Genomic DNA, 55,706 nt, shown 5'->3' on the forward strand with positions numbered 1-55,706 from the left:
GAGGGAGTCCACGGTTTCACCCAGACGCGCCACGATCACATCGGCCGTCATGATGTCCTGAACCTGCATATCAAGCGCCAAAGCGCCCTTTTGCGCCAGCGCCCCTATGATGTCGCGTTCGGAGACGATGCCGGCGACACGCCCCAGACGGTCGGCGACCACAAACGCCCCGACCTTGCGCGTATGCAGAAGGGCGGATACCGCGGCCACTGTATCTTCGGGGGATACGGTGAAGACCTGATGGCCTTTGGCGTTCAAAAGCTGATTGATCAGCATAGGCTCTCTCCCTTTGTAGCCGGACCTCCCGGTGTCCGGAGCAGGAGAGCAGGGTTATGCGAAGACGTTAAGAGGGCAAGGCCTTAATTTGACCCCGATGTCAATTTTGCGTGAGGCGTCTCTTTACGGGAAATTTAGCGGAATGATTTCTAGTGGAATCATTCCGCTCAAGCCGCCATTGAGGCAGCGGCCAAGGTGGCGGAGCCCGCACCCGGCGAGGGGCTAAACAAAAATCTGGATCATTATGTTTCTACCAGAAATCATAATGATCTAGAGGCTGAAGAAACGCGGCCGGAACAGGCGCATCCACACCCCTATGGTCAGAAGGCCAATCGCGTAACCGATCAGATGCACTTCCCAGGCAATCGTGCCCGCCGCGGGAATGATGCTGATAAAGGCCGACAGGATATTGATAGCGGTCCACGCAATCGTCATCCCCATCACTCCGCGGTCAGTAAAAGGCAGCATATAGCCGGGGCCGATGCGGATGGCCGCCCCCATCAGGCCTGAAATGGCACCGGACGCGCCGATCAGGAGCACGTTACGGTCCGGGAAGATCGCGCAATAGACCACCCCGGCCAGAACGCCGCAGAACAGGTAGTATATATAGAAGAGTGCGGCACCACCGATACGTGTGCCAAAAACACGCGCCACGCCGCTGGCGAAGGCCAGCCCCAGGGCGGCATTCATACCGGCGTGTATCCAGCTCCCGTGCAGAAACAAGGTGGTAAACAGGGCGTAGAAGGTGTCGTACTTCCACAAAAGGCGCGGATTGAGGCCCAGCATATAGACCAGATCGCCGTTTGTATCGAATTGAGATTGCAGGGCGAACAGTGCCAAAATGAGCCCGCTGAGGACTACGGCCGGCCAGGGTGCCGTGAAAAACGGCTCTTTTGTCGTCTCATTCATACGCAACCCTTATGCGGCTACAGCGTCCATCGGCCGGTCGAGCCGCGAATATAGGGCCGCAAAGCGCTTTGCGAAGCCCTTAATCCCTGATTTTGAAACCCTTTAGCGATTTTTAAGACAAAATATACCCAATTTTTAAGGTTCGCGGTCACAGTGGCATCCGATTTGCTTTTCGCCTCTCAAGTGAAGGCGTAAGCCTGACAGGAGCCCAACATGGCGTTTTACAAGATAGCCGCAGCCACCGCAGGCCTCGTCGTCCTCACCGGGGCCCCGGCCCTGGCGCAGACCATGAGCACGACCTCGACCGGTTTTGAGACCGGCTATGGCCGTACCCGCGGTCAGGAAGAGCGTGCCATCGACCCTTCGACGCGCGATGCCAATGGCAACCGTGTGCTGCTGGATGGCGTTATCGTCACCGGCAGCGACCAGAGTATCTATTCCAAGTCGATGACCTATGGCGCGGGCGACAGCTACTCCGGCGCCGGTGCCGTGGGTGGGGCCACCGCCATCGGTAACAATCTCTCGGTTGTCGTCAACGGCAACTACAACACCGTCATCGTCAATTCGACCCAGACCAACAACGGCAACGTCACGGCCACCAATGGCAATCAAACCGCCACCGGTGCCACTGGCACGGACATTACAGGAAATCTCAATGGCTTCTGATACGAAGAAATCGTCGCGCCGCGTGCGTCGTGGCCTCAGCCTGATCGCTCTGGCGGCGGGCGCCATGACCTTATCGGCCTGTGTGTCGCCGGTCGCCGGTCCGTCGGGCGTCTATGCCAAGCCGATCGGCAATGCCCCGGTGACGGCCAACCCGACCGCCTATTCGGACGCTCTGGTCTGCCTCGGCTCCTATGCCCGCAAGCATAGCCTCGCTTCGCCGCGCATGGCGGTGGGCCGCATCTCGGACTACACCGGCAAGGTGGAATACGAAGGGGGCCGCAAGATTACGCAGGGCGCTTCGCTGATGGCGATGACCGCTCTGGCCAAGTCCGGCGCGCGTCAGGTCGAGCGTTTCGACACGTCGGTGTCGGAACTGGAGCTGAAGTACACCAACAACAAGCTGATCACCGATAATGAGGTCGCCAACCCGACCGAAGCCGGCGAATACCGCCGTATCATGGCGGGTCAGATCGCCGGTTCCGACTTCCACATCGTCGGCGGCATCACCGAGTTGAACTACAATATCCGCTCGTCTGGTATCGACGCCTATGTCGGCGACGCTGACGCCCGCGACACCAAGGGCATCGTCAATGGCCGCCTCTATGTGATGAATGTCGCCCTGGACCTGCGTCTGGTCGATACCCGCACGCTGGAAGTGGTGGATGTCATTTCTTACCAGAAGCAGATCATCGGCCGCGAAATCAAGGCCGGCGTGTTCGACTTCTTCAACGGCAACATCTTCGACGTTTCGGCGGGCGAAGGCGGGCTTGAGCCCATGCAACTGGCGGTGCGTGCCCTGATTGAACGCGCCACGCTGGAATTCATGGCCAATCTCTACGGGGTGCAAGGCCCCGAAATCTGCCTGAACCCCAAGGACGACTTCCTCAACGACGCCACGCTGGGCAAGACCGGCGGCTACACCCCGGCCTATAACAATCTGGAGACCAACAATGCGGGTACGCGCGAAGATCCTAGCCGTTGGCACAATACTCGCAACCGCAACTCTGGCGACGGCCGCTACTAGTCAGACGACGACCCCGGCTTCGGGCGGGCTCGACATCACCAATGATCAGGTTCAGACCGGCGACATCTTCTCCGGTCAGACCCTGAACGTGGTAGAAAACTACGACCTTCTGAAGGTCGAGACGTCGGGCCACGGCAATGCGGTGACGGTCGGCAATGAACAGGTTGATGCCAAGCTGACGTCGGTTCAGGTGCTTCAGGGCAATGTCACGGCCACGGCTACGGTCAATGGCACGGCGGCTCCGGAAGACTACCGCAAGTCGCTGGGTACGCCGCTCTATATGACGACGCAGGCCGTCGGCAATTACGGCGCGGGGACGACCACGGACGGCAAGCTGGTGGCCAATACCCAGCAGTATGTCGATGCGGTCAATGTCCACGCCGACACGCAGGTCAATTCACCCAACAACTCTATCTATGAGTCGGGTGAGATCAATACGGTCGCGGTTACCAACCATCAGGCCTATCAGGTGACCAACGGCCGTCTGGAATCGACCGCCCATCAGCAGTCTGATGCCGAAGCCCGCGCCCGCACCGGCGTGGTGCTGCACTATTCGCCGTCACCGAACCTGTACACCGCCTCGGCGATGAACAACTACTACGCTTCGAATTCAACGGATCGCGGCTCGCAGGAACATACGGTCACGCAGGATTCGAGCGGACGCACGGAATCCTACGTCTCGGCCAATGCGGGCAATGCCTGGCACATGGCCACGCAGTCGGACGCCGCCGCCAACACGGTGACGCTCTATAATACGGGCGGTTCGCTGGTCACCGACACGCGCCAGGCCAATGGCGGTCAGGTGCAGTCGATGAGCGTGCTGAGCGGGTATGAATATGGTGAGATGCACTCCACCGCGACCGGCGTGGGCAACAGCCTGACCGCGGGTAACGGCGACAAGTACGTCAACATCAATACCGAGCAGTTCAACGACGGCCCGATCGACGTGCAGGCCAGCTTTGAAGGCCATACGGGTTACGACGCCTATGTCACCGCCGAAGCGACGGGCAACTCGGCCTATGCCTATGCCTGCGCCGAATGCGAAGCGGACATGACGGTGCGCAACTCTCAGGTCAACAACGCCAATGTGACGGCTTCGACGACAACGAATATTACCGGTTCAGGCCGGGCCATCGTTTCGACCAGCCGCGCCATCGGCAATACGGCGACCTATTACGTGTCGGGGAATGGTAAGAACTAGGTCGTTACCCACATTACGGTTTCGTAACTTTATTCAGCCGCAAAACTTTGAAAAGGTCGCCCCCACATTTACCTATGAGGGCGACCTTTTCATGTCGATACGTAGCCAGTTCCTGACCGCCGCAGCGGTTGCCGCCCTGTCCACCGGGCTTTTGTCGGCGACGGCGCTGACGCCCGCGGCCTATGCCCAGACGGCGCCTAAGGCTCCGGCGGTCCTGCCGGGCGGCGTCGAATTCGCACAGACCCATTCGGACATCACACCGGACCCTCAGGCGCGTTTCGGCCGCCTGCCCAACGGCCTGACCTACATCATCTATCCCAACAAGACGCCGCCGGGCGTGGTTGCCCTGCGCATGCGCTTCGGCACCGGCTCGCTGATGGAGTCTGAGCAGCAGCTTGGCCTCGCCCACTTTCTTGAGCACATGGCGTTTAACGGCTCGAAGAATGTGCCCGAAGGCGATATGGTCAAGATCCTTGAGCGTCACGGCCTGAAGTTCGGCCCCGACACCAATGCCTACACCTCGTTCGATGAGACGGTCTATATGCTGGACCTGCCCAAGAACGACGAAGAGATCATCGACACCGGCCTGTTCCTGTTCCGCGAGACAGCGGGCAATCTGACGCTGGACCCCAAGGCCATCGACCGTGAGCGCGGCGTGGTGCTGGGCGAAGAACGCGCGCGCAATTCGCCGGGTTATCGCGCCTATGTCGAATGGGCCAAGGCCGCCTTCCCCGGTCAGCTTTATGGCCACCGCCTGCCCATCGGTTCGACCAAGGTCATTGCCGAGGCCCCGGCTCAGGCCTTTATCGACTATTATAACGACTTCTACCGCCCGGAACTGACCACGGTAGTGGTGGCCGGTGATGTCGATGCCGACACAATTGAAGCCAAGATCAAGGCGAAATTCTCGGACCTGACACCGCGTTCCAAGCGCCCGCTGGATAAGCTGAGCTTCGGCACCTATACGCCGCAAAAGGCCTCGGCCTATACCTATGTCGAGCCGGGCCTCAGCAAATCCATGCAGGTGACGTGGTTCAAGCCGTTCGACGATTCGTGGGAAACGCGGGCCAAGGACTTCGACGACACGCTCGATAACCTGACCCTGTCCATCCTCAACCAGCGCCTTGAGCGTCAGGCCAAGTCCCCGGAAAGCGCCTTTGCCGCCGCCGGGGCCGGCGACGACACGGTCGCCAAGACCGCCGAAACCCTCAGCCTCAGCATCACGCCCAAGCCCGGCAAGGAAAAGGACGCCTTTGAGCAGGCCTTTACCATGGTGCGTCAGTTCGAAACCTATGGCGTGACCGAAGACGAGGTGACCCGCGAGCTGGCCGACATGGCCGCCAGTCTGGAGGCGCAGGCCAAGGGCGAAAAGACGCGCAATACCGGTGCCATCGTCAATGCGCTGGTCGGTTCGGTGGCGGACAAGGAGGTGATGACGGCTCCCAGCCAGAACCTCGCCTTCTTCAACAGCATTAAGGGCCGCCTCACCGCTGCGGCGGTCAGTGCCCGCGCCAAGACGCTGTTCGCCGGTGACGGCCCGCTTCTGACGCATATGGCGTCCGATCTGGGCGGCTTCGACAAGCCGGCCATGCTGGCGTCGTATGAGGCCATCAAGGCCAAAACCGTTGAAAAACCGGCGGTCGCGGTCAAGAAGGCGTGGCCTTACGAAACCTTTGGCAAGGCCCCGGCCTCTGTCGTCAAGGAAGTGCTGCTGACCGATATCGGTGTCACCGAACTGGCCTATGCTAACGGCGTAAAGGTCAATATCAAGCCGACGACCTTCAAGGACAACGAAATTCTGGTCAATGTCCGCTTCAACGGCGGCCTGACCACCATCGGTCAGGACAAGGCCCTGCCGCTTCAGGCGGCCAACTGGGTCGGCGTCTTCGATGGCGGTCTGGGCAAGCTCGATTCCGAAGAGATCAAGGAGACGCTGGCCGGACGCATCTATGGGGCCAATTTTGGCATCGGCGAAGAGGCGGCGGTCCTGTCCGGCAACACAACGCCGAGCGATTTCGCGCTTCAGATGCAGGTGCTGACGGCCTTCGTCACCGACACCGCCTATCGTCCGCAGGCGCTGGATCGTCTGAAATCCTTCCTGCCCAACTATTACCAGACCCTGTCTTCGACGCCCAACAGCGTCTTCTCGACCAAGGCCCCGCGCCTGCTGCGCAATGGCGACACCCGCTTCGGCCTGCCGGAAAAGGACGCCGCTCTGGCGGTGAAGAACGACGATGCCAAGGCGCTGGTCACCGGCATCCTGACCACCGCGCCCATCGAAATCACCATCGTCGGTGACATCACGGTCGAAGAGGCCAAAAAGGTTCTGGACACCACCTTCGCCACCCTGCCCAAGCGCGCGGAAACCATCGCCCCGGTCAAGGGCGCGGATACGCTCAGCTTCCCCACGACCAACCTGCATCAGGTCCTGACCCACACCGGCCGCGCCGATCAGAACCTCAGCTACGTCGCCTGGCCGACCACGGACTTCTTCGCCGATACGAAGCAGGCCCGCGCCACCGAAATGCTGGCCGAAGTCATGACGCTGCGCCTGATCGACGAAATCCGCGAAAAGCAGGGGGCGTCCTACGGCTCATCGGCGGGCAGCGTAATGTCCAATACCTTCAAGGGTTATGGCTATCTGGCGGCGCAGGCCACCGTGAAGCCCGAAGTCGATCAGACCTTCTACGACTCGCTGCTGGCCATTGCCGAAGACCTGAAGGCCAAGCCGGTGGAAGCCGACGAACTGCTGCGCGCCCGCAAGCCGGTGCTGGATCGTTACGACGTTCAGGTCAAGACGAACGGCTACTGGATCGGCGTCCTGCCCGGCATTCAGGCTGATCCGCGTGATCTGACGGCCATTCGCACGCGCAAGGCTGAGGTCGAGGCGGTGACGCCGGCCGACATTCAGGCCATGGCGAAGAAGTGGCTGATCAAGGAGAAGCTGCTGCGCATTCAGGTCAAGCCGGCGGACAAACCCGCCGCCGCCCCGGCGCAGTAAAACAAAACCCCTCCGGCCCAAACCGGAGGGGTTTTCAATGTTATGCCTCCCCGCACGTCGTGCAGGGAGGTGTAAGACTTATGCGCTCAGGCACCACGCAAGCACGGCCTTCTGGGCGTGGATGCGGTTTTCCGCCTCGTCCCAGACCTGCGATTGCGGACCGTCGATAACGCCGTCCGTCACCTCTTCGCCGCGATGCGCGGGCAGGCAGTGCAGGAACAGGGCGTCCGGCTTGGCCAGCGTCATCAGCGCCTCATTGACCTGATAGGGCTCAAAGGCTTCAAGGCGTTCCTCGTGATCGAGGTCGCCCATCGACACCCAGGTATCGGCCATCACCACATCGGCGCCACGCACGGCGGCCTCGGGGTCCTGCGTCACCGTCACGCGGGCGCGCGATTCCGCCGCAAACACCATGTCGGCGTTAGACGGCTTGTACTTGGCCGGGCAGGCGATATTCAGCGTGAAGTCAAAACGCGCCGCCGCATGGATGAAGGAGGCGCAGACATTGTTGCCGTCACCGACCCAGGCCAGAGTCTTGCCCTTGATGTCACCGCGATGTTCCTCGATCGTCTGAAGATCGGCGAGGATCTGACAGGGGTGGCTCTTGTTGGTCAGACCGTTGATCACCGGCACGCTGGCGGCGCGCGCCAGACGTTCGACATCCTCATGGCGGTTGGCGCGGATCATGATGGCATCGACCATGCGCGACAGGACCTTGGCCGTGTCTTCGATGGTCTCGCCGCGACCGAGCTGCATGTCGGTCGCCGTCGAGATGATGGCATCGCCGCCCAGTTGGCGGATGGCCGCATCAAACGAGAAGCGAGTACGCGTCGAGTTCTTTTCAAAGATCATGGCCAGCACGCGGTCCTGCGCCGGGGCATCGGCATCGACGCGCCCCTTGGGCCAACCCAGACGCGCCTTTTTACGCGCATGGGCGTCATCGAGGATGGCGCGCAGGTCAGCGGCACTCAGGTCGGAAATGTCCAGAAAATGCTTCACCATTACGCGGTCTCCTCAACCAGCAGGGTGTCGCGTGCCGCCTGACAAGTCTGTTCGAACAGGGCCAGCGCCTCACGCGCCTCCTCAATGGTCAGGTTGAGCGGCGGCAGCAGACGGATGCAGTTGTCCGACCCGCCGGCGATCAGCAGGCCGTTGTCGCGCGCCAGGGCCATTACGTCACGGTTGGACGGCTTGACCTTGATCCCGACCAGCAGGCCCTTGCCGCGGATTTCGTCAATGACGTCCGGGAAGGCGGCCTTGAGGCCCTGAAGCTGCTGACGCAGGAAGCCCGACACCTGATTGACGTGATCGAGCATCTCCGGGCTCGACAGCTCGCCATAGGCGACCAGACCGACCGCCATGGCCAGCGGATTGCCGCCGAAGGTCGAGCCGTGGCTGCCGAAGACCATGCCGGACGCCGCCTCCTTGGTGGCCAGACAGGCCCCGATGGGGAAGCCGCCGCCCAGCGCCTTGGCCGTCATCATGACGTCTGGCTCCACGCCCGACCACTGGTGCGCCCACAGCTTGCCCGAACGGCCCATGCCGCACTGGATTTCGTCAAACATCAACAGAAGGCCGTATTGATCGCACAGATCACGTAAGCCGCGCAGGCATTGTTCCGGCACCTGACGGGTGCCGCCTTCGCCCTGCACCGGCTCGACCAGAATGGCCGCTGCCGTGGGGGCGGCCGCAGCGGTTTTCAGGGCCTCATGGTCGCCAAACGACAGATGCACATAGCCCGGCAGCTTCGGCCCGAACCCGGCCAGATAGGCGTCATTGCCCCCGGCATTGACCGCGCCATAGGAGCGGCCGTGGAAGGCCCCGGTAAAGGTGATGATGTCGATGCGCTCAGGCTGCCCCTTGGCGTCGTGATACTTGCGTGCCAGCTTCAGCGCGCATTCAACGGCCTCAGTGCCCGAATTGGTGAAGAAGACCTGATCGGCAAACGAGTCTTCGCACAGCCGCGCCGCCAGCGTCTGCTGATCCGGAATGCGGAAGATATTGGACACGTGCCACAGCTTTTCGGACTGGGTTTTCACCGCATCGATCAGCTTGGGGTGGCAGTGGCCGAGGCCATTGGTCGCCACGCCCTGCACCAGATCAATGAACACGCGCCCGTCACGGGCGTAAAGTCGCACGCCTTCGCCGCGTTCAACCTCCATAGCGGCGCGGTTATAAACGCCGAACAGGTGATCTTCGGGGGCAGTCTCAGGCGTGGTGTTCATCTTCGTGAATCCCTTAAAAAAGAAGCATCCCCAAAGTCACACGGGACCAAGGGGATTCCAAATTCTAAGCTTTAAGGGGCTTAGGCGCGCCTTGTGTATAAAAACGGCCTCAATGTCAATAAAAACCCCTGCACGATCACGCACAGGGGTTACGATCAAAGCGGCTTACTTCGCCGACTGATAATCGTACAGTTCGACCTTGATGCCTTCTTTTTTCAGCAGGGCCTGCACGCTGTCCGGACCGGCGAGGTGCCCGGCACCGACGACGATCATCTGCGTGCCAGAACCGGCCAGCACGTCCTTGATCGGCTGCACCCAGTTGCGGTTGCGGGTGACCATGACGGCTTCGTACATCTTCGGCGTCTTGGTCTTCATCTCGTCGATCATCAGGACTTCCATCCCCTTGATATCGCCGGTCTGCCACGCCGTCAGCAGCTTGGTGAACTGCGCCTTGACGTTGGCGTCTTCCTTGACCGTATCGAGCAGCGCCTTCGACTCTTCACCAAACACATCCTGAGAGAGGAGCTTCATCTGGTCTTCCATTGTCTCCAGCCCCTTAACGGGCAGGTTCTTGGCGCGCGCCGCCGCCAGAAGCGTCTTGTCCACACCGATGTTCGGATCAAAGCCTTCGGTCTGCATCTGCTTCAGGACCAGCATCAGGCTGGCCAGCCACGGCTTCAGCATGACCAACTGGTCGATATTGAGACCATATTTGGCGTAGGTGTCGCGGATCAGCTTCTGTTCTTCGGCCGTGTAGGGCTTCAAAAGGCTGCCCGTCGGGTCGATCCCGTACTTTTGTACCAGCGCGCCCATCGCCGCCTGATCATCGGCATTGGGCACTTCGAGATAAAGCGTATCGGCGCTGTTGAACACCTTGTCGAGGGCGGGCGTCTTCCATTGGGTGTCCGCTTTCAGAATATGGAAGGAGCCATACAGATAGATGGTGGAGTCCGCGTCGGTGATGACCCACATTTTCGGGGCGGGCGCGGCCTCTTTGGCCTCCGCGGCCCCCAGCGGCAGCAGGGCGGCGACAGCGACAAAGCCGGTCAGAAGCGCACGGCGGGTGTGTTTCAGATTGATCATGGGATACCCCCTCTTGAGTGTGAAAAAAAGACTATAGGTTAAGGTTGAAAGATGTCTTCGATTTTCAGTCCGAAGACGTCGGCGATTTTGAAAGCCAGCGGCAGGGAGGGATCGTACTTCTCCGTTTCGATGGCATTCACGGTCTGGCGTGACACATCCAGCTTCTGGGCCAGATCGGCCTGAGACAGGTTCAGTTCCGCACGCAGGACTTTGAGACGGTTTTTCATGGGTTTATCTGGGGTTTACCGGTGCCGCAGCCACCAGATGAGCCAGGCGATACCATAGCCTATGATCGCGGGGGCAAGAGAGGTAATCATGCCCAAGGCTACCAGATGGCCTTCGTAATCCATGAAGCGCACATAGGGCATCATCAGGGCATCACCACCGGCCAGAGCCGCCACAAAGGCAAAGACCGATATCAGCAGCCCGGAGGACCCACCCCAATACCACGCCCATTTGTGGGCCTCTCTTTGGGCCTCATCTATGGTCAGCCACCAGAATACGCTGACGGCCATGGCGGCGATCAGCACAAAACCCACGACCACATAGGCCACGGTGGGATTGTTGCGCATCAGCCCCGTACCCGAAGAAATATCATAACCCATAATGCCGCCCAGTATCAGGCTCATGAGCACGAAGGCTCCCATCATCCATCCGGCGGTTGCACGCAGATTTTTCACTTTCATCTCTCCGTTAAAGACAAGCAACCTTTACACCGGGGCAATTGATGATGTCAAGTACCCTTGTCAAAAAGATTGCGAAACTTGTCATGTCCTACCCTTGCACGGCACCAGCGCCCCGCGAAACGTTTGTGACGTTTTAGGTGCGTTGAAAAAAGTAACTGTCCTGAGATAGGGAATATTTACCCTTCCCTGTTAGGAATTCCCTGTAAAACAAGGGGCCACCGCAGGCCCGTTCCGGAACCCGTATGATTACCTGTGACCTGATTGCCCCGCGCGACCTTAGCGAAACCGACATGGCCGCGTGGCGCGACATGGCGCGCCAGACCTTTGCCTTCGGCTCGCCCGTCCTGTCGTGGGACTTCTGCGCCACCGTGGCGCAGGTGCGCGATGACGTAAGGGTGGCGGTTTTTCGTCGTGCCGGAAAGACCCTCGCCTTTTTGCCGCACCACCGCCGTCCGGGGCAGTTTGCGCGCCCCGTCGGCGCGCCGTTCAACGACTATACCGCCCTGATCAGCTTTCCGGACACGGCCTTCCCCGCGCGGGAAGCGCTGGCTCTGGCCGGGATTCGCGCCTTTCAGGTGTCGGGCCTGATCGACCCCTACGGGGCCTTTGACGGTTTTGAGGGCGAACCCGAAGACGCCTACGGCATCGACCTGACTCACGACGAGACGGTCAATAATGTCGAAAAGAAGCACCTGAAAAACATCAACCGCCTGCGACGTCGCCTCGAAGAAGAACACGGCGAGGTGCGGTTTGAACTGCCGGATTTCACGCCCGAACATTTCGACGCCATGCTGGCCATCAAACGCGCCCAGACGGCGCAGACCGGCATCCACGACTTCCTGTCGGCACCGTGGGTGCAGGCCCTGATGCGCCACCTGTTCGTGCGCCCGGCCGACACTCAGACGCAGCTTTATGGCCACCTGACCACCGTCACGGCGGGCGGCAAGCCGATCATCTGGCATTTTGGCCCGCGTCTGGGCGACCGCGTCCATCCGTGGGTCTCGGCCTTTGATCCGGCCTACAGCGCCTATTCCCCCGGTCAGATCTTCCTGCAAGGCTGCCAGACGCCGCTGCGTGAACTGGGGGTCAATTACTACGACCTCTCAACCGGGCAGCAGCATTATAAGAACGCCTTCTGCAACACCCATTCGGTGGTGCAGCATGGCCGCCTGTTTGCCGCCTCCGGTCAGGGTCGCACCTCTGAGACCCTGTCGCGCCTGATCGACAGCGGCGGCAAGGCGCTGGGCGTGTCGCACCTGACGCGGCGTCTGGGGCGTCGCCTCGACCATCTGGCCAGTCTGGAACTGGACCTCGGCGGGCGCGTCAACGGCACGATCTACGCCTTCGCCAATGCCCGCAAGCGGTTGAGCCAGTAAGATGTCGGTCAGCGTGATCATCCCCACCTTCCGCCGCCCGGACGGCTTAAAGACCGCGCTGAACTCGGTCTTTGCGCAGACGGGCGTTGAGAGGGCCGTGAACATCATCGTCTGCGACAATTCCCCGGAAGGGTCAGCGCGCGCTGAGGTCGAGCGCCTGACGCCCGGTGCGGGGCAAACCCTGACCTATTTGCACGAGCCCAATCCCGGCGTTGCCAATGCCCGCAATACGGCGGTAAAGGCCGCGCGTGACCCCTTTATCCTCTTCCTCGATGACGACGAAGAGGCTCCGTCCGACTGGGTGGCGAAGATGCTGAGCGTGCAACAGGCCTTTGACGCCGATGTGGTGTTTGGCCCGGTCACGGCGCGGCTCAAAACCGCCGATCCGAAATTCCGCCCCTATTTCGAAGCCTTCTTCTCGCGCTTCGGACCGGCCCACAGCGGCCCCATCCCCGACTATTACGGCTGCGGCAATTCGCTGATCCGCCGCGCCCTGCTGAGCGGGGAGCAGCCCTTCGACACCAACCGCAACAACTGCGGCGGTGAGGATGACAAGCTGTTCTATGCGCTGAAACAGGAGGGCGCGCGCATGGTGTGGGCGGCCGATGCCTTTGTGTGGGAAGACGTGCCCGAAAGCCGTGCCACGCTGCGTTACACCCTGCCGCGCGCCTTTGCCTATGGTCAGGGGCCTTCGACCTCGGCCATGGCCGGTACACCGAAAAAGCCGCTGACCTGCGCCTACTGGATGCTCAACGGGCTGGTGCAGGCGGTGCTGTTCGGCGGGGCCGGGCTGGCGCTTTATGCGGCAGGCTCAAAGGCCGCCGCGCGTATCCTCGACAAGGCCGCCCGAGGCCTTGGCAAACTCATCTGGTTTCACAAGATCGGCTTTTACGGCACGGCCCTGCTGCGCCCCAATCCCGCCGGAAGATAGACATGACCGACATTCTCACCTGGACTGACGCGCATAAGGCGGGCTTTGGCCGTGAAAACCTCACCTTCACGCACGACCTGCACAACAGCCCGCTGTTTACCGATGAAGCGCTGATCGCCCTGATCGACCGCTATCCGCGTGACAAGCTGGAAGTGTTCACCATGGGCTACGACCCGACCAACTGGGGGCAATGGTTCCTCGGTCGCCGCGGCGCGCATGACGGACGCGCGCTGATGGAAGGCGTGAAGGCCGGGCGGCTGTGGCTCAACCTGCGCAAGGTCAATCATGCGGACGCCGATATCGGCGCCCTGTGCGAGGCCATGTTTGCCGAGATTCGCGCCAAAACCGGCGTCAGCACGCTGAAGGAAGATCTGGGTCTGCTGATCTCTTCGCCCAATGCCCACGTCTTCTATCACCTCGACATCCCACTGGTGACCCTGTGGCAGATACGCGGCGTCAAGCACGTCTATGTCTATCCGCCCAAAGCCCCCTATGTCTCCGATCACGACCTCGAAGGCGTGGCCCTGCGCGAATCGGATGAGCAGTTGCGCTTTGATCCGGCGTGGGATGCCGAGGCGATGAAGGTCGAGTTTGTGCCGGGGCAGATGCTTACGTGGAAACAAAACGCCCCGCACCGCATCGTCAATCAGGATTCGGTGAACGTCTCCTTGTCGATCGAGTTCATGACCCCGGCGGCCATCTGGCGCGCCAATGTCATCTACGCCAATGGCTGCCTGCGCCGCTGGCTGGGGCTGAAACCCGCTCTGGCGACGTCCCCTAAATGGCTGGAGCCGTTCAAGGTGGTGTTTGCGCGTCTGGTCAAGATGACCGGTGGCTATAATGGCAACAAGTCGCCGCTCAAGCCGCGCTTTACCCTGGACGAAACCCGCCCCGAAGTCCTGCACTTTGATGAGGGGGTCGAAGTGCCGGTGCCGTCAAAGCGAGCGGCTTAGCCTCTTTTCATACCTCCCCAGCTTGCTGGGGTATAGCGCAGCGAAAGTATAGCTTTCGCCAGCGTTGGAACCGCACGCAGCTTGCGAAGCAAGCAAGATGCGGTGGTGGGGGTTTTTACTTAGAGCGTATTTCGTTCAGATTGAATCGAAATCTCGCTCTAACATTTTGTTTTGTCGCGCATTTGATTCCGAAACGGAGTTCGGCGAAGCCAAAACCGTTGCACACTTTTCGGAATGCGCTCTAAGTTCAAAAGACTCAGCAGGTGGACATATCGAAAAACACCCCACCACCCTTTGCTCCGCAAAGGGTCCCCCTCCCCGCACGATGTGCAGGGAGGTGTAAGCCTGTTTACAATGACGGCGATGCCACCGGCGTCGGTTCGTTTGGCGCGGCCTCGGCAGTAGCGGCGACCAGCAGATCGGCCTTGAACTTGTCTGAATGGCGGTCGCCGTGTTCGTCGAACCAGTCGCAATAGACATAGTTGTCGAGATCGACATTGTTGACGGTCATGGCCGGGCCGCCGGATTTGAGCTGAACCGTATCGCCAATCATATAGCCCATACTATCCTCCATCATCTGAAGGACCATCAGGCACACACGGGCGCAAAAAAGCGATATGCCGCGCGCACCGCCTGTAAAAGTCTTCAATTTGGATGAGATGGCAGGAGGCTAGCGCCGCCCGTATATGAATACGGGCAAGCGACGCCGACACCCCAGATCGCCAAATTCAAGACTTTTACCAAGGCCTGAAATGCTTGGACAGTTTCAGCCCCTGCTTCTGGTAGTGCGACCCGCCCTGTCCATAGAGCTGTTCCGGCCTGGCCACCAGCGGCTCATAGACCAGACGCGCCACGGTCTGCCCGTGTTCCAGCAGGAAGGGCGTCTCGTGGCAGCGCACTTCCAGCACGCCTTTTGAACCGATGCCGCCCGCCTCTTCGGTGCCGAAGCCCGGATCGAAGAAACCGGCATAGTGGACGCGGAATTCGCCGACGCTGGGGTCGATGGGCAGCATCTCGGCGGCTTCGGTCACCGGGATGACGACATCGGTTTGCGAGGCAAGGATGTAGAATTCGCCCGGATCGAGCAGCAACTGCCCCTTGTTCTGATAAAGCGGCTCCCAGAAGTCGCGCGGATTGTGGCCATCGACATGATCGAGGTCGATGACCCCGGCGTGACGCCGCGCCCGATAGCCGACCAGATCGCCGGTCATCAGGTCCACGCCGCAATCGGCCGTATAGAGCTTGGGCACCTCACCGGTCTTGAGGCGCAACTGGTTCAGGCGCGTCCCCGTGCGGGCCAGCACCGAAAAGGTCTGCGGTGCGATTTCGACATAGATCGGGCCCTTGTAGCCTTCGCGCACATCGTCAAACAGGTCGCCGAAATCCGACAAAAGGCGCACGAAGACATCCACGCGCCCGGTCGAGCTTTTGGGGTTGGCGCGCGCCGAAACGCCGGTGGGCAGGCTTAAAAACTCCTGCAACTCAGCGATATAGACGCAGCCCGATTCGAACACCGCGCCCCGCGTCAGGTCCATTTCGTGCATCACCACGTCGGGCAGGCGATCCATTACCCGCTTGCCGCGCGGCAGATAGGAGGCGCGCACGCGCCAGGCCCTCGCCCCCAGCCGCAGGTCGATCGAGGCCGGCTGAATCTGGTCGGCATCAAGCGTTGAGGCGCTCATAATGGCGCTCTGATCAACCAGTTCACGGATGGATTGCAGCGGCAGGATACCGGAAACAGTCATCAGGAATCGCAACTTTCTTAAAGCAGGGGAGGTGCATTTAAGCGGCTCAAACACAATGCGCAAAGAAAAACTGACACAGGCCGCGAAGCGTCCTATTCTGCGCCCATGATCTATACCGCCACCACCGACGGCGTGACTGTCAGCGTCCGCGTTCAGTTCATTCCGCGCAATGATGACGCCATCCGCGCCCACAAATGGCTGTGGACCTACCACATCACCATTGCCAATGCTTCAAACCGCGCCCTTCAGCTCAGGACGCGACACTGGCGCATCACTGATGCGCTGGGCCGCGTGCAAACGGTCGATGGCGAAGGCGTGGTCGGCGAAACCCCGCGCATTCGTCCGGGGGATAGCTACAGCTATGCGTCTAGCTGTCCACTGGATACGGACTCCGGCACCATGGGCGGGCATTATATGTGCGTGACGGATGAGGGCGAATGGCTGGCCATACAGGTGCCGCTGTTCTCGCTGGATGCGCCGCAGACCCGGCGCGTGTTGAATTAGAGCGAAATGACTTTAGGTGGAAACGCCATTTCGCTCTACATTTTTGTTTTGTCGCGATGTTTTTGCGGAAAACCGCTCACACTTTTGGCTTCGCCGAACTCCGTTTCCGCACATCGCTCTAAGGCTGCCGCCTGAGCCGCTTCGCCTTGTTCAACACCTATAAACCATTTCAGCGGACCCTCGGCTCAAAACCCATAACCGCCGAGGAACCGCCCCATGACGCAAGCCGCCCTGTCTGGCCTGACGCCGGTGTCCGCTGAGACGACGGACACAGCCTCCGCCCATCAGGTCATCCACCGCATCTCGGATATTGCCGGTTCCGTCGGGCTCGAACTTCTCTCGGTGTCGGGCAATATCGAGACGGTGGTACGCCGCCATGCCGATCAGACCTGCGCCCTTAAGACACTGGCCGACGCGGCGGCTGAGGTGTCCGCGCAAAACGCCCGTCTGGTCGATCTGGCCCGTGAGGCCGAGGGTCGGCTGGATCAGTCGGCGCGCGACACCGAAAGCCGCGTCTCACAAGCCATTGGCGCCATGGAACACTGGGTCACCAGCGCTGAGGGGCAGGCCTCGCGCATCACCGCCTTGTCCAGCAGCCTCGCCTCGGTGGCGCAGGTGGCGCGGTCCATCGAAACCATCGCGTCGAACACCAACCTTCTGGCGCTGAACGCCACCATTGAAGCCGCCCGCGCCGGTGAGGCCGGACGCGGCTTTGCGGTCGTTGCCGCCGAGGTCAAGGCCCTGTCGGCGCAGACGCGCGAAGCCTCCCGCCATATCCAGCAAACCCTGTCGGCCCTGACGCAGGAAATCGAAACCCTGACGCAGATCAGCGAGGACAATCTCGACATGGCGCGCGCCGTATCCGGGCAGGGCACCGGCAAAACGTCGTCTCAGGACTCATCTCTGGCCGGTATCGGCGAAGCCTTTGATCAGGCGCGCGACACCCTGCGCGCCGTCACCGAAGGCGCGGGCCGCATTGAGGGCCATTCCGGTGAACTGCGCGAAGGGCTGGGACAATTGGCCTCCGATGTTGCGCAACTGGACACCCTGCTGACCGGCGGTAGCCAGCGCCTTGAAAAGGTGGCGATGGACGCCGAAGCCATCATGCAACTGACCTCATCGGCGGGTGTCGAAAACGCCGACAGCGCCACTGTGCGCAAGGCCACAGACGCCGCTGAGCGCATCCGTCAGATGTTCGAAGCCGCTCTGGCCAGGGGCGAGATCGCTCAGGCCGATCTGTTTGACGCCGATTACCGCCCCATCCCCGGCACAAACCCGGCCCAGGTCATGACGCGCTTTGTGGCCCTGACCGACCGCCTGCTGCCCGATCTTCAGGAAGCCATCCTCAGCAGCGACCCTCAGATTGCCTTCTGTGCCGCGGTGGATCGCAATGGTTTCCTGCCGACACACAACCGCAAATTCTCACAGCCTCAGCGGCCCAACGATCCGGAATGGAATACGGCCCATTGCCGCAATCGCCGCCTGTTCAATGATCGCGTCGGCCTGCGCGCCGGGCAAAACAGCGGCCCGCCTCTGGTGCAGGCCTATCGCCGCGATATGGGCAATGGTGAATTTGTCATGATGAAGGACGTCTCTGCGCCCATAATCGTGCACGGAAGACACTGGGGCGGATTTAGAATCGGTATCCGGCTTTAATTTTTTGCCATAATCGCGGTTTTCGTTTTATCGTTCTGTGACAGAAGGATGGACGTCTTGCATACCGGCCCACGCGGGCGCGGGCACAAAGAGCGTCTGAAACACAGGACACTGCATGGCCAGCCTGCCTACCGCCACCCGTCTCAAGGCCGCCGTCGGGTTCGCCAGCCATATCGGCCGCCGCGAGGACAATCAGGACTTTGCGGCCTCGTGTCTGGCCGATGACGGGTCACATCACGGGCTGGTGGCGGCGCTGGCTGATGGGGTTGGCGGGCGCAAGGGCGGGCGCGTCGCCGCCGAACTGAGCGTGCGTTCCTTCATCGACGACTATCTCAGCCAGACCGAGGCCCTGTCGCCGCAAAAGACCGCCGGGCGCGCGCTGGAAAGCATCAACTACTGGCTCCACCGTCAGGGGCAGAAGGACGAAAACGTCCGCGGCATGAGTTGCGCCTTCACCGGCGTGGTGATCAAGGGCAACCGCCTGCACTCCTTCCACGTCGGCGACACGCGGCTTTACCGCTGGCGCGAGGGCTATCTGGGTCAGATGACGCAGGATCACAAGCCCGAAGGCGGCGAGGATTCGCCCTACCTCACCCGCGCCATCGGCTTCGAAGAGGTGGTGCGCATCGACTATCGCATCCACGACATCTTCCCGCACGACCGGCTGTTGCTGTGTTCCGACGGGATGCACGCCAAGGTGCCGGAAGCCCAGATCAACGCCATCCTGTCCGAACGGCTATCGGCCGATGATACGGCGCAGAAGCTGGTCGATATGGCCATCCACAATGGCGGCGATGACAATGCCACCGTGCTGATCATCGACATTTTCGAACTGCCCCCCGCCACCGTCAAGGACCTTGACGCCGCCATTTCGCGCCTGCCGATGCGCGAACCGCCAGAGGTGGGCGAAACCATAGACGACTTCCGGCTGGAGGTCATGCTGGCCGACGGCATGTACAGCCGCGTGTTCAAGGCGCGCGACCTGTCGGCCACCGGGCCACTTTCGACCGTGGTGCTCAAATTCCCTAAGCCGCACAATCTGGGGGCCGAAACCCTGGCCCGACAGGCCTTTGTGCGCGAAACCTGGGTGGCCAGTCGCGTGCAGCACATGTGGATCGGCTCGGTCCTGCAACTGCCGCCCAAGCGCCAGACCTGCCTCTATGTGGCGCAGCCCTTCTATGAGGGCGAAACGCTGGAAAAACGCCTGTCGCGCAAGCCGGCGATTGGCCTGAGCGAAGGCATCGACATCGCCACCAAGCTGGCCAAGGCGCTGGGCTCGCTGCACCGGGCAGGCGTCATCCATCGTGACGTCAAACCCGATAATGTGATCCTGCTGAAAGATGGCGGGCTGAAACTGGTTGATCTGGGCTTTGCGCGCCTGCCCGCGCTTGACGAAAAGACCGGTGTCCTGCCGCCCGGCACCAATAACTACATGGCCCCGGAACTGTTCGATGGTCAGTGGGGGGATGAGCGCTCGGACATCTTCGCGCTGGGGGTCACCCTGCACCGCCTGTTCACCGGCGGCACCTTCCCCTACGGCGAAAGCGAGCCCTTCACCAAGCCGACGCTGAAACGTCCGGACCTTCTCACCCACAAACGTCATGACGCGCCGGGCTGGCTGGAGAGCATCATTCTTCAGTCTCTGGCCCCCAATCCGGATGAGCGCTTTCAGGACGGGTTTGAAATGGCCTTTGCACTGGAAACCGGCTCTTACGGCGTCAATCCGGCCTCGATCCGTAAGGCCGCGCGCTTCCATCCGGCGCGCCCGTGGCAGATCGCGACGGCAGTCCTGACGGCGCTGGTGCTGTGGCTGGGGGCCCTGCAACTGGGGCTGATCGCCGGGCCGGACGTCGAGGCCACCAAGGCCTTCCTGCGCGAGCATGGGTTTCCGGAGTTGAAATAACCTTCTTCGGCCGTTGGTATAAGGTCAAACCACAGATTTCACAGATTTCACAGATTAAGATGTCTTTATCATAAAGTCATCGCGACCAAAGCCGCAAAGGCGCGAAGCACTCATCTGTGAAATCTGTGGTTCCCCAAACATAAGGCACTCAGAGACCATTTTCCTTGCACAGCACAGCTCCCACGGCTCTATTTCCTTTTCGTGGGGCGATTATTGACTGTGCCGGAAATCCTCCGGGGCCCTGACCTCATAGGCCCAGGCGCCGGTGCGGGTGCGTTTGGCCGTCTCTTCGGCGGCGACATAGCGGTCGGAATAGCGGCGATAGGCCAGAGCCAGCCCGGCCCGTACCTGCGCCTCGCCCAGATCGCGGCCTTCGACGGCGCAAAAGGCCAGTATGCGCCCATACCGGTCTTCGCCCTGCGGGTCACAAACGACCTCGGCCCCGGCCACCAGACGTTTCAGTTGCCGACTGGCCGCCTCGCCACAGGCAAAGGCCCCGCAGCGCTGATCATATTCAAAGGCATCGACGCCTTCGAGGCGCACCTCAACACCGTCCACGCGCAGGGAATCGCCGTCTATGGCCTCGGCCTCGCCGCTAAGCGTTCCAGTTTCCAGTTTGGACTCTTGCGGCGATGAAGACGGCGCGGGTTTACACGCCGCCAGCGCGGCCAGCATCAGAAGGCCCGCCCAACGCCTCAGCGGGAGGCATCCAGTTGCGCCAGCACGACCGGCGCGCCCTTGTGCAGGGGCATATAGGCCGAGGCGATCTGGCTCAGGGGCACCGGCCCCTGCGTCAGGTAGCCGAATCCAAACAGAATGAGCATCAGATAGCGCAGAGCCAGCGGGTCGCCCTTGGCCATACCGGCCTTGGCCTTGCCGATCTTCAATGACGGCTGCTTCGTCTTGTGGCGCAGACCGATCAGCACTTCGGGTGTGACGCCATTATCGAGCGCCAGTCGTGTATTGATCTCGGTAAAGCTCGGCTGTCTGAAGCCGCGCAGGTTCAGCACGGCAGCAAGGGCGGCCACCACAACACCCGCCGCCAGAACGCCCAGATGCCCCAGCGGGCTCAAGGCCGCAAATATCCCCCATTGCGCGGCCACGGCAATGGCACCGGCCAGCAGCAGAAACGGCGTCAGGGCGGGCAGGATCTGCTCCCAGATCATCACCACGTGCGTCCAGAACAGCGCCCGGTTCAGCTTGGATAAGGGTTTTGTCCGTTGCAGCTTCATGCCGTCCCCCATAGACGTGCGGATTTAGTCCACCTTTACCCTATGCGGTCTTAACCATTCCGGCAAGACCTCACGGTTCATCATCTCCTCATAGGCGGGGCGAGGACGCACCACCGCCCAATTGGTGTCACGCACCAACACCTCAGGGGCGAGCGGGCGCGAATTGTATTCGCTGCCCATCACCGCCCCATAGGCTCCGGCCGACATGAAGGCGACCAGATCACCGGCCTTCAGCGCCGGCATGTCGCGGCCGCGCGTAAAGGTGTCGCCGGTTTCGCAGACGGGGCCAACCACATCGTAGGTGGCGGTTTCGTTGGTCTGACCCGCCGTCACCGGGCGGATGTCATGATAGGCGTCGTACATGGCGGGGCGGATCAGGTCGTTCATCGCCGCATCGACGACCAGGAACTTCTGACCCGAATCTTCGCGCTCATGGATATGGATGACGCGCGACACCAGAATCCCGGCATTGGCGGCGATCAGGCGCCCCGGCTCAAAGGTATAGCGTACCCCCAGATGGCCGACCGTCAGCGCCACCATCTGCGCAAAATCGTTGGGCGACGGCGGTTCGGGCATATTGAAATAGGGCACACCCAGCCCGCCGCCCAGATCGAGGCGCTCAACGCTCAGGCCACCGGCGCGCAGTTCCTGCACCCAGCCCTTCATCTTCGAGAAGGCCGCCTGCATGGGGGCAAGGTCGGTGATCTGGCTGCCGATATGGCAGGCAATACCCATCGGCGCGATATTCGGATCAGCGGCCGCCTGAGCATAGAGGGCGATGGCTTCGCGGGCCGACACGCCGAACTTGTCCTTGGCCCCGCCCGTGGTGATCTTGGCATGACCGCCCGCGCCGACGCCCGGATTGATGCGGATAACGATCGGGGCCACCACGCCCAGAGACCCCGCCACGTGGCTGAGGCGTTCCAGTTCGGGCTTCGATTCGACATTGAGCTGATAGATGCCGGTCTTCAGCGCGAAGGCCATTTCTTCGTCGGTCTTGCCCACGCCCGAAAAGACGATGCGTTCCGGCGGAATACCGGCGGTCAAGGCCTTGCGGATTTCGCCCTCGGACACCGTATCGGCCCCGGCCCCCTGTTCGGCAAGCGTTTGCAGCACAGCCAGATTGGAGTTGGCCTTGGTCGCATAGGCGATCAATGGGGCTTCATTCTTGGGGCTTTGCAGGGCGTCCTGCGCCCACAGGGCCTGAGAGAAGACCTGAAAATGCCGCTCAAAGGTGGCGGACGAATAGACATAGAGCGGCGTGCCGACGCGCTCAGCCAGTTCGCGGATGGATACGCCCTCGGCGTGCATCTCGCCGTCACGGATGTCAAAATGGTTCATTTGAAAACAGATTCCTGTGAGGCGGAAAGAACCCCCACCACCGCATCTCAGCTACGCTTCGTGCGGTCCCCCTCCCCGACACGTCGGGGAGGTATAAAATGATTTTACTGGCGCTGGGCGTTGCCCGTGCCTTCGAGCGGCGCGTCGGCGACCTTGCTGTTTTGCTGATAGGGGTCGGGCATTTCGTTCTTGAATTCCTTGCGCGGCAGGGCGCGCTCGGTGGCCTTACCCTCGGCCTCGGCCTTCTTTTTGGCCGCGACCTCTTCCTGAGCGCGTTTACCCCACAGAGGCGGCGCGCGTTCCAGATCGCCTTGTTTGGCACAGGCCGTCAGACCCAGACCGGAGATCGCGGCCAGCAACAGGGCGGCCTTCACAAACGAACGCGATACGGTAGCGGTCATACCAAAATTTCCTTCCAACGCTGGATCTGTTCACGCACCCGCACAGGCGAGGTGCCCCCATAGGACAGGCGCGAAGCCGCCGAGGCTTCGGGCGTGAGGACACTATATACGTCTTCGGTAATCCCCGCCTCCAGTTTTTGCAGATCAGCGAGCGACAGTTGCGAAAGGTCCACACCCTGCCCTTCGGCCAGCTTGACCGCCGCCCCGGTAACATGGTGCGCATCGCGGAACGGCATGTTGAGGGTGCGCACCAGCCAGTCGGCCAGGTCCGTCGCCGTCGAAAAGCCCGATGAGGCCGCGGCCTTCATGCGCTCCAGATTGGCGCTCAGGTCGCGCACCATGCCGGTCATGGCCGCCAGCGCCAGATCGAGCGATTCAAAGGCCTCAAACACCGGCGGCTTGTCTTCCTGCATGTCCTTGGAATAGGCGAGAGGCAGGCCCTTCATCACCGTGGTCAGGGCGATCAGCGCGCCATTGATGCGGCCCGTCTTGGCGCGCACCAGCTCAGCCGCGTCGGGATTGCGCTTTTGCGGCATGATCGAGGAACCGGTCGAAAAAGCGTCCGACAAGCGGATGAAACCGAACTGCGGCGTCGTCCAGATGACGATTTCTTCGGCCAGACGCGACAGATGCCCGGCGCAAATCGCGGCGTGGCTCAAAGACTCCAGCGCGAAATCGCGATCGGAGACGCCGTCGAGGCTGTTGGCCGTCGGGCGGTCAAAGCCCAGCGCCTGCGCCGTCATGTGGCGGTCGATCGGAAAGGGCGACCCGGCCAGAGCGGCGGAGCCCAGCGGGTTTTCATTCATACGCTTGCGCGCGTCTTCGAAGCGCGTGGCGTCGCGACCGAACATTTCGACATAGGCCATCAGGTGGTGGCCAAAGGTCACGGGCTGTGCCGGTTGCAGGTGGGTGAAGCCCGGCATCAGGGCGTCGGCATAGTCTTCGGCGCGCGTCACCAGCGCCTTTTGCAGGTCACGCAGTTGCGCAATCGTATAGTCCACGCGGTCGCGCACCCACAGGCGGAAGTCGGTCGCCACCTGATCATTGCGCGAACGCGCCGTGTGCAGACGCCCGGCCGTCGCCCCGATCAGTTCACGCAGACGCGCCTCGACATTCATATGGATGTCTTCGTATTCGGCGCGGAAGGGGAAGGTCCCGGCTTCGATCTCAGCGATGATGGTTTGCAGCCCGGCGTCGATCTCGTTGGCCGCCTCGGCGCTGATGATGCCCTGTTTGGCCAGCATGGCGGCGTGGGCGCGTGATCCGGCGATGTCCTGCGCCCACAAACGTTTGTCAACCTCGATCGAGACGTTGATGGCTTGCATAATGGCGTCAGGTTGGGCAGAGAATCGTCCACCCCACATTTTCTGCCCGGCGGAATTGGGGGATTGCGAAGGATCGGTCATGAATGAGCCTCTGGACGAAAACACGGACACGGCGAACGCCGAAGCGCAGGCCCCGCAGACAGAGCGGACCAGACCGCCGCGCAAGCTGAAATTCAACCTGATCGTCGCGGGCCTGCTGGTCCTGATAATCGCCGTCTCCGTAGCGGCTGTGGTGCTGTTCCGTCAAGCCGAGACTGACGGGACGGTCGCCGCCGAAAGTGGGCCGGTCGCTGAAGGGCCGCTCAAAACCTACGCCACCGGCGCGCTGGCCAAGCTGGAAACCCACGCCGCCCCGCGCCCCATCGAAGACATCAGCTTCCTCGATGGCGAAGGCAAGACGGTCAAGCTGTCGGATTTCAAGGGCCGCGTGGTGGTGCTGAACGTCTGGGCGACGTGGTGCGCGCCGTGTAAAGTTGAGATGCCGACCCTGGCCAATCTGCAAAAGGGCTATGACCCGCAAAAGGTGCTGGTCCTTCCGCTCAGCATCGACAAGGCCGAGGACAAGGCGGCGGTCGAAAAAGAACTGAAGCTCAGCGGCGGCCTGCCCGTCTATATGGACTCCGAAATCCAGCCAATGAGCAAGTGGGGCATTGTCGGCATGCCAACAACGATCATCCTCGATAAAAACGGTCAGGAAGTCGCGCGCCTTGGCGGCGAGGCCAAGTGGGACGCACCGGAGGTCAAGGCGCTGCTCGACGCGCTATAGCGATGTGCGGAAACGGAGTTCGGCGAAGCCAAAAGTGTGAGCGGTTTTCCGCAAAAACATCGCGACAAACAAAGATCTAGAGCGAAGTAAAGCTCCGCCTACCCTGCATAGCGGGGGAGGTGTCAGCGAAGCTGACGGAGGGGGCAACCCGCCGTGCCAACAGGGCATTGAACCGGCTGCCACGTGGTGCTAACCAGCACCTAGTGTCCTGAATCTGAAATTCGCATGTGCTTGATATCGTCCACTGGCGAATTTCAGATTCAACAGGACACTACCAAATTGTTGTATCTAGTATCGTTTTTTGAATTTGAAGTTCGCCCGGGTCTCGATATCAGAATGAAGCGAACTTCAAATTCACGATACTAGTAAAATTCGCACGCGCAGGAACATCCCCGATGGATACCGTTTCGCCCCCCGCTTCTACCCCTGAACCCAAATCCGGTATCTGGGAGATTGCCGCCTATGTCGGGGGCAAGTCGAAGATCGAAGGCGTGGCCGAGCCGATCAAGCTGTCGTCCAATGAAAACGCGCTGGGCAGTTCGACCAAAGCTGTTGAGGCCTTCGAAGCCGCGCGCGCCAAGCTGTTCCGCTATCCCGACGGTCACGCTGCCCCGCTGCGTGAGGCCGTGGCCGCCTATCACGGCCTTGAGCCGGACCGCCTGATCTTTGGCAATGGCTCGGACGAGGTGTTCGGTGTGCTTAATCAGGCTTGGCTGGAGGCCGGAGACAATATCGTTACCGGTGAACACGGCTTCCTTGCCTACCGCATCAGCGCCGAGGCCTGTCAGGCCGAGGTGCGTCTGGCCCCCGAACCCGCTCAGCGCGTCGAAATCGAACGTCTGCTGGAGCTGGTCGATGCGCGCACCAAGATCGTCTATATTTCCAACCCGGCCAATCCAACCGGCACCTGGAACACGCCGGACGAGATCGCCGATCTGCGCAGCCGTCTGGCACCGCACATCCTGCTGGTCATCGACGAAGCCTATGCGGAGTTTGCCGACGAGCCGACCTATCAGAGCGCCTTTGGGCTGGCGCGCAATTGCGACAACATGATCGTCACGCGCACCTTCTCGAAGATTCACGGACTGGCCGGGTTGCGGGTCGGCTTCGGCTACGCCCCGGTGCGGGTGATTGAGGCGCTGGATCGCATCCGGATGCCGTTCAATATCAACCTCCCGGCCCAGTACGCCGCCGTCGCCTCTCTGGCCGATCAGGCGCATCTGGACGCCTCGCGCACGCAGGTACTGCAATGGCGGCCGCGCTTTTATCAGGCGGTGCGGGCGCTGGGCTACCGCGTCGATGTCAGTCAGGGCAATTTCGTCCTGATCCACTTCGCCGACGAAGCGCAGGCCGTGCGTGCCAATGAACACCTGATGCGTAAGGGCTTTATCGTGCGTCATGTCGCCAATTATGGTCTGCCGCACTGCCTGCGCGTCACCATTGGCAAGGATCACGAAAACGAAGGCTTCCTCGCGGCACTGGGCGCGTTCGGGGGATAGAAGATCATACCTCCCTGGCTATGCCGGGGAGGGGGACCGCGCCCGAAGGGCGGGGTGGTGGGGTGTCTTGCGATATCCCCACCTGCTCAGTTTCCTGAATTCAGTAAGAACCCCCACCACCGCATCTCACTCACTACGTTCGTTCGTGCGGTCCCCCTCCCCAACACGTTGGGGAGGTATGCTACGGTGGTGCGACAAATAATCGCTTTTGGCGACGGCGCGCGCTGAACTATAGTCACTCTTTTCGCCCGTTTTGTGATATCGTTTGCCCATGCCTGATCAGTCCGCCCCGCCCATCGCCAAAGAACGTCTTGTCTTCGGGCAGGGCTTCCTCCGCGACGCCTGGTATTTTGCGGCACTGGCCGACGATCTGAAGCCCGGCAAGCTGCAACGCTACGAGATTTTGGGCGAGCCGGTGTTGCTGGCCCGCGACACGCAGGGCAAGGCCTATGCGATGCGCGACATCTGCCCGCACCGCGCCGCGCCCTTGTCCGCCGGCAAGATGATCCCTGACCCCAAGACCGGTCAGCCGGTGGTGCAGTGCCCCTATCACGGCTGGACCTTTGGGACGAATGGTGGCTGCACGGCTGTGCCCTCCCTGACCGCCGATCAGCCTATGGACGTCGACCGCATCCGGGTGCGATCTTACGCCGTTAAGGAACAACAGGGCATCGTCTGGATCTACATGACCGCCGATGCGCGCCGCCCGGCGGAGCCCGATCATCAGCCGCCCCTGCTGCCCGGTGTGGTCGGGGGCAAACCCATTATCGTTGAGAGCATGGATTTCGACAGCCACATCGACCACGCGGTGGTGGGGCTGATGGACCCAGCCCACGGCCCCTATGTGCATCAGCAATGGTGGTGGCGCTCCTCCAAGAAGCAGCTCGAAAAGGCCAAGGCGTTTGAGCCGCGTGAGTTCGGCTTTGCGATGGTGCGCCACGCGCCGTCAAAAAATTCGCGCGCCTATCGTATTCTGGGCGGGGCCCCGGCGACCGAGATCACCTTCCGCCTGCCCGGTGTGCGCTATGAGCATATCGAGATCGGTGAGCGGCAGATTCTGGGCCTCACCTGCCTGACACCGGTGCACGCCACCAGGACGCGCATCACGCAGATCTTCTGGTCGGATCACGCCATTTTCCGCGCCATTGCGCCGATCTTCAAATATGGCACCAGAGCCTTCCTCAAGCAGGACGGCGACATGGTCAATCTGCAAAACGAAGGGCTGAGATACGATCCGTCACTCCTGTGGATCGACGACGCCGACACACAGGCCAAGTGGTACCAGCAACTCAAAAAAGAGTGGATGGCGCACCGTTCCGAAGAACGCCCCTTCGCCAACCCGCTGAAACCCGCCACGCTGAAATGGACCAGCTAGAGCGATGTGCGGAAAAGTGCGAGCGGTTTTCCGCAAAAACATCGCGACAAAACAAAAATTTAGAGCGAAATGGCGATTCCACTGAAAGTCATTTCACTCTAAATCGCCAGCGATAATTGCTGCGGTTCCGCCTGCGCCTCCGACCCGCCCAGCGACGACAGGGTGACGCCCAGCAGGCGAATACCCTTAGCAATCGGGAAGACGCTTTCGAGCAGGCTGCCCGACAGGCGCGCCAGTTCGTCCTTGTTGAGCACGGTGGCGGCCGCCGTGTGGCTGCGGGTGATCTGCTGGAAGTCGGTATATTTAACCTTCAGAGTCACGGTGCGGCCGCGCGTGCCGTGCTGATCGCAGTAGCGCCAGACCTTGTCCACAATGGGGGAAAGGGCGGCGCGCGCGGCCTCCAGCGAAAAGATGTCCTGAAAGAAGGTGTTTTCCGCACCCACCGACTTGCGCACCCGGTCGGGCTGCACGCGGCGATGGTCGATGCCGCGCGCGATATTGTAGTAATAGTCGCCCGACACGCCGAAATGCTTTTGCAGAAAGGCCAGGTCCTGCGCCTTGAGATCGGCCCCGGTCAGGATGCCCAGCCGGTTCATCTTCTCTTCGGTCGCCGGGCCGATGCCGTGGAATCGCCCCACCATCAGGGTTTCGACAAACTCAGGCCCCATGCGCGGCGTGATGACATAAAGCCCGTCCGGCTTGCGATAGTCCGAGGCCATCTTGGCCAGAAACTTGTTATAGGACACGCCCGCCGAGGCCGTCAGCCCGGTCGCCAGCTTGATCCGTGCCCGGATTTCCTGCGCGATCAGGGTCGCCGAAGCGATGGCCTTGTGATTGTGCGTGACGTCGAGATAGGCCTCATCGAGCGACAGCGGTTCCACCAGCTCCGTATAGTCTTCGAAAATCTCGCGGATCTGCTTCGATACGGCCTTATAGGCGTCAAAGCGCGGCTTGACGAAGATCAGGTCCGGGCATTTGCGTCGCGCCGTCACCGACGGCATGGCCGAGCGGACGCCGTATTTGCGCGCCTCATACGACGCCGCCGCCACGACGCCGCGTTCCAGCCCACCCACCGCCACGGGCTTACCGCGCAGATCGGGATTATCGCGCTGTTCCACAGAGGCGTAGAAGGCATCCATATCCACATGGATGATCTTGCGCAGGGGTTCGATGTTCTCGTTTTCCATGGTGCGGTTCCGCAGCGTCATTAGAACGTAATGCGAACATAGCACAAAAAGAGAACAAATCAAGCGGTGAGCCTAACGTTCCGCCTCCAGCAGCGCCGCCTTGCGCTCTACGCCCCAGCGATAGCCCGACAGGCTGCCGTCGGTACGCACCACGCGGTGACAGGGGATGGCCACGGCGATCTTGTTGGCGGCGCAGGCCGAGGCGACGGCGCGCACCGCGGCGGGTAAACCGACCCGTTCGGCCAGTTCGCTGTAGGAGACGCGCGTGCCGGCGGGCAGGGCCTGAAGCGCAGCCCACACCTTCTGCTGGAACAGGGTGCCGCGAATATCGAGCGGCAGGTCGAGCGCGGTTTGCGGCGCTTCGATCAGGCCCGCCACGCGCGCCAGGGTCTCTTCAAACGCCGCGTCCCCACCGATCAGTTCGGCCTTGGGAAAAGCGTCCTGAAGGTCGCGCACCAGCGCCTCCGGGTCGTCGCCCAGAAACACGGCACAGACGCCCTTTTCGCTGCGCGCGACCAGAAGCGCCCCCAGACGCGACTGCCCCACGGCGAAGCGGATCACCTCGGCCACGCCGCCCTTGCGGAAGGTGCGCGGTGACATGCCCAGCGCCTGGGCCGTATCGGCGTAGAAGCGGCTGGGGGCATTGAAGCCAGCCTCGTAGATGGCCTCGGTGACGCTGCCGCTGGTCTTCAGCGCGGCGCGCATCCGGCCACTGCGATGGGCGCGGGCATAGGCCTTGGGCGTCAGACCGGTGACCGCTTTGAACAGGCGGTGAAAATGGAAGGGGCTTAGGCCCGCCCGCTGCGCCAGCGTTTCGAGTTTCGGCTCGACTTCGGCGGTCTCGATCTCGCGGCAGGCCTCGGCGATGCGCTGCGCCTGAAGGGCGCGCTGACCGCCCTGATCGGGCTGGCAGCGCATGCAAGGGCGAAACCCGGCGGTCTCGGCCTCCGGGCCAGTGGCAAAAAAGCGCACATTCTCAGGCTTTGGCCGCCGCGACGGGCAGGTGCAGCGGCAATAGACGCCGGTGGTCTTCACGGCATAGACAAAGGCGCCGTCCTGCGTCGCATCGCGGGTGGTCACGGCGCGCCAGCGCGGGTCTTCGGTCAGGGCAAAGGCTGCGGTCATGGATGGTTCCTCACTCACCGGATACCTCCATTGTGACGCCAACGGCCCGTCGGCGCTTCCCGCGCCTTGCGGTCAAATTCGGGCGGTCACGCTCAGTTGTCACCCGACAGGACGTAAGAGGCGACGGTGACGTATTTGCGCCCGGCCTCCTGCGCGTGTTGCACGCAATCGGCCAGGGCCTCCAGCTTGCGCAGGGTCGCCAGTTTGATCAGCATGGGCAGGTTGAGCCCGGCGATCACCTCGGCCTTGGTCTGCTCCATGACGGAGATGGCCAGATTCGACGGGGTGCCACCGAACATGTCGGTCAGCAGGATCACGCCGTCGCCGCTGTCATTGGCAAAGGTGGCCTTGAGGATGTCCTGACGGCGCTGAGCCACGTCGTCTTCGGGCCCGATACAGATGGCCGTCACCTGATCCTGCGGTCCCACAACGTGTTCCATGGCGGATACAAACTCTTCCGCCAGACCGCCGTGGGTCACGATCACCAGTCCGATCATATAGACGTCATCCCTACACGTGACCGCCCGTCGGGTCCCGGATTTCGGGTCGGAGCGGGGCACAAGAAACTGATTATAGACCCAATTCACTGCACTGCAAAAAGGTCTTTCGATTTAGGACGAAAATGCGACGGTGCCAAGGGCGATCCGCGGGATCACGACAGAAGACGCAGCCGGGTGAGCAGTTTGGCCACAGTCGAAGCTTCCCTTGGGTTAAGCCTGAGGGTGGGCAAATCATACCCCAGAACGGGGGTCAGCTCGGCTTCGGGCAGGCGCTCAGGGGGCGATAATTGGCATTGCACACAAAGACTTACGCGGGTCAGGGGGCGACGGGGTTGTGGCGTTATGCCGATACCGCGCACCTCCATTCGCCCGGCAATGGTGTCCGGAGCGCTGGCGAAAATGTGATCGCCCGACGCCCACAGGACCGAGTAGTCGTCGCTCACAAGTTGAAACCCGGTCTCCAGCGCGCGCAGGACGAGATCGCTCTTGCCGATACCCGACGGCCCCATCACGAGCACGCCCCGCCACTGACCCCGAATGGGCACGGTCAGCGACGTGGCGTGGAGGATGATTCGAGACAAGTACGGGCTCCGGATAATCATACCTCCCCAGTTTACTGGGGAGGGGGACCGCACGACGCTTGCGGAGCAAGCTAGATGCGGTGGTGGGGGTTCTTACTTATTCAACACGCTATACAGGTGGACACAACGAAAGCCCCTCACCGAAGGCAGGAGGGTATAGGGATGGGTCACTGATACACGTTCGGCAGGGTAATGGTAAAGCGGGCACCCGCGATGGTGTGGTCATCGTCCAGACGGTTCTCGGCCCAGATACGGCCACCCTGCGCCTCGATGATCTGGCGCGAGATCGACAGACCCAGACCCGAATTGCGCCCGAAATCCGTGCCCTTGGGCCGCGAGGTATAGAAACGCTGGAAGATAGTCTCCAGATTTTCCGTCGGGATGCCGGGGCCCTCGTCCTCAATCACGATGTGCACCGGGCGCTTTGGATCGGCGTCGGAATAGGCGACGCAGACGCGCACCGTACCGCCTTCGGGCGAGAAGGAGCGCGCATTGTCGATGACATTGCGGAAGACCTGCCCCAGCGGCCCTTCGCGGCCCATCACCTTCGACGCCGCCGGGGTCAGTTTGCGCTCCAGACTGACACCCGCCCCCTCGGGCATATGCTGATAGAGGGAGACGATGTCTTCGAGCAGGGCGCCGACATCGACGGGTTTGGGCACATCGCGCGCCAGTTCGGCATCCAGGCGTGAGGCGTTGGAAATATCGGTGATCAGCCGATCGGCGCGGCGCACATCCTGTTGGATGACGGCCATCAGGCGTGCCTTGGCGGCCTCATCCTTCACCAGGCTGAGGGTTTCCAGCGCGCTGCGGATCGAGGTCAGGGGGTTCTTGATCTCATGCGACACGTCGGCGGCGAAGCGGTCGATATCGTCCATGCGCTTTTGCAGCGCTTCGGTCATGGATTGCAGCGAACGGGCCAGAATCCCCACCTCATCGTGGCGCGACTCCAGATCGGGCAGGGAGAAGGTGCGCGCCTTCTGCATCCGCACCGCATCGGCGGCGTCGGACAGGCGGTGGATGGGCCGGCTGACCAGCCAGTGCAGCAGCAGCGACGAAAACAGGCTGACGCCCAGCGCCACCAGAATAAAGGGCAGCATGGCCCAGCGCTGCGCCGCGACGATGGTGTCCACGTCGCCCGCCTCAATGGTCAGCACGCCCAGTATCGCCTTGACGCGCTTCAGCGGCACCGAGACGGAAACGACCTTTTCGCCTTTTTCGTTATAGCGCACCGACGCGACCGGCTCACCGCTCAGGGCCTGTTTGACCTCGGCGTCCAGCGCCTCACGCGCCTTTTCCTGCCGCAGATTGCGCGCCTTGCGCCGCTCGGTATCGGGCAGGGTGTCCTCGACCGGCGGCAGGCTGCGCACATCGATCTGTTCGGAGACGGAATAGGAGTCGGTAAGGACGTGCCCCTTGGCGTCGAACAGGCGTGCGCGCTGTTCTTCGGGGATGAAGCGCCCCAGCACCAGCACGGCATATTGCGGCTCCAGATAGGGCTCAGGGTCACCGGCGGTGGCGACCTCGGCGATGATCTCGCCCATGGTCTCCGCCTGCGCCATCAGCGACTCCTTGCGGTTGTCGATCAGGCCCTGACGGAATTCATTCAGCACCAGCGCGCCGGTGATCAGCACCAGCAGACCGGCCAGATTGAGCAGCAGGATCAGCCGCCCCAGCCGCGCGCGGAAAAAACCGATGCGCGCAAAGGGCGGCAGAAGGCGACGCTGCGGGGTTTCGGTGCCGGACATTATTTACAACTCCCCAAGGAACTGAGGAGGTGGACGCAACAAGCCCACCCACCGCCGCCTCTCTCCGCCAGCGGCGGCCCGTGCGGCACCCCTCCCCGGGCAGGCCGGGGAGGCATAAGGGAAGCGGGCAAACGGCATGGGTTACACTTCGCGGTAGCGATAGCCTACGCCATAGAGGGTTTCGATGGAGTCGAACTCCTGATCGACCAGACGGAACTTCTTGCGCATACGCTTGATGTGGCTGTCGATCGTGCGGTCATCGACATAGACCTGATCGTCATAGGCGGCGTCCATCAGGTTGTCGCGGCTTTTGACGAAGCCCGGACGCTGCGCCAGCGCGTGCAGCAGCAGGAATTCGGTGACGGTCAGGCGCACCGGCTTGCCCTCCCAGGTGCATTCGTGGCGGGCGGCGTCCATGACCAGCTTGCCGCGCTTTAGCGACTTGGCATTCAGCGCTTCCTGCGTTTCCGGCGGCTCAGACTGATCGACGACGCCGGCGCGGCGCAGCACGGCCTTGACGCGCTCCAGCAGCAGGCGCTGCGAAAACGGCTTGTGCATATAGTCGTCGGCGCCGAGGTTGAAGCCCAACACTTCGTCGATCTCATCGTCCTTCGACGTCAGGATGATCACCGGCAGGTTGGAATTCATGCGCAGACGGCGCAGGACCTCCATACCGTCCATGCGCGGCATCTTCACATCAAGGATGGCCAGATCGGGCGGGTCCTTTTCGAGTGCAGCCAGACCGGTCGCGCCGTCGTGATAGGCCTGCACCGTATGTCCGCCGCTTTCCAGCGCCAGCGAAACGCTGGTGACAATGTTTTCGTCATCATCGACAAGGGTAATTCTGGCCATAAGCCCTCCGGTTGTCTTACCTGTGGCGCACCATATAACGCCGTTTACGCCAAAACACTCAATTATTGACCAAATATAGGCCGCTCCGGGGTGATAATCAGGCCCGAACGACCCTTCAACGTTAATTTAACAGGATTCGTCCATATTTCGACGTGAATGGCAGGGTTTGTGACACGCGGGTCATAAAGAGCCAATTATTGACAAGACGCATCGGAGCGTTATGGCCGGTCAGATTCACTACGAAATCTTCTCGCGCAAGACGCCGCAATCGGGCTGGGTGCTGCAAAACGCGCTGGAAGACCGTGACGCCGCCATCGCACAGGCGCGTGAATTGCTGAATGCCCGTCGCGCCGCCGCCATCAAGGTGACCAAGGAAGTCTTTTCCGACGATACCGGGGAATTTCGCACCTATACCGTCCTGACTGAGGGCCTGCCGGAAACGCGCAGCAAGCCGAAGGCGGCCAGCAGCGCCGAGCCGGTTTGCACGTCACCGCAAGACCTCTATAGCCGCCACGCTCGCGAAACCATTGCTCGCGTGCTGGAAGACTGGCTGCGTCGTCAAGGCGCGACCGCGTTCGAGTTGTTGCACAGCCCGCTCCTGTGCCAAAGACTGGACGCCTCGGTCAACGATCTTACCCATGCTATCCAGAAGGTCGCTATTCCCGAATCCGAAGAAACCGGGGCCTCAATCCACGAAATCATGCGCCGCTGGAACAATCTGGTGGATAAGGCGATTGCCCGCGTCATCAACGACGGTCGCAAGAATGTGTTCAGCGAAATCGACCTTACGGGCGATATCGCCACACAGGTGGCCCGCATCGGGCAATCACCGGAGCGCCACTATGTGCTGGGCGGTGCTGTGGCCCGGCTGATGGGCGCAGATCGCAGTACCGAAGGCAAGTTGGCACCGTTGACGCAGATCGCCACCGCCCTTGCCGCAAGGTCAGATTTACAATGGGCGCTCGACATTATTGAAACCCCCCTTGTCGAACTGCTTGGGCGAAGGGGCGGACTAAATGATAGTCAGGACGCAAAGAGTGACAGCCTGGCCTTTATGACCCACATGGTCAGCAGCGAAGCCATTGAGCGCCTGAGCCAGGTGGATGCCAGTATCGGGCGCGCCCTGCCGCCGCCGCCACCGCATCTCGAAGCGTTTGCGCACCTGATCCGTAAGGGCCATTTCCGCAACCTGCGTCTTCAGGCCTTTCGTAATGTGCTGACCGAACTGCGCGGCGTGAAGCGGCTGATGCCGGACAATCCAGTGGGCGAAATCGACCTCCTGCGCGCCATGGCGCTGGCGCTCACCGCCGGCAGCCAGCAGCAGGTCGAGCGCGAAGATATTTCCGACGCCTTTATCGAACGCTCCAAAATGCTGGTGTCGAGTGCTTTTGTCGAAGGCCTGACGCGCGGCGCACCGCACTGCCTCGAAGAGATTGAGCGCCTGTTGTGGCTGTGCGAGAACGTGGTCGGGGCGGCCAATAAAAAACAGGCGGCGCGCTGGCTTTTGTCGTCCCTGACGGCGCATCGGTTTGAAACGGACCTGCGTGATCCCAAACGCCCGGCGGCGCAGCGCCTTCAGTTGCTGGCCCTGCTGCAACGCCGCATCACCAAGGCCAGCTTGAGTGAAAGCGATACCGAAGCCGCCCATACGCGACTGGGGCAGATCGGCGCGCAGATTGCCGGGGATGTGCAGCTTTTGCCGCAAATCCTAAAAGGCTCCAAGTCACCGCTTCAGCGCATGGCGGCCCTGCTGGGGCTGGCCACCGGTCAGTCGGGGCCGCTGGGCGCACTCAGCGAACTGGCCAAGGCTGAGATCATGAAGCAGTTGCGCGCCCCCGATGTGCGCGCCAGCCTGATGGAAGACCCGGCGGCGCTGGTGCGGCTCAAACCCCTGCTGGTACAGGCCGGTCTGGCGGCATAGGCACCAAACCGGATCAGGCGGCGCGCACCTGCGCCAGGAAGCCGTTGACCTGCGCCTGCAACTTCGCCGCCTGTTGCGCCAGTTCGGATGAAGCGCTGAGCACCTGAGACGCGCCTGTGCCGGTTTCTTCGGCCATGCGGGCCACGCCGGTGATGTTTTGCGTCACTTCAATCGCGCCGGTGGACGCCTGAGTTACGGACAATACGATCTCGCTGGTGGCGGCACCCTGCTGCTCGACCGCGGCGGCGATGGTGGCGGAGGATTCGTTGATGATGCGGATGGTCTGCGAGATGTTTTCGATGGCGCGCACCGCCTGTTCGGTGGTCGCCTGAATACCCGCGATCTGCTGATTGATTTCAGTCGTCGCATGAGCGGTCTGGGTAGCCAGCGTTTTCACCTCGGCGGCCACAACCGCAAAACCCTTACCCGCTTCACCGGCCCGCGCCGATTCGATGGTGGCATTGAGCGCCAGCAGGTTGGTCTGCGAGGCGATGCTTGAGATCATGTCCACGATGCTGGTGATACGGCCTGCCGCACCCGACAACTCATTGACGATGGCATAGGTGGCTTCGGCCTCGCCCACCGCTTCGCGCGCCTTGCTGAGCGAGTGTCGCACCTGACGGCTGATTTCAGAGATCGACGCCCCCAGTTCTTCGGCTGATCCCGCCACGGAGGTGACACTGCTGCCGGCCTGTTCGGCCGCAGCGGAAACGGACTGCGCCTTTGCCGAGGATTCCTGTGCTGACGCCGACAATTGCGCTGCCGTCGCCTGCATTTCGGTTGCGGCGGAGGACACCATTTCAACCACGCCGCCTATAGCCCCTTCGAAATCGGCGGCCAGATCGCGCATCGCCTGTCTGCGCTGATGCTCGGCGTCTTCGCGGGCCCTGGCCGCCTCGGCTTCCAGCGCGCGGTTGCGGATCAGGCCGTCGCGGAACACCTCGACGGCCGCCGCCATTTGCCCGATTTCATTGCGTTCGCCCAGATGAGGCACTTTTACCTCGGTCTGACCACTGGACAGAACCTTCATCACGTCCGACATGCGCGCAATGGGCACAGAGACGGCGCGGACCATCAGAAAGCCGATCAGCGCCGCACACAGGGCCGTCACGCACAGCGCGATCAGGATCAGGGTGCGGGCCGTCGCGCCCTGTTCCATGCCATAAGCGGCGGCCTTCTCTCCGGCCTCCACCTGATAGGCGCGGGCTTCTTGAATATAGTTGCGGAGTTCACGGGCCTGTGTACGCATCTCTTGCGAGAAATAGGCCTGAGCTGCCGCCATGTCACCGGTATCAATCAGACCGGCATAATGCGTGCTATTGGCCATATAGGTTTTCAGTTCTGCACGGATTTTTTCGGCCTGCGCCCGCTCCTCAGGGCTGGTCAGGTGGCGCGTACTACCTTCTATGGCTTGCGACAGTTGAGCCAGTTCCTGATTAACGCTGTCGCGAATTTCCGGCCGTTCGGACTCGGGAACAGTCGTAAGCTGAAGCTGACGAAATCGGGCCAGTTCAAAACTCTGACCGGCTTCGCCAAGACCATGAGAGGCCGGCAGCCAGTGGGTGGCAAGATCACTGAGGGACGCGTTGACGGTGGCCAGACGGTTGATTGCAAACAGACCCAGTCCCAGCGTGCAGGCAAGGACAACCGAAAAGGCAGTGATAATCCGTATCCGGACAGAAATATGTCTGAACATTGTTCCCCCTCTTGATAATTGCAGGCGTGCATCCGAACAATTCAAAGAGGAGTGTTATCTGAAGGTGTAAAAACAGGGTTAAGGGATTGTATATGTGGACTGTGAGACCTGAGGGGGAAATGCGGCATGGGCTGAATGGGGGCATACCAAGGGTCATCGAAAATGACTCCTGGTATGCCTTTCGAGAGAGTCTCGTGTCTTCAACGTCCAGATGCAGTCAGCATCTTCGGCCGTTGGATTAGAGCGATGTGCGGAAAAGTGTGAGCGGTTTTCCGCAAAAACATCGCGACAAAACATAAATTTTGAGCGAAATGGCGTTTCCATCTAAAATCATTTCGCTCTAGTTCCCGATTGAGCCTGACCCCAGAGCCGCCTTATGCCGCGCGGACCTGCGCCAGGAAGCCATTGACCTGCGCCCGCAGCGTTTCCGCCTGTTGCGCCAGCTCGGAAGAGGCGTTGAGCACCTGAGACGCGCCCATGCCGGTTTCTTCGGCCAGACGGGCGACGCCGGTGATGCTTTGGGTCACCTCAGTCGTGCCCATAGAGGCCTGATTGACCGCCTGCACGATCTCGCTCGTCGCCGCGCCCTGCTGCTCCACCGCAGCGGCGATGGTGGCAGAGGACTCGTTGATGATGCGGATGGTCTGCGAGATGTTTTCGATGGCGCGCACTGCCTGTTCGGTGGTCGCCTGAATACCCGCGATCTGCTGATTGATCTCGGTGGTGGCGCGGGCCGTCTGGGTGGCCAGCGTCTTCACTTCGGCGGCGACGACCGCAAAACCCTTGCCCGCTTCACCGGCGCGTGCGGATTCGATGGTGGCATTAAGCGCCAGCAGATTGGTCTGCGACGCGATACCCGAAATCATGTCCACGATCCCGGTGATGCGGCCCGCGGCCTCTGACAGTTCGTTGACGATGGCCGAGGTGGCTTCGGCCTCAGTAACCGCTTCGCGCGCCTTGGTCAGCGAATGCTGGACCTGACGGCTGATCTCAGAGACAGAGGCCCCCAGTTCCTCAGCCGAACCGGCCACAGAGGTCACGTTGGTGCCGGCCTCTTCGGCGGCTGCCGACACCGACTGTGCCTGAGCCGAGGATTCCTGCGCCGAAGCGGTCAGTTGAGCCGCCGTGGCCTGCATCTCCGTCGCGGCGGAGGACACCATTTCAACCACGCCACCAATAGCCCCTTCGAAATCGGCGGCCAGATCACGCATGGCCTGCTGGCGCTGATATTCGGCGTCTTCGCGGGCCTTCGCCGCCTCCGCTTCGAGGGCAAGGTTGCGGATCAGGCCGTCGCGGAAGACCTCGACAGACGCCGCCATCTGCCCGATTTCGTTGCGCTCGCCCAGATTGGGGACCTTCACGTCGGCCTGACCGCCGGACAGGGCCTTCATCACCTCCGACATGCGCGCAATCGGCACAGAGACGCTGCGGATCATCAGGAAGCCGATCAGGGCGGCAAACACTGCCGTCGCGGCCAGCGCGATCAGGATCAGGGTGGCGGCTGATCTGCCCGTGGCGATGCCCTGATTCGCGGCCTTGTTGCCTTCTTCGACCTGATAGGCGCGGTCGGCGCGGATAGCGTCGCGCAAGGTACGGGCCTGAGCCTGCATATCGTTCATAAAGAAGGTTTGTGCGCCCGCCATATCGCCTGCCGACACCATATCCAGATAGCGCTGGCTGTTGGTGCGGTAGCCCTCCATCGTGTCGTAGATCTTGTCGGCCAGCACCTGCTCGTCGCCACCGGAAATCATCGTCTTGTAGCTTTCGAGCGACCCTTCGAGGTCCTTGGACGCCTTGGCGATATTTTCGATGATCTCCGGACGCTCGGCCTCAGCGACGATCAGCAGTTGCGACTGGCGCAGGCGCATCAGTTCGAAGGTTTGCGAGGCGTCCCCCAGCGTATTGGCCGTCGGCAGCCAGTTGGAGCCCAGATCATCCACAGAGCGGTTGACGGCGTTCAACTGACTGATGCTGAACACCCCCAATCCGACCGTAGCAAACAGGATCAGGGCGAAGGCCGCGACGATACGCGCGCGAATGGTGAGATTTTTGAACATTGAGCACACGAAAACACGGGCAAGGATACAGATTATACGTTTCTCGATTTTCCGTATTAATGCTGAATGTAAGGTTAACTATAGTATAGATGAGAGTTTTAAAACGAAACGTACCATTACGTTTTCTAAAATTCGGAATATATTACCCGCGAAAATTGAGCTCCAGAAGAACATTGTTCGGATCGGCGACAAATATTTGTCGCAAAGATATACGCGCAATATCATTGGTGGCGTAGTGGAGTCCCATAACCTTAAGTTTATCTACGGTCTCCTCATAGCCGTCGCACTCAAAAGCGATATGGTGGATCGCCCCGGTCGGGTTACCGGGCACCACTTCACGCGGGATGGTGTTGTCGGTGCCAAAACGGTTTAGGTGGATCACGGCACGGTCACCGGAGTCGTAAAGCCACATGCGGTCCGCCGGGTCGCGCTCCGGCGCCGTACGTGCCTCAAGGTTCAACAGATCGGCATAGAAGGCGATGGTGCCCGCCATGTCGTGGGTTTGGATATTGAAGTGGTCGAGGCGTTTTACAGTGGTCATGGCCTCAGCTTATCGGGCCAAGGACGCAGGGGCAAATGCCAATTGCGCATCGTCAAAGGGCCGGCCTATAAAAGGCTTTTTAGCGAGGAGAGCCGCTCATGAAACGCACGCTGATCTGTCTCGGACTGATCGCCAGCTTCGCCGCCAGTGGGGCGTTGGCGCAGGTGTCTGGCGGTATAGACGGCGCGCGGATTTCGCAGGACGTAAAAGTGCTGGCCTCCGATGCTTTTGAAGGGCGCGCCCCCGGTACAGCCGGCGAAGCCAAGACCATCGCCTGGCTGAGCGAACGCTTCAAGGCGCTGGGCCTTGAGCCCGGTGGTGAAAACGGCAGCTATCTTCAGACCGTGCCACTGACCCATACGCGCCTGTCGCCGCCTTCGCTGTTGAACCTGCGCACGGCCGCAGGTACGCAGCCCCTCACCCACGAACAAGACATCTATCTGGCCACAGCCCGCCCGGTCGAGCGCCTGTCGGTCAAGGACCTGCCTATGGTCTTTGTCGGCTATGGCGTGAAGGCCCCGGAGCGTCAGCGCGACGATTTCAAGGGCGCGGACCTCAAAGGCAAGATCGCCGTCTTCCTGATCAATGATCCGGATTTCGAAGCCGCCGCCGATGAGTCGGTGGCGGGGCGTTTCGGCGGCCGGGCCATGACCTGGTACGGGCGCTGGGTCTATAAGTATGAGATTGCCGCGCGTCTGGGGGCCGCCGGCGCCCTGATCATCCACGATACGCCGGGCGCGGGCTATGGCTGGAGCACGGTCACCGCCCCGCATTCCGAAGTCTTCGACGTGGTGCGCCAACCCGATGCGCTTCAGGCCGTGCCGTTTCAGGGCTGGCTGAACGGCGCAGCGGCCGCGGACCTGTTTGGCAAAGCCGGGCTGGACCTCAAAGCCTTGCGTGTGGCGGCGCGTCGGGATGATTTCAAGCCGGTCGCCATCGGGGATGCGCGCCTGTCGATCGAGGCCGCGGTCAAGAGTGATCAGGTGCAGAGCCATAACGTCATCGCCCGCCTGCCTGGCAAAAGCCGCCCGGACGAGTCGATCCTGTACGGCGCGCACTGGGACGCCTATGGCATAGGTCCGGCGGACGCGCAGGGTCGCACCCTCCGCCCCGGTGCCAATGATGACGGGCTGGGGACCGCCGCCGTGCTGGAAGTCGCCCGTCAGTTTGTGCAGGGACCAAGGCCTGACCGCAGCGTCGTCTTTGCGCTATGGACCGCCGAAGAACGCGGCCTGCTGGGCTCGGAAACCTATGCCAGCCGCCCGACCTATCCGCTGGAAACCACGGTCGCCAATATCACGCTGGACGTGCTGCAAACGGCAGGCAAGGCAAAGGATATGGTGTTGATCGGCATGGGTCAGAACGATCTGGAAGACCGTCTGGCGACGCTGGCGCAGACTCAGGGGCGCACCCTGACCCCGGATTCCGCTCCCGAACGCGGTCTGTTCTATCGCGCCGACCACTTTTCGGTGGCCAAGCGCGGCGTGCCCACCCTGCTGATCATGGGACTGGGCGGCGGGGCCGATCTGGTCAAGGGTGGACGCGCCGCCGGAGAGCGCTGGGTCGCCGACTATACGGCCAACTGCTATCACAAGACCTGCGATGCGTGGAGCGCCGACTGGGACCTCAGCGGCGCGGTCGAAGATATCGACCTCGCCTACCGGTTGGGGCGTGATCTGGCCCATAGCCGCGACTGGCCACAATGGAAGGCGGGCTCGGAATTCCGCCCTGTGCGGGACAAGAGCGCCGGTGTGCGGAAGTAGAGCGATGTACGGAAACGGCGTTCGGCGAAGCCAAAAGTGTGAGCGGTTTTCCGCAAAAACATCGCGACAAAACAAAAATTTAGAGCGAAATGACGATTCCTCTTAAAGTCATTTTGCTCTAGTTAGCGTCGTTTCAGATCGGCCAGCATTTCCTTGCGGAGAATGGCATTCAAGCGGGTCTGATACCCCCTGCCGGACGCTTTCAGCCAATCGAGCACATCGGCATCAATGCGAACCGTCGCCTGCTGTTTGACGGGTTTGTAAAAGCGGCCACGCACAGCGTTTTTGAAAAAGTCGTCGGTCAGTGGCGGGATGTCGCTATAGTCGATGTCACTGTCCGGACGCTCGGAGAGGGCTTTGAGTTCGGCCCTTTGTTGATCTGTGAGCGGCGGAGGATTGTCGATATCCAGTTCATATCTGACGACTTTGGAAACGGTTGATTTCATATTGCTGTTTTTCATGCTTTTCGGCGCGGCGCGCAGAGATGATGCGGATAACTTCGATGACTTCGCCATGATCATCTTCTTCCCAGGTCGTATGGGCTACCGGCAACACCATATGGTCATCGACAAGACCGATTGTCTGCCAGCGCTCTTAGTAATCCGTGATGCGATCCAGTTTTGTAAGAACGTCCGGATCAAGAAAAACGCGGGTCGCCAAGGCAAAGCTGATCCCGTGCTTGCGCTTATTCGACAGAGCCTTGGCGTCATCCCATTCGAAGCGTAGCCTGGTCATATTGTAACTACAAAATTGCAACTACACAATATCAATGCGCCTCGTCCCAGTTGTCGGCTGCCTTGGCTTCGACCTCCAGCGGCACGGAGATGTCGAGCGCCGGTAGGGCCGCGTGTTTCATCACCTTGACGATCACCGCCTTGGCCGCCTCGACCTCGGCTTCGGGGGCCTCGAAAATCAGTTCGTCGTGCACCTGAAGCAGCATGGTGGTGGTCAGGCCCGCCGCTTCGAGCGCGCCCGGCATACGGATCATGGCGCGGCGGATGATGTCGGCGGCGGTGCCCTGAATGGGCGCATTGATCGCCGCGCGCTCGGCAAAGGCGCGCTGGCCCGCCGACTTGGCGTGGATGTCGGGGATGTGGATGCGCCGGCCGAAGATGGTTTCGACATAGCCCGTCGCCTTCACCTGGTCTTTCGCTGCGTCCATATAGGCCTTGATGCCGGGGAAGCGCTCGAAATAGGTCTTGATGTAGCGACCGGCCTCCTGATTGTCGATGCCGAGCTGATTGCCCAGACCAAAGGCCGAAATGCCGTAGATAATGCCGAAATTGATAGCCTTGGCGCGGCGGCGCACTTCGGACGGCATACCTTCGACCGGCACGCCAAACATTTCCGAGGCCGTCAGGGCGTGGATGTCAATGCCGTCCTGAAACGCCTTTTTGAGCTGGCCGATGTCACCGATATGGGCCAGCAGGCGCAGCTCAATCTGCGAGTAGTCGGCCGAGATCAGCTTATGCCCCGGACGCGCCACGAAGGCGGTGCGGATCTTGCGCCCTTCCGGCGTGCGGATCGGGATGTTTTGCAGGTTGGGTTCGTTGGACGACAGGCGGCCCGTCGTAGTTGACGCCAGTTGGTAGGAGGTATGGATGCGGTGCGTCTTCGGATCGGCATATTCGACCAAAGCATCCGTATAGGTGCCTTTCAGCTTGGCCATCTGCCGGTAATCAAGCAGCAGGCGGGCCAGACGCTGGCCCTGATCGTGCGTGCCCTTTTCGGCGATCTCTTCCAGCACCTTGACGTCGGTCGCCCACTGCCCCGTCGCGGTCTTCTTGCCGCCCGGCAGGGCCATTTCATCGAAGAAGATGGCCCCCAGTTGTTGCGGCGAATTGAGATTGAACGGATGGCCGGCCACCGTGTGCGCCTCGGCCTCGATCTCGCCCATACGCACGCCAAAGTCCTGCGACAGAAGGCGCAGCACCTGCGGGTCGATGCGCACGCCCGCCAGTTCCATGTCCGACAGAACCGTCGGCATGGCGCGTTCCAGCGTCTCATAGACGGTCAGAAGCCGCTTTTGCGCCAGTTGCGGCTTGAGCACATGCCACAAACGCAGCGTGATGTCGGCGTCTTCGGCGGCGTATTCGGTAGCGGGTTTCAGATCGACGAATTTGAACGATTTGGCGCTCTTGCCCGTGCCAGCCACCTGCTTGAACGGGATGGGCGTGTGGCCCAGATGCAGCTCCGACAGCTCATCCATGCCGTGCCCGTGCAGGCCGCCTTCGAGCACGTAGGAGATCAGCAGGGTGTCGTCATAAGGCGCGACACGGATGCCATAGCGCGCAAAGACCGACAGGTCGTATTTGATATTCTGCCCCACCTTGAGCACCGTCGGGTCTTCGAGCAGCGGCTTCAGTTCGGCCAGCGCCTCACCCAGAGCGATCTGTTTCAACTCATCCCCGGACAGGGCCAGACCGCCGTCGTCCGACTGATGCGCCAGCGGGATATAGACCCCCGACCCCGGCGCGCAGCTCAGAGAAACGCCGACCAGACCCGACGCCGTAGCCGACAGCGAGTCGGTTTCCGTATCGACGGCAAACACACCTGCCGCGCGGCATTGCGCCAGATAGGCCTTCAGCGCCTCTATGTCCTGAACACACTGATAGGCGCTGTAATCGACCGGCGTCAGCAGCGCTTCAGGGGTGGCCGGGCGCGGCGCGCTCACCTGAGTCGTGGTGCCGAACAGGGGCTTGGACACAGGCGCCGTGAGGTCGCGCGGGGTGGCCTGTGCCGTTTCGAGCGTCGCCAGCGACCCACCGACGCGACGCGCCAGAGAGGTGAACTCCATCTCGGCCAGAAACGCCCCCAGTTCGGCCGCATTGGGGTCTTTCAGAGCAAATTCCTCGATGGGGCACGGCGGCGGCACATCACAGCGCAGACGCACCAGCTCACGCGACATCAGGATCTGATCGCGGAAGTCGGTCAGGGCCTCGCGGCGCTTGGGTTGTTTGATCTCATGCGCACGCTCAAGCAAGGCATCGAGCGAGCCGTATTCGAGGATAAGCTGAGCCGCGGTCTTGATGCCGATGCCGGGCGCACCGGGGACGTTATCGGTGGAATCGCCGATCAGGGCCTGCGCATCGACGACCAGCTCCGGCGGCACGCCGAACTTTTCGATCACCTGCTCGCGCCCCACGTGCGTGCCCTTGACCGGATCGAGCATGGAAACGTGATCGTTGACCAGTTGCATCAGGTCCTTGTCGGACGAGATGATGGTGACTTCAAAGCCCTGCTCGACGGCCAGACGGGCATAGGTGCAGATCAGGTCATCGGCTTCAAAGCCCAGAAGCTCGACATTGTGGATGCCAAAGGCCTTCGTCGCCTGACGGATCAGGGGGAATTGCGGGATCAGGTCTTCGGGGGGCGGCGGGCGGTGCGCCTTATACTGATCATAGAGGTCGTTGCGGAAGGTGTGCGCCCCGGCGTCAAAAATAACCGCCAGATGCGACGGCGCATCGTCACCGCGGTTCTCTTTGATGAGCTTATACAGCATGTTGCAAAAGCCCGACACGGCCCCGACCGGCAGGCCATCGGACTTGCGCGTCAGGGGCGGCAGGCCGTGATAGGCGCGGAAGATATAGCCGGAACCGTCGATCAGGACGAGGCGTTTGGGGGACATGAGGGCTCGCTTCAAGAAGGGTGTGCAGGCTTCATAAAGCCATCCGCGCACGATGCCAATTCAAACCGTCAAATTGCGGCAGCAGGCTAGATCATTATGATTTCTGGTAGAAATATAATGATCTAGATGTTTAGTCCCTCGCCGGGCGGCGGCTTCGCCACCTTGGCCGCCGCCTCAATGGCAGCTTGAGCGGAATGATTCCACTAGAGCGATGTGCGGAAACGAAGTTCGGCGAAGCCAAAAGTGTGAGCGATTTTCCGCAAAAACATCGCGATAAAACAAAAATGTAGAGCGAAATGGCGTTTCCACCTAAAGTCATTTCGCTCTAGAAATCATTCCGCTCTTATGTTGCGCAACGCACAACAATTGCTTTGCTCTCATGCACGTTGTGTGATAAACAACACCATGATTGAAAGCTTCGCCAATCGTCAGACCCAGCAATTGTTTGAGGGCATCGCCGTCAAGCGCATGGATGCCGGTTTGCAAAAGCAGGCACTTCGACGGTTGATCTACCTTCACGCCGCCATAAGCCTGGATGATCTGCGCGTTCCGCCGTCAAACCGGCTGGAAGCCCTGCAAGGTGATCGCAAAGGCTTCTATTCGATCCGCGTCAATGACCAATGGCGCATTGTCTTCAAATGGCAGGACGGCAAGGCCTATGAAGTCGAATTCGTGGACTATCACTGAAACAGCACAGGCCTCTGGAAAGCACAGAAAATGACGGACTATATCGACATCGACCCGCCGGGCGTCCTGCTGAAGGAAGACTTTCTGGACGATCTGGGCATCCGCCCCGGCACGCTGGCGGCGGCCATAAAGGTGGATCGCGCGGCCATCAAGGCCATTATCGAAGGCCGCCGCGCCATCACGGCAGAAATGGCGCTGCGCCTGGGCCTGTTCCTCGGCACCAGCCCGGAGTTCTGGTTGAACCTGCAAAAGGACTACGATCTGCGCAAGGCGAAGCGCGAACGGTTCGACGAGTTAAAAGCCCAGATCGAGCCGCTCAAGGTGGCGTGATAACCAGCTCCCCATATTGGGCATACTGGTCCCAAGTGCTCGGGCGCGTGGGTAGCATTTAAGCCCCCCTACACCTCCCCACTGGCGGGGAGGGTGGCATTTGGCGCACGCCAAATGACGGGTGGGGTGGTTCACGACCTGTCCAGCCGCTCCAGAGCCTTCAGTCTCACCCCGTCAGCCACCGCGTCCGGATCGGCAAACACATCGGCAGCGGCAATCCGATAGACTTCCAGACCTTGCGCTTCGACGAACCGGTCCCGCTCAGCATCGCGTTGCGGGCGATCAGCCAGACTGTGGTGCGCCCCATCGACCTCGATACAGAGGCGTGCGGCCTTGCAATAGAAGTCGAGAATGTACGGGCCTAACGGATGCTGCCGCCGAAAGACCAGACCGTCATCAAGGCGCTGTTTCAGGCGTTCCCACAACAGCCATTCGGGCATAGTCAGGGCTTTGCGGAACCGGCGCGCTCTGGCGATTTGCTTCGGATCTGTGGCTGACAAGGTGACACCCCACCACCACGCCTTTCAGGCGCGGTCCCCCTCCCCGCACGTCGTGCAGGGAGGGGTAAGATTATCAGAGCTTCATGACTTTTTAAACCGCCCACAGATAGGCGCCCCCCCCTACACCTCTCTCTGGCGGGGAGGGTGGCCAGTCGAAACAACCAAAAAGCCGCCCGGAATTCCGAACGGCTTTTTGTGTTTCTCGCAGCTAAAACCCTACCAGCTCCCCGTATTGGGCATACTGGCCCACGGTTCCTGCGGGGCTTTGGGTGCCCCCTTTTGCAGCAGTTCGATGCTGATGCCGTCCGGAGAGCGCACAAAGGCCATATTGCCATCGCGCGGCGGGCGGTTGATCACCACGCCCATATCCATCAGGTGCTGACAGGCGGCATAGATGTCATCGACCTCATAGGCCAGGTGCCCGAAATTTCGCCCGCCCGTATAGTCTTCGACATTGCCGTTTTCGTCGGGCCAGTTATAGGTCAGCTCGACATGCGGCGCAGCACGGTCGCCACCATTGACGGTCGCCGAGGCCGAATCAAGCGTCGCGGCCAGAAACACCAGCGTAAAGCGGCCCTTTTCGCTCACCGTGCGGCGCACCTCAAACAGACCCAGACCGCGACAATAGAAATCGAGCGCCGCGTCCAGATCCTTCACGCGGACCATGGTGTGCAGGTATCTCATCAGAGCACTTTCCAAAAAGTGGGACGCACTTTTTGGATGAAAAAGTGCGCTAAGCCAAAAACGAAAGCGCCGATCTGACAACCTCAGATCGGCTGGCTTTAGTGATCGCCTTCGGGGCGCGGTGCCGGGCTTTGGTACTCGTGCGCGTGGTCCTTATGCACAAACTTGCGGTCGCAATAGCCGCATTCGACCTCACCATTGGCCCCCAGTTCCAGATAAACCAGCGGGTGACCCAGCGCGCCACCGCCGCCATTGCAGGCGACCTTGTGACCATCGACATAGATGACTTCGGGAGGAGGAACGGTGCTCATAGATATAAGGCCCAGCTAACTCAGGGAGATCAGGCCAAGCCTTACTGAAAGCCGCGCCGCGCGTCAAACCCCATTCATGTCTCGCCAACGTTCCGGGGAAACATGAATGGGTCAGGGCAGATTAGGCCAGCGTCGCTTCCAGGGTGATCGGCACCGAGGCCAGCGCCTTGGAGATCGGGCAGTTGGCCTTGGCCCCGGCGGCCAGTTCCTGAAACTGCTCCGCCGACACACCCGGCACATGGGCCTTCAGTTTTAGCGTGATGGCGGTGATGGAAAAGCCCGCTTCGGAGGGCGTGACCTCAACCACGGCTTCGGTTTCCAGCAGTTCCGCCGTGAACCCAGCCTTGGCCAAGGCGAATGACAGGGCCATGGTAAAACACCCCGAATGCGCCGCTGCGATCAGTTCTTCCGGATTGGTCCCGGCCTTACCGTCTTCGTCGCCGAAACGGGTCTTAAAGCTGTAGGGCTGGGCCGTGAAGGCGCCGCTTTGGGTGGTGAGCGTGCCGGTGCCGGTCATGCCGTCGCCGCGCCACTGGGCTGTTGCCGTGCGTCTCATCGGAAGTCTCCATGGAGAGCCTCATGCCGAAACGTGTGAAGCGGTTCGGAAACACATGAGGCGTTGCAAAAATAAATCGGCCCCAACGCGGCCAATACCGGAACGATTGGTAAACCGGGATGTGTAAACGGGCAATCCTGTTGCATATCTCTTCTTACTCAACGCGATAGAAAGCCTCGTTTGCCGGTCGGGGTGTGTGCCTGTTACAGGTGAGACGAGGTTTATATCCGGGTATTGAGACATGTGCGAACTTCTGGGCATGAGCGCCAATGTGCCCACCGACATCCGCTTTTCCTTTACGGCCCTGGCCAAGCGCGGCGGAGCCACCGGTCCGCACGCCGATGGTTGGGGCATCAGCTTCTATGAGCAAAAGGGCTGTCGTAATTTTCACGACCCGAACCCGTCGGCGACGTCCGAGCTGGCGGCACTGGTGCGTGACTACCCCATAAAGTCCAAGACGGTCATCGCCCATGTGCGCAAGGCCAATCGCGGCCGCGTGGCGCTGGAAAACACCCACCCCTTCACCCGCGAACTGTGGGGCCGGGCGTGGACCTTTGCCCACAATGGGCAGCTCAAGGGCGTCAAAGCCCTGCCGCTGAGCTTTTTCCGCCCGATCGGCACAACCGACTCCGAACACGCCTTCTGCTGGATACTCGATCAACTGGTCCGCAAATATATGGATTATCCGCCGGCCCGGGTGCTGGACAAGGAGGTCAAGCGGCTGTTCGGTGAGCTGCGCAAGATGGGCGTTTTCAATGCCTTGCTGACCGATGGACGGTCGCTTTACGCCAGTTGCTCAAAGAAGCTGACCTATATTCAGCGCCGCGCGCCGTTTGGTCGCGCCACCCTGATCGACGCCGAGATGCAGGTCGATTTCGCGCAGGAAACCACACCGAACGACAAGGTCATCATCATCGCCACCCAGCCCCTCACCCACGACGAGGTGTGGACAGCGGTCGAGCCGGGATCATCGCTGATTTTCCGCGCAGGCGAGGTGGTTTAATCTCACTCTCCATTGCGAGAAAGACAAAGCCTTATGACCACAGCCATTCGGGTGCATCAAACCGGCGGACCGGAGGTTCTCAGCGTCGAACAGATCGAGGTCGGCGATCCGGGGCCCGCTGAGGCGCGGGTGCGTCACACTGCCATTGGCGTCAACTTCATCGACACCTATTTCCGTTCGGGGCTCTATAAGACCGCCCTGCCCTTTGTGCCGGGGAATGAAGGCGCGGGCATTGTCGAGGCGGTGGGCGAAGGCGTCGATGTCGTCAAACCCGGCGACCGGGTGGTCTATTCGGCGACGCCTGGCGGCTATGCGCAACAACGCCTGATCGCTGCCGACAAGCTGATCCCCATTCCCGATGGCCTTAGCGACGAAGTGGCGGCGGCGGCCTTTCTCAAAGGATTGACCGCGCAGTATCTGTTGCGCCGCACCTTTCGCGTCGGGCCGGGACATACGATCTTGATCCACGCGGCGGCCGGGGGCGTCGGGCTGATCGCCGGGCAATGGGCCAGGGCGCTGGGGGCCACGGTGATCGGCACCGCCGGTTCTGAGGCCAAGATCGAACTGGCGCGCCAGAATGGCTACGAGCACCTGATCAACTACCGCACCGAAGATTTCGTCGCGCGCGTTCTGGAGATTACGGATGGCCGCAAGGTCGACGTGGTCTATGACTCGGTGGGCAAGGATACGTTCGACGGATCGCTGGATGTGCTCAAGCCGTTGGGCCTGATGGTGTCGTTCGGACAGTCGTCGGGCGCCGTGCCGCCGGTCGATATTTCGGTGCTGAATACGAAGGGTTCGCTGTTCCTGACGCGGCCTTCGGTGTTTGGCTATAACCGCGACCGGGCAACGCTACTTGAGTCCGCTGCGGACCTGTTTGACGTCATCCTGAACGGCAAGGTCCGTGTACGGATTGATCAGCGTTTTGCGCTGACCGAGGCGCGCGCGGCCCACGAAGCGCTGGAGAGCCGCGCCACCACCGGCAGCACCTTGCTTATCCCTTAACCCACTGGATCGCGCGGCGTGAGGGCGAGCGGATTGGCCTTATGGTCTGTGTGCGGAGCCAAATCGGGAATGTCGAGATCGGCATGGCCGTGGTCGCCGGGGTCAGCGCGTTCGCCCGTGGCCAGGGCCTGAAGGAAGGCGATGCCGGCCGCAATCAGACCGGGGCTGTCCCAGAATTCGGCCTCGCTGGCGTCGAACCGCAGCAGGCGCAGGTTGGGGTCGTCCTTGCCGCCGGGGAACCACGCCTTATCGGCCGCCGACCACAGTTCGTCGATAATGGCCGGGTCGCGACTGATGCTCACCGTGCCGTTCAGGGCGACATAGTTGTGACCCTTGGGGTCGGAAAAGGTCAGCAGCGCTGCCGGATTGGCGTCGATTTCCGCCATCTTTCCCGTGTCGGCCCCGGTGAAAAACCACAGCACACCGTCAAAGGCCTTGTCTTCCGGGCGGCGGATCTGCGGCATCATGGGCCGCGCGTGCAGCAGGCCGGTCACGGCGTGCGTCGCCAGCATGGCCACCTTGGTGTCCTTGATCAGGGACCAGATGCGTTCGCGGGCCTCTTGGCCATACAGGGTCGTCATGAGTTTACCTCTTGGGTTTACCAGCACCCCGCCGCTGTTCTCCATTTGCGATGCGCGCCCGTAAAATAGCCATAGGAAGAGCACTTCGGCGGATATAGTGTTGCCGCAAAGGAGACCCTCCATGGCCCATGCGCGCGCCCATATCGGCATCGCCGACTTTCTCACCACCATCGAAACGGGCGGACGCAGCCTCAGCGCCGATGAGCCCGAAGCGCTGGGGGGCGGCAATGCCGGGTTTGCCCCCTACGACCTGCTGCTGGCTTCACTGGCCGCCTGTACCTGCATCACGCTGCGCATGTATGCGGCGCGCAAGGGCTGGCCGCTGGAGGCGATTGATGTCGAATTGCACCACGCAAAGGACGACAAGCGCTCAAAAATCACGCGCGTCCTGACCCTGACGGGGGCGCTGGATGAGGCCCAAAAGGCGCGACTGGCCGAGGTGGTCGAACGCACGCCGGTCACCCTGACGCTCAAGGAAGGGGCGGATATCGCCACCACGTTTGAATAACCGACGGACGCCGATAGCCTCAGCTTCCTAGCCGGTCTATATCTATGGTCGTTGGTAAGATTAGAGCGATATGTCGAAAAGTGTAAGCGATTTTCGACAAAAATATCGCGACAAAACAAAAGTTTAGAGGGGAATGGCGCTTCCATTTGGAATCATTCCGCTCAAGCGTCAGACATAAAAAAGCCGCCAGAGAGACCCCGGCGGCTTTTTTATGGGAGGAGAGAGGATTGGCTTACGCCGCCTTCAGGCCAGACACGATCAGTTCGATCTGAAAGCGCAGACGCTCGCCCATCGAGACGAACGCCTGCCCGTCGCGATGGGCGCGGCGCAGGTTGGAGAAGGTGAGGTCTTCGATGATCTCGGCGCCATGCTCGATGTCGGCCTTGGCTGGCAGTTCGTTTTCGCTTTGGGCGTGGCGCAGGGTCTCCAGAATCACCTGGCGCGTCATGTCGGTGAGGCTGGCGATATCGGCCAGACCGGCATTGGCTTCGGTGTCACTGGTCTGACCGCTCCAGTTCATCACGAAGGCCGACAGGATCAGGCGCACATTGCCCTCTGCCGCTTCATAGGCCGCCATAAGCTGACGGTGCAGACGATCGGCCAGCGGGCGCGTCGTGTCGTGCGCGTCGATGGCTGCGGTGATGACGCGTGCGGTTTCTTCTTCGACGACCTTCACGAAGATCTCGTTCTTGTCGGCGAAGTTGGCGAAAACGGCACCCGTGGACAGACCCGCTTCGCGCGCGATGTCGCGTAAGGTGGCCGCCTCATAGCCGCGCTCCCGGAACAGAGCTTTGGCGGAGGCAAGGATTTTGAGACGGTTCAGTTCCTTGGAACGCGCGCGCGCGCCCAGAGGCAGTGCCGTCTCTTCCTGAGTGAGTTTGTCTTTCAGTTCATACGCCTGATACATGTTCATTTATCGAGCTGTGTTGAGGGCGGTGCGGGCCGCCGGATGGAACCTGTACCCATAAACGGGGTAGGGTTTTAGGGAATTCAATGGGTTACGCGGTTTAATACCTATCGGGTCTGTAGGGCAAGCCCCAAAGGGCGTTAACGCAGGGAATTCGGTGAGAAACGCGTACCACACCCGTAGGGGTGAAGTCTGATGTATCCATAACGAGAATGATCGTTCATTCCGTCGTATACAGAACTTCATTACGCCGAAAAACAGGCAAAAAATAGACCTGACCTCTAAAAAAGTGTAACCCTGTAACATGAAGTGGCCTGTCCGGAGAATTCCTCGGGTGCGTTGTTTTAAACAACACGCATGACGATCTGGATTTTTTGGCGTTAACATGGTTGATACAGGCCGGTTATTTTCTCAAAGCCTGTTGCTGAGCGAGCCTGCGATGAGCACTTTTCTTCTGATTGCCGCCTTGCTGGCGATGTTTGCGGTCCTTGTCGTGCTGGGCATAGGCGTGTTCAGCCTCTATCGCGGCGGCCGGTTTGGTGAGCGCTGGTCGAACAAGCTGATGCAGTGGCGCGTCATGCTTCAGGCGGTGGCCATCGGCCTTCTGTGCCTGCTGGCCTGGTGGAAGACGGGGCACTGAGCCGTCTATGGTGAAGCTCAACAGGATTTATACGCGCACCGGCGATGACGGAACGACGGGTCTGGGCGACGGCGCGCGGCGACTGAAAACCGATGCGCGCGTCGTCGCCATGGGCAGCGTCGATGAAGCCAATGCGGCGCTGGGCGTGGCGCGCCTGTTCGCGGACGGGGCGGTCGATGCCCTTCTGGCGCAGGTGCAGAACGATCTGTTCGATCTGGGAGCCGATCTGGCCGTCCCTGAGGACGGTCAGCCCAAGAGCTGGACGCCGCTGCGGCTTGATGCACAGCGCGTGGAAGCGCTGGAACAGGCGATAGATCGCTATAATGGCGAGATGGCGCCCCTCAGTTCCTTCATCTTGCCGGCCGGGTCGCCGCTGAGCGCGCATCTGCATCTGGCTCGCACGATTGCGCGGCGGGCCGAGCGCGATTGCGTGGCGCTGACGCAGTTGGCGGATGAGGTGGTGAGCCCACCGGTGACGACCTATCTCAACCGACTGTCGGACCTGCTGTTCGTGCTGGCGCGCCACGCCAATGATCAGGGCCGCGCCGATGTGCTATGGGTGCCGGGCAAGGTTTAGGACTTTGACCGCGAAAAACACGAAAAGCACAAACTTCTTTGCGGGGATAGTCCGCATACAGCGCGGTAACACTCAGTGTGTGGGAAGCGCCGTCAAGGCCCTTCGGGCACAAGCCGTCAAGCACACACCGTTCGTGTTTTTCGTGTTTTTCGTGTTTTTCGTGGCTAACTCTTATTTTGACGCACTTGCGGCCGAAGCCGCCGGCTGATCCAACGGCCTGGGCGAGCCATTGGACGCGCCTTTGGCGTCTTCGGTCGGCCACAGGATCTTTTGCGGCTCACCCGCCTTACGTTTGGTCAAAAGCGGTAGATAGACCGGCGTTTTGCACGCGCGGTACTTGTCCGACCACCACCCGCCATTGGCCTCACACTTGCGGCGCGGCATTTCGTACAGCGCGCCATAGACCAGAATGCCGATGCTGGCCACTATGAAGACCCCCAGCGCGATTAACTTGACGCGAAGGATAAGATTTTTGTCGGTTTTCATACGGCAGGCTTCCGCAACGGCGCGATCAGTTGAGTGCCCGTTTCCATGCCTTCAAACCGCGCCACAGGCAAGTGAAATGGTTGCCGTTGAGATCGGAAAGCCAATAAAATGCGCGGGTTTCCGCCACGACACCGATTGACTTTGAGGGGCAGCGGCGTCAGTAAACGTCATCGAATTATAGCTTGCTGCGAGGAAAGCTCACCATGAAGGTACTGGTACCCGTCAAGCGGGTGTTGGACTACAATGTCAAGGTCCGCGTCAAGTCTGACCAGACCGGCGTCGATCTGGCCAATGTCAAGATGGCCATGAACCCCTTTGACGAAATCGCCGTCGAAGAGGCGGTGCGCCTCAAGGAAAAGGGCACGGTGACCGAGATCGTCGCCGTCTCCATCGGCGTCGCGCAGTGCGAGGCGATCCTGCGCACGGCTCTGGCCATGGGTGCCGATCGCGGCCTGCTGATCGAAACCGATCAGGACCTTGAGCCGCTGGCCGTCGCCAAGGTGCTGAAGGCCGTAGTGGCTCAGGAAACGCCGGACATCGTGCTGATGGGCAAACAGGCCATTGATGGCGACAACAACGCCACCGGCCAGATGCTGTCGGCCCTGCTCGACTGGCCGCAGGCGACCTTTGCCTCGAAGGTGGAGATCGCAGGTTCCGAAGCGCTCGTCACCCGCGAAGTCGATGGCGGTCTGCAAACGCTTGGCGTGCAGCTTCCGGCGGTCATCACGACCGATCTGCGCCTCAATGAGCCGCGCTACGCCTCCCTGCCCAACATCATGAAGGCCAAGAAGAAGCCGCTCGATACCAGGGCACTGGCCGATTACGGCGTCGATGCGGCGGCGCGCCTGACGGTGGTCAAGGTCACCGAGCCGGCCAAGCGGTCGGCGGGTATCAAGGTCGATAGCGCCGATGCCCTTATCGCTAACCTCAAGACGGCAGGAGTTCTCTGATGGCGGTTCTGGTTATTGCCGATCACGACGGCGCACACCTGCGCGACACGACGCTGAAGGTCATCACGGCGGCGCAAAAGCTGTCGGGGGATATCGACGTGCTGGTCTATGGCGAAGCGTCTGCCGTGGCCGCTCAGGCCGCTGCGGCGGCGGGCGTGCGCAAGGTGCTGACGGCCGAAAGTGCCGAGCTGAAGGCCGACATTGCTGAGGCCGTTTCGGCCCTGATCGTGTCGCTGGCCGGTGGCTATGACGCCATCGCCCTCCCGGCCACGGCTTCGGGCAAGAATGTCGCGCCGCGCATCGC

The 55,706-nt window shown here is 61.2% G+C and carries 57 protein-coding genes (2 of these 57 running past the window's edge); 24 read left to right on the top strand and 33 right to left on the bottom strand.

The annotated features are described in order from the left end of the window. Together EM6_RS07410 and EM6_RS07415 are read right to left on the bottom strand one after the other, a co-directional pair. Positions 1 to 276, bottom strand: partial view of a CBS domain-containing protein gene (locus tag EM6_RS07410; protein WP_126421515.1) — the 5' portion only. Its footprint begins 156 nt before the window's first position; only the first 276 of its 432 coding nucleotides appear in the window; its start codon is at positions 274 to 276; the stop codon falls past the left edge of the window. 270 nt (positions 277 to 546) lie between these two features. Next, positions 547 to 1,116, bottom strand: a complete 570-nt coding sequence (locus tag EM6_RS07415; RefSeq protein ID WP_172961159.1) for a rhomboid family intramembrane serine protease — start codon at positions 1,114 to 1,116, stop codon at positions 547 to 549. Between the two features lie 282 nt (positions 1,117 to 1,398). Between EM6_RS07415 and hfaA the strand changes: the two genes are divergently transcribed. The 4 genes from hfaA (at position 1,399) to EM6_RS07435 (ending at position 7,077) form a co-directional block, all read left to right on the top strand. Further along, entirely contained in the window at positions 1,399 to 1,851 is a 453-nt protein-coding gene (gene hfaA / locus EM6_RS07420) for a holdfast anchoring protein HfaA (RefSeq protein ID WP_126421519.1), read from the top strand. Further along, on the top strand, positions 1,841 to 2,875 hold the full coding sequence (gene hfaB, locus EM6_RS07425; protein ID WP_013478052.1) for a holdfast anchoring protein HfaB: 1,035 nt from the start codon (positions 1,841 to 1,843) through the stop codon (positions 2,873 to 2,875). Before hfaA ends, hfaB begins: the two co-directional genes overlap by 11 nt. Then, on the top strand, positions 2,802 to 4,076 hold the full coding sequence (hfaD, locus tag EM6_RS07430; RefSeq protein ID WP_153187962.1) for a holdfast anchor protein HfaD: 1,275 nt from the start codon (positions 2,802 to 2,804) through the stop codon (positions 4,074 to 4,076). Before hfaB ends, hfaD begins: the two co-directional genes overlap by 74 nt. Before the next feature lie 91 nt (positions 4,077 to 4,167). Further along, the gene (locus EM6_RS07435; protein ID WP_126421521.1) at positions 4,168 to 7,077 is read left to right on the top strand and encodes a M16 family metallopeptidase; all 2,910 of its coding nucleotides are present in this window, start codon (positions 4,168 to 4,170) and stop codon (positions 7,075 to 7,077) included. A 78-nt stretch (positions 7,078 to 7,155) separates the two neighbouring features. On the opposite strand, the gene argF is transcribed toward EM6_RS07435, so the two are convergent. The 5 genes from argF to EM6_RS07460 all read right to left on the bottom strand — a co-directional run bounded on the left by argF (position 7,156) and on the right by EM6_RS07460 (position 11,065). Beyond that, complete coding sequence (gene argF, locus EM6_RS07440) at positions 7,156 to 8,079, bottom strand: ornithine carbamoyltransferase (RefSeq protein WP_126421523.1); 924 nt, start codon at positions 8,077 to 8,079, stop codon at positions 7,156 to 7,158. Further along, a complete protein-coding gene (locus EM6_RS07445) occupies positions 8,079 to 9,302 on the bottom strand; it encodes an aspartate aminotransferase family protein (RefSeq protein ID WP_126421525.1) in 1,224 nt (407 codons plus the stop codon). Before EM6_RS07445 ends, argF begins: the two co-directional genes overlap by 1 nt. Before the next feature lie 165 nt (positions 9,303 to 9,467). After that, a complete protein-coding gene (locus EM6_RS07450) occupies positions 9,468 to 10,385 on the bottom strand; it encodes a TraB/GumN family protein (protein WP_126421527.1) in 918 nt (305 codons plus the stop codon). A gap of 38 nt (positions 10,386 to 10,423) precedes the next feature. Continuing rightward, positions 10,424 to 10,612, bottom strand: a complete 189-nt coding sequence (locus EM6_RS07455; protein WP_126421529.1) for a helix-turn-helix transcriptional regulator — start codon at positions 10,610 to 10,612, stop codon at positions 10,424 to 10,426. A gap of 15 nt (positions 10,613 to 10,627) precedes the next feature. Further along, positions 10,628 to 11,065, bottom strand: coding sequence for a hypothetical protein (locus EM6_RS07460; RefSeq protein ID WP_145987681.1), 438 nt, complete (start codon positions 11,063 to 11,065; stop codon positions 10,628 to 10,630). Between the two features lie 248 nt (positions 11,066 to 11,313). On the opposite strand from EM6_RS07460, the gene EM6_RS07465 reads away from it, so the two are divergent. From EM6_RS07465 to EM6_RS07475, 3 genes are read left to right on the top strand one after another with little or no spacing between them, the layout of a single operon-like run. Beyond that, positions 11,314 to 12,447, top strand: coding sequence for a GNAT family N-acetyltransferase (locus EM6_RS07465; protein ID WP_126421533.1), 1,134 nt, complete (start codon positions 11,314 to 11,316; stop codon positions 12,445 to 12,447). A 1-nt stretch (position 12,448) separates the two neighbouring features. Further along, positions 12,449 to 13,378, top strand: a complete 930-nt coding sequence (locus EM6_RS07470; protein WP_126421535.1) for a glycosyltransferase family 2 protein — start codon at positions 12,449 to 12,451, stop codon at positions 13,376 to 13,378. A 2-nt stretch (positions 13,379 to 13,380) separates the two neighbouring features. Further along, entirely contained in the window at positions 13,381 to 14,331 is a 951-nt protein-coding gene (locus EM6_RS07475; protein WP_126421537.1) for a hypothetical protein, read from the top strand. 349 nt (positions 14,332 to 14,680) lie between these two features. On the opposite strand, the gene EM6_RS07480 is transcribed toward EM6_RS07475, so the two are convergent. Further along, the gene (locus EM6_RS07480; RefSeq protein ID WP_172961160.1) at positions 14,681 to 14,893 is read right to left on the bottom strand and encodes a YodC family protein; all 213 of its coding nucleotides are present in this window, start codon (positions 14,891 to 14,893) and stop codon (positions 14,681 to 14,683) included. Positions 14,894 to 15,068: 175 nt separating this feature from the next. Continuing rightward, complete coding sequence (locus EM6_RS07485) at positions 15,069 to 16,076, bottom strand: 2'-deoxycytidine 5'-triphosphate deaminase (RefSeq protein WP_126421541.1); 1,008 nt, start codon at positions 16,074 to 16,076, stop codon at positions 15,069 to 15,071. A gap of 105 nt (positions 16,077 to 16,181) precedes the next feature. Here EM6_RS07485 and apaG point away from each other — a divergent pair, with 105 nt between their 5' ends. The 3 genes from apaG (at position 16,182) to EM6_RS07500 (ending at position 20,139) form a co-directional block, all read left to right on the top strand. Further along, positions 16,182 to 16,580 carry a Co2+/Mg2+ efflux protein ApaG gene (apaG, locus tag EM6_RS07490; protein ID WP_126421543.1) on the top strand — a complete coding sequence of 133 codons (399 nt, stop codon included), beginning with the start codon at positions 16,182 to 16,184 and terminating at the stop codon, positions 16,578 to 16,580. Between the two features lie 216 nt (positions 16,581 to 16,796). After that, positions 16,797 to 18,236, top strand: a complete 1,440-nt coding sequence (locus EM6_RS07495; RefSeq protein ID WP_126421545.1) for a methyl-accepting chemotaxis protein — start codon at positions 16,797 to 16,799, stop codon at positions 18,234 to 18,236. Positions 18,237 to 18,351: 115 nt separating this feature from the next. Next, on the top strand, positions 18,352 to 20,139 hold the full coding sequence (locus EM6_RS07500) for a bifunctional protein-serine/threonine kinase/phosphatase (RefSeq protein ID WP_126421547.1): 1,788 nt from the start codon (positions 18,352 to 18,354) through the stop codon (positions 20,137 to 20,139). A gap of 210 nt (positions 20,140 to 20,349) precedes the next feature. On the opposite strand, the gene EM6_RS07505 is transcribed toward EM6_RS07500, so the two are convergent. The 5 genes from EM6_RS07505 to argH all read right to left on the bottom strand — a co-directional run bounded on the left by EM6_RS07505 (position 20,350) and on the right by argH (position 24,519). After that, positions 20,350 to 20,814, bottom strand: a complete 465-nt coding sequence (locus EM6_RS07505; RefSeq protein ID WP_126421548.1) for a thermonuclease family protein — start codon at positions 20,812 to 20,814, stop codon at positions 20,350 to 20,352. A gap of 20 nt (positions 20,815 to 20,834) precedes the next feature. Then, positions 20,835 to 21,371, bottom strand: coding sequence for a DUF4175 family protein (locus tag EM6_RS07510; protein WP_126421550.1), 537 nt, complete (start codon positions 21,369 to 21,371; stop codon positions 20,835 to 20,837). 24 nt (positions 21,372 to 21,395) lie between these two features. Continuing rightward, entirely contained in the window at positions 21,396 to 22,712 is a 1,317-nt protein-coding gene (lysA, locus tag EM6_RS07515) for a diaminopimelate decarboxylase (RefSeq protein ID WP_126421552.1), read from the bottom strand. 104 nt (positions 22,713 to 22,816) lie between these two features. Further along, positions 22,817 to 23,113: a hypothetical protein gene (locus EM6_RS07520; RefSeq protein WP_126421554.1), complete on the bottom strand. Its 297-nt coding sequence runs from the start codon at positions 23,111 to 23,113 to the stop codon at positions 22,817 to 22,819. Further along, positions 23,110 to 24,519, bottom strand: coding sequence for an argininosuccinate lyase (argH, locus tag EM6_RS07525; protein ID WP_172961161.1), 1,410 nt, complete (start codon positions 24,517 to 24,519; stop codon positions 23,110 to 23,112). The genes EM6_RS07520 and argH overlap by 4 nt, the downstream gene beginning before the upstream one ends. Here argH and EM6_RS07530 point away from each other — a divergent pair. From EM6_RS07530 to EM6_RS07540, 3 genes are all read left to right on the top strand, one after another. Then, positions 24,518 to 25,204 (top strand): TlpA family protein disulfide reductase, encoded by a 687-nt coding sequence (locus EM6_RS07530; RefSeq protein WP_172961162.1) that lies wholly within the window; start codon positions 24,518 to 24,520, stop codon positions 25,202 to 25,204. The two genes, argH and EM6_RS07530, sit on opposite strands and share 2 nt — an antisense overlap. Positions 25,205 to 25,599: 395 nt before the next feature. Then, positions 25,600 to 26,703 carry a histidinol-phosphate transaminase gene (gene hisC, locus EM6_RS07535; RefSeq protein ID WP_126421559.1) on the top strand — a complete coding sequence of 368 codons (1,104 nt, stop codon included), beginning with the start codon at positions 25,600 to 25,602 and terminating at the stop codon, positions 26,701 to 26,703. A gap of 271 nt (positions 26,704 to 26,974) precedes the next feature. Beyond that, complete coding sequence (locus EM6_RS07540) at positions 26,975 to 28,078, top strand: aromatic ring-hydroxylating oxygenase subunit alpha (RefSeq protein ID WP_126421561.1); 1,104 nt, start codon at positions 26,975 to 26,977, stop codon at positions 28,076 to 28,078. 98 nt (positions 28,079 to 28,176) lie between these two features. On the opposite strand, the gene dinB is transcribed toward EM6_RS07540, so the two are convergent. The 6 genes from dinB to EM6_RS07570 form a co-directional block, all read right to left on the bottom strand. Beyond that, positions 28,177 to 29,265 carry a DNA polymerase IV gene (gene dinB / locus EM6_RS07545; RefSeq protein ID WP_126421563.1) on the bottom strand — a complete coding sequence of 363 codons (1,089 nt, stop codon included), beginning with the start codon at positions 29,263 to 29,265 and terminating at the stop codon, positions 28,177 to 28,179. 72 nt (positions 29,266 to 29,337) lie between these two features. After that, positions 29,338 to 30,390, bottom strand: coding sequence for a bifunctional DNA-binding transcriptional regulator/O6-methylguanine-DNA methyltransferase Ada (gene ada, locus EM6_RS07550; RefSeq protein ID WP_126421565.1), 1,053 nt, complete (start codon positions 30,388 to 30,390; stop codon positions 29,338 to 29,340). Between the two features lie 92 nt (positions 30,391 to 30,482). Then, complete coding sequence (locus EM6_RS07555) at positions 30,483 to 30,887, bottom strand: PTS sugar transporter subunit IIA (RefSeq protein WP_013478000.1); 405 nt, start codon at positions 30,885 to 30,887, stop codon at positions 30,483 to 30,485. 155 nt (positions 30,888 to 31,042) lie between these two features. Beyond that, positions 31,043 to 31,471 (bottom strand): HPr kinase/phosphorylase, encoded by a 429-nt coding sequence (locus tag EM6_RS07560; RefSeq protein WP_126421567.1) that lies wholly within the window; start codon positions 31,469 to 31,471, stop codon positions 31,043 to 31,045. 167 nt (positions 31,472 to 31,638) lie between these two features. Beyond that, the gene (locus EM6_RS07565; RefSeq protein WP_126421569.1) at positions 31,639 to 33,219 is read right to left on the bottom strand and encodes a stimulus-sensing domain-containing protein; all 1,581 of its coding nucleotides are present in this window, start codon (positions 33,217 to 33,219) and stop codon (positions 31,639 to 31,641) included. Between the two features lie 141 nt (positions 33,220 to 33,360). Continuing rightward, positions 33,361 to 34,071 carry a response regulator transcription factor gene (locus tag EM6_RS07570; RefSeq protein WP_013477997.1) on the bottom strand — a complete coding sequence of 237 codons (711 nt, stop codon included), beginning with the start codon at positions 34,069 to 34,071 and terminating at the stop codon, positions 33,361 to 33,363. 220 nt (positions 34,072 to 34,291) lie between these two features. Here EM6_RS07570 and EM6_RS07575 point away from each other — a divergent pair, with 220 nt between their 5' ends. Further along, complete coding sequence (locus EM6_RS07575) at positions 34,292 to 35,992, top strand: hypothetical protein (protein WP_126421570.1); 1,701 nt, start codon at positions 34,292 to 34,294, stop codon at positions 35,990 to 35,992. A 13-nt stretch (positions 35,993 to 36,005) separates the two neighbouring features. Here EM6_RS07575 and EM6_RS07580 read toward each other — a convergent pair whose 3' ends face one another. From EM6_RS07580 to EM6_RS07590, 3 genes are all read right to left on the bottom strand, one after another. Then, the gene (locus EM6_RS07580) at positions 36,006 to 37,688 is read right to left on the bottom strand and encodes a HAMP domain-containing methyl-accepting chemotaxis protein (RefSeq protein ID WP_126421572.1); all 1,683 of its coding nucleotides are present in this window, start codon (positions 37,686 to 37,688) and stop codon (positions 36,006 to 36,008) included. 374 nt (positions 37,689 to 38,062) lie between these two features. Beyond that, positions 38,063 to 39,745 (bottom strand): methyl-accepting chemotaxis protein, encoded by a 1,683-nt coding sequence (locus EM6_RS07585; protein WP_126421574.1) that lies wholly within the window; start codon positions 39,743 to 39,745, stop codon positions 38,063 to 38,065. A gap of 142 nt (positions 39,746 to 39,887) precedes the next feature. Continuing rightward, complete coding sequence (locus EM6_RS07590) at positions 39,888 to 40,286, bottom strand: VOC family protein (RefSeq protein ID WP_126421576.1); 399 nt, start codon at positions 40,284 to 40,286, stop codon at positions 39,888 to 39,890. A gap of 98 nt (positions 40,287 to 40,384) precedes the next feature. Here EM6_RS07590 and EM6_RS07595 point away from each other — a divergent pair, with 98 nt between their 5' ends. Beyond that, on the top strand, positions 40,385 to 42,049 hold the full coding sequence (locus EM6_RS07595; RefSeq protein WP_126421578.1) for a M28 family peptidase: 1,665 nt from the start codon (positions 40,385 to 40,387) through the stop codon (positions 42,047 to 42,049). A 122-nt stretch (positions 42,050 to 42,171) separates the two neighbouring features. Here the strand turns inward: EM6_RS07595 and EM6_RS07600 are convergent, their stop codons facing one another. The 3 genes from EM6_RS07600 to polA form a co-directional block, all read right to left on the bottom strand. Next, positions 42,172 to 42,495 carry a BrnA antitoxin family protein gene (locus EM6_RS07600; RefSeq protein WP_126422954.1) on the bottom strand — a complete coding sequence of 108 codons (324 nt, stop codon included), beginning with the start codon at positions 42,493 to 42,495 and terminating at the stop codon, positions 42,172 to 42,174. Between the two features lie 148 nt (positions 42,496 to 42,643). Then, on the bottom strand, positions 42,644 to 42,784 hold the full coding sequence (locus EM6_RS17745) for a BrnT family toxin (RefSeq protein WP_420000731.1): 141 nt from the start codon (positions 42,782 to 42,784) through the stop codon (positions 42,644 to 42,646). Between the two features lie 31 nt (positions 42,785 to 42,815). Then, the gene (gene polA / locus EM6_RS07610) at positions 42,816 to 45,677 is read right to left on the bottom strand and encodes a DNA polymerase I (protein ID WP_126421580.1); all 2,862 of its coding nucleotides are present in this window, start codon (positions 45,675 to 45,677) and stop codon (positions 42,816 to 42,818) included. 405 nt (positions 45,678 to 46,082) lie between these two features. On the opposite strand from polA, the gene EM6_RS07615 reads away from it, so the two are divergent. Then, entirely contained in the window at positions 46,083 to 46,364 is a 282-nt protein-coding gene (locus EM6_RS07615) for a type II toxin-antitoxin system RelE/ParE family toxin (RefSeq protein WP_126421581.1), read from the top strand. Between the two features lie 30 nt (positions 46,365 to 46,394). Next, positions 46,395 to 46,694, top strand: a complete 300-nt coding sequence (locus EM6_RS07620) for a HigA family addiction module antitoxin (RefSeq protein WP_126421583.1) — start codon at positions 46,395 to 46,397, stop codon at positions 46,692 to 46,694. Positions 46,695 to 46,825: 131 nt separating this feature from the next. Here the strand turns inward: EM6_RS07620 and EM6_RS07625 are convergent, their stop codons facing one another. From EM6_RS07625 to EM6_RS07640, 4 genes are all read right to left on the bottom strand, one after another. Continuing rightward, on the bottom strand, positions 46,826 to 47,194 hold the full coding sequence (locus tag EM6_RS07625; RefSeq protein WP_232037021.1) for an endonuclease domain-containing protein: 369 nt from the start codon (positions 47,192 to 47,194) through the stop codon (positions 46,826 to 46,828). A 216-nt stretch (positions 47,195 to 47,410) separates the two neighbouring features. Further along, positions 47,411 to 47,878 carry a lactoylglutathione lyase gene (locus EM6_RS07630; RefSeq protein ID WP_126421585.1) on the bottom strand — a complete coding sequence of 156 codons (468 nt, stop codon included), beginning with the start codon at positions 47,876 to 47,878 and terminating at the stop codon, positions 47,411 to 47,413. A gap of 98 nt (positions 47,879 to 47,976) precedes the next feature. Next, entirely contained in the window at positions 47,977 to 48,189 is a 213-nt protein-coding gene (locus EM6_RS07635; RefSeq protein ID WP_126421587.1) for a zinc-finger domain-containing protein, read from the bottom strand. Positions 48,190 to 48,310: 121 nt separating this feature from the next. Continuing rightward, positions 48,311 to 48,745: an OsmC family peroxiredoxin gene (locus EM6_RS07640; RefSeq protein ID WP_126421589.1), complete on the bottom strand. Its 435-nt coding sequence runs from the start codon at positions 48,743 to 48,745 to the stop codon at positions 48,311 to 48,313. 241 nt (positions 48,746 to 48,986) lie between these two features. Here EM6_RS07640 and EM6_RS07645 point away from each other — a divergent pair, with 241 nt between their 5' ends. Both EM6_RS07645 and EM6_RS07650 read left to right on the top strand, forming a co-directional pair. Further along, positions 48,987 to 49,748 carry a class II glutamine amidotransferase gene (locus tag EM6_RS07645; RefSeq protein ID WP_126421591.1) on the top strand — a complete coding sequence of 254 codons (762 nt, stop codon included), beginning with the start codon at positions 48,987 to 48,989 and terminating at the stop codon, positions 49,746 to 49,748. Positions 49,749 to 49,781: 33 nt separating this feature from the next. Beyond that, entirely contained in the window at positions 49,782 to 50,753 is a 972-nt protein-coding gene (locus EM6_RS07650) for a quinone oxidoreductase family protein (protein ID WP_126421593.1), read from the top strand. Here the strand turns inward: EM6_RS07650 and EM6_RS07655 are convergent. Beyond that, positions 50,750 to 51,334 (bottom strand): pyridoxamine 5'-phosphate oxidase family protein, encoded by a 585-nt coding sequence (locus EM6_RS07655; RefSeq protein ID WP_126421595.1) that lies wholly within the window; start codon positions 51,332 to 51,334, stop codon positions 50,750 to 50,752. The two genes, EM6_RS07650 and EM6_RS07655, sit on opposite strands and share 4 nt — an antisense overlap. A gap of 121 nt (positions 51,335 to 51,455) precedes the next feature. Here EM6_RS07655 and EM6_RS07660 point away from each other — a divergent pair, with 121 nt between their 5' ends. Next, entirely contained in the window at positions 51,456 to 51,842 is a 387-nt protein-coding gene (locus tag EM6_RS07660) for an OsmC family protein (RefSeq protein ID WP_126421598.1), read from the top strand. 232 nt (positions 51,843 to 52,074) lie between these two features. Here EM6_RS07660 and EM6_RS07665 read toward each other — a convergent pair whose 3' ends face one another. Beyond that, complete coding sequence (locus tag EM6_RS07665; RefSeq protein ID WP_232037022.1) at positions 52,075 to 52,749, bottom strand: TetR/AcrR family transcriptional regulator; 675 nt, start codon at positions 52,747 to 52,749, stop codon at positions 52,075 to 52,077. Between the two features lie 439 nt (positions 52,750 to 53,188). Between EM6_RS07665 and EM6_RS07670 the strand changes: the two genes are divergently transcribed. Continuing rightward, positions 53,189 to 53,389, top strand: coding sequence for a twin transmembrane helix small protein (locus EM6_RS07670; RefSeq protein ID WP_126421602.1), 201 nt, complete (start codon positions 53,189 to 53,191; stop codon positions 53,387 to 53,389). A gap of 7 nt (positions 53,390 to 53,396) precedes the next feature. Beyond that, on the top strand, positions 53,397 to 53,966 hold the full coding sequence (locus EM6_RS07675) for a cob(I)yrinic acid a,c-diamide adenosyltransferase (protein ID WP_126421604.1): 570 nt from the start codon (positions 53,397 to 53,399) through the stop codon (positions 53,964 to 53,966). A 171-nt stretch (positions 53,967 to 54,137) separates the two neighbouring features. Here EM6_RS07675 and EM6_RS07680 read toward each other — a convergent pair whose 3' ends face one another. Next, on the bottom strand, positions 54,138 to 54,452 hold the full coding sequence (locus tag EM6_RS07680; protein WP_126421606.1) for a hypothetical protein: 315 nt from the start codon (positions 54,450 to 54,452) through the stop codon (positions 54,138 to 54,140). 203 nt (positions 54,453 to 54,655) lie between these two features. Between EM6_RS07680 and EM6_RS07685 the strand changes: the two genes are divergently transcribed. Both EM6_RS07685 and EM6_RS07690 read left to right on the top strand, forming a co-directional pair. After that, on the top strand, positions 54,656 to 55,402 hold the full coding sequence (locus tag EM6_RS07685; protein WP_126421608.1) for an electron transfer flavoprotein subunit beta/FixA family protein: 747 nt from the start codon (positions 54,656 to 54,658) through the stop codon (positions 55,400 to 55,402). Continuing rightward, positions 55,402 to 55,706: the 5' end (the start) of an electron transfer flavoprotein subunit alpha/FixB family protein gene (locus EM6_RS07690; protein WP_126421610.1), read on the top strand. It continues 628 nt past the right edge of the window; the window shows 305 of its 933 coding nt (coding positions 1–305); the start codon lies at positions 55,402 to 55,404; its stop codon lies beyond the right edge, outside the window. The genes EM6_RS07685 and EM6_RS07690 overlap by 1 nt, the downstream gene beginning before the upstream one ends.

The organism is Asticcacaulis excentricus (genome assembly GCF_003966695.1).
Classification (GTDB): Bacteria; Pseudomonadota; Alphaproteobacteria; order Caulobacterales; family Caulobacteraceae; genus Asticcacaulis; species Asticcacaulis excentricus_A.

Coding starts and splice junctions, on each gene's coding strand:
- EM6_RS07615 (WP_126421581.1), top strand. CDS start 46,083: ATGATTGAAAGCTTCGCCAATCGTCAGACCCAGCAATTGTTTGAGGGC.
- EM6_RS07510 (WP_126421550.1), bottom strand. CDS start 21,371: ATGAAGCTGCAACGGACAAAACCCTTATCCAAGCTGAACCGGGCGCTG.
- EM6_RS07630 (WP_126421585.1), bottom strand. CDS start 47,878: ATGAGATACCTGCACACCATGGTCCGCGTGAAGGATCTGGACGCGGCG.
- EM6_RS07685 (WP_126421608.1), top strand. CDS start 54,656: ATGAAGGTACTGGTACCCGTCAAGCGGGTGTTGGACTACAATGTCAAG.
- EM6_RS07585 (WP_126421574.1), bottom strand. CDS start 39,745: ATGTTCAAAAATCTCACCATTCGCGCGCGTATCGTCGCGGCCTTCGCC.
- EM6_RS07595 (WP_126421578.1), top strand. CDS start 40,385: ATGAAACGCACGCTGATCTGTCTCGGACTGATCGCCAGCTTCGCCGCC.
- EM6_RS07680 (WP_126421606.1), bottom strand. CDS start 54,452: ATGAAAACCGACAAAAATCTTATCCTTCGCGTCAAGTTAATCGCGCTG.
- EM6_RS07500 (WP_126421547.1), top strand. CDS start 18,352: ATGGCCAGCCTGCCTACCGCCACCCGTCTCAAGGCCGCCGTCGGGTTC.
- EM6_RS07540 (WP_126421561.1), top strand. CDS start 26,975: ATGCCTGATCAGTCCGCCCCGCCCATCGCCAAAGAACGTCTTGTCTTC.
- EM6_RS07620 (WP_126421583.1), top strand. CDS start 46,395: ATGACGGACTATATCGACATCGACCCGCCGGGCGTCCTGCTGAAGGAA.
- EM6_RS07645 (WP_126421591.1), top strand. CDS start 48,987: ATGTGCGAACTTCTGGGCATGAGCGCCAATGTGCCCACCGACATCCGC.
- polA (WP_126421580.1), bottom strand. CDS start 45,677: ATGTCCCCCAAACGCCTCGTCCTGATCGACGGTTCCGGCTATATCTTC.
- hfaA (WP_126421519.1), top strand. CDS start 1,399: ATGGCGTTTTACAAGATAGCCGCAGCCACCGCAGGCCTCGTCGTCCTC.
- EM6_RS07485 (WP_126421541.1), bottom strand. CDS start 16,076: ATGACTGTTTCCGGTATCCTGCCGCTGCAATCCATCCGTGAACTGGTT.
- argF (WP_126421523.1), bottom strand. CDS start 8,079: ATGGTGAAGCATTTTCTGGACATTTCCGACCTGAGTGCCGCTGACCTG.
- EM6_RS07655 (WP_126421595.1), bottom strand. CDS start 51,334: ATGACGACCCTGTATGGCCAAGAGGCCCGCGAACGCATCTGGTCCCTG.
- dinB (WP_126421563.1), bottom strand. CDS start 29,265: ATGGAAAACGAGAACATCGAACCCCTGCGCAAGATCATCCATGTGGAT.
- lysA (WP_126421552.1), bottom strand. CDS start 22,712: ATGAACCATTTTGACATCCGTGACGGCGAGATGCACGCCGAGGGCGTA.
- EM6_RS07480 (WP_172961160.1), bottom strand. CDS start 14,893: ATGGGCTATATGATTGGCGATACGGTTCAGCTCAAATCCGGCGGCCCG.
- EM6_RS07660 (WP_126421598.1), top strand. CDS start 51,456: ATGGCCCATGCGCGCGCCCATATCGGCATCGCCGACTTTCTCACCACC.
- hfaD (WP_153187962.1), top strand. CDS start 2,802: ATGCGGGTACGCGCGAAGATCCTAGCCGTTGGCACAATACTCGCAACC.
- EM6_RS07475 (WP_126421537.1), top strand. CDS start 13,381: ATGACCGACATTCTCACCTGGACTGACGCGCATAAGGCGGGCTTTGGC.
- EM6_RS07565 (WP_126421569.1), bottom strand. CDS start 33,219: ATGTCCGGCACCGAAACCCCGCAGCGTCGCCTTCTGCCGCCCTTTGCG.
- EM6_RS07530 (WP_172961162.1), top strand. CDS start 24,518: ATGAATGAGCCTCTGGACGAAAACACGGACACGGCGAACGCCGAAGCG.
- EM6_RS07450 (WP_126421527.1), bottom strand. CDS start 10,385: ATGATCAATCTGAAACACACCCGCCGTGCGCTTCTGACCGGCTTTGTC.
- EM6_RS07465 (WP_126421533.1), top strand. CDS start 11,314: ATGATTACCTGTGACCTGATTGCCCCGCGCGACCTTAGCGAAACCGAC.
- argH (WP_172961161.1), bottom strand. CDS start 24,519: ATGACCGATCCTTCGCAATCCCCCAATTCCGCCGGGCAGAAAATGTGG.
- EM6_RS07505 (WP_126421548.1), bottom strand. CDS start 20,814: ATGCTGGCCGCGCTGGCGGCGTGTAAACCCGCGCCGTCTTCATCGCCG.
- EM6_RS07575 (WP_126421570.1), top strand. CDS start 34,292: ATGGCCGGTCAGATTCACTACGAAATCTTCTCGCGCAAGACGCCGCAA.
- ada (WP_126421565.1), bottom strand. CDS start 30,390: ATGACCGCAGCCTTTGCCCTGACCGAAGACCCGCGCTGGCGCGCCGTG.
- EM6_RS07495 (WP_126421545.1), top strand. CDS start 16,797: ATGACGCAAGCCGCCCTGTCTGGCCTGACGCCGGTGTCCGCTGAGACG.
- EM6_RS07455 (WP_126421529.1), bottom strand. CDS start 10,612: ATGAAAAACCGTCTCAAAGTCCTGCGTGCGGAACTGAACCTGTCTCAG.
- EM6_RS07445 (WP_126421525.1), bottom strand. CDS start 9,302: ATGAACACCACGCCTGAGACTGCCCCCGAAGATCACCTGTTCGGCGTT.
- EM6_RS07570 (WP_013477997.1), bottom strand. CDS start 34,071: ATGGCCAGAATTACCCTTGTCGATGATGACGAAAACATTGTCACCAGC.
- EM6_RS07665 (WP_232037022.1), bottom strand. CDS start 52,749: ATGTATCAGGCGTATGAACTGAAAGACAAACTCACTCAGGAAGAGACG.
- EM6_RS07435 (WP_126421521.1), top strand. CDS start 4,168: ATGTCGATACGTAGCCAGTTCCTGACCGCCGCAGCGGTTGCCGCCCTG.
- EM6_RS07670 (WP_126421602.1), top strand. CDS start 53,189: ATGAGCACTTTTCTTCTGATTGCCGCCTTGCTGGCGATGTTTGCGGTC.
- hfaB (WP_013478052.1), top strand. CDS start 1,841: ATGGCTTCTGATACGAAGAAATCGTCGCGCCGCGTGCGTCGTGGCCTC.
- EM6_RS07520 (WP_126421554.1), bottom strand. CDS start 23,113: ATGACCGCTACCGTATCGCGTTCGTTTGTGAAGGCCGCCCTGTTGCTG.
- EM6_RS07590 (WP_126421576.1), bottom strand. CDS start 40,286: ATGACCACTGTAAAACGCCTCGACCACTTCAATATCCAAACCCACGAC.
- EM6_RS07600 (WP_126422954.1), bottom strand. CDS start 42,495: ATGAAATCAACCGTTTCCAAAGTCGTCAGATATGAACTGGATATCGAC.
- EM6_RS17745 (WP_420000731.1), bottom strand. CDS start 42,784: ATGACCAGGCTACGCTTCGAATGGGATGACGCCAAGGCTCTGTCGAAT.
- EM6_RS07640 (WP_126421589.1), bottom strand. CDS start 48,745: ATGAGACGCACGGCAACAGCCCAGTGGCGCGGCGACGGCATGACCGGC.
- EM6_RS07555 (WP_013478000.1), bottom strand. CDS start 30,887: ATGATCGGACTGGTGATCGTGACCCACGGCGGTCTGGCGGAAGAGTTT.
- EM6_RS07650 (WP_126421593.1), top strand. CDS start 49,782: ATGACCACAGCCATTCGGGTGCATCAAACCGGCGGACCGGAGGTTCTC.
- apaG (WP_126421543.1), top strand. CDS start 16,182: ATGATCTATACCGCCACCACCGACGGCGTGACTGTCAGCGTCCGCGTT.
- EM6_RS07635 (WP_126421587.1), bottom strand. CDS start 48,189: ATGAGCACCGTTCCTCCTCCCGAAGTCATCTATGTCGATGGTCACAAG.
- EM6_RS07470 (WP_126421535.1), top strand. CDS start 12,449: ATGTCGGTCAGCGTGATCATCCCCACCTTCCGCCGCCCGGACGGCTTA.
- EM6_RS07675 (WP_126421604.1), top strand. CDS start 53,397: ATGGTGAAGCTCAACAGGATTTATACGCGCACCGGCGATGACGGAACG.
- EM6_RS07580 (WP_126421572.1), bottom strand. CDS start 37,688: ATGTTCAGACATATTTCTGTCCGGATACGGATTATCACTGCCTTTTCG.
- hisC (WP_126421559.1), top strand. CDS start 25,600: ATGGATACCGTTTCGCCCCCCGCTTCTACCCCTGAACCCAAATCCGGT.